Genomic DNA, 56,147 nt, shown 5'->3' with positions numbered 1-56,147 from the left:
TCGTCGACTCGCTCTGGGGCGACCAGCCACCGTCAACCGCGGTCAACCAGGTGCAGCGGCACATCGGCGAGCTGCGCCGGCTGCTCGAGCCCGACCTGCCGGCTCGCGCTGCCGGTACCGCGGTGCTGGGCGCGGGGGAGGGCTACCGGCTCGATCCGGCCGTCGTCCATTCCGAACTCGAACGGTTCGACGAACTCCGGACGCAGGCGAGGCGATCATCGGGACCCGACTCGGCGCGCGGATACCTCGAGGCGCTCGAACTCGCCGCAGGCGCACCCTTCAGCGGCCTCGGGTGGGAGACGCTGGCCAGGCCCGCGTTCGCCTCGGTCGAGCGCGACCGGATCGCGCTGGCGGTCGACGCCGCAGACTGCGCCCTCGGGCTCCGCGACCCCTCGCCACTCGTCGCGGGTATCGAGCGCATCGCGGCTGATGCGCCGATGGACGAACATCTGCAGGCCAAGCTCGTGACGCTGCTCGCCAGGTGCGGTCGTCGCGCGGATGCGCTCGCGGTCTACGACACGACCAGACGACGCCTCTGGGATGAGCTCTCCATCGCGCCCGGGGGAGCGCTGCAAGCAGCGGTCGACGACATCCTGAGTGACGACGAGGACGGCGAATCCGGCACAGATGCGCCACGGAGGCTTCCACTCGCCCCGGCGGCAGTCGTGGACCGGGAGGGCATTCGCATCCTGTTCGAGGAGACGGCGGCGAACGCCCTGCGCGGGGAGCCCGCGATCCTCACGATCACCGGCATGGCCGGAATGGGCAAGACGACACTGGCGGTGCAGTGGGCGCACTCGATCGCCGACCGGTTCCCCGACGGTCAGCTCTACCTCAACCTGCGGGGCTACGCGCCGGAGGGCGAGGCCCTGTCGGACGAGGAGGCACTGGGGCAGTTGCTCGCCGACCTCGGTGGATCTGTCGCCGACGTGCAGGGCGGTGACGGGCCGCTGCGCGAGGCCTACCGCCGCGCGATCGGCAACCGGCGCATGCTGATCGTCATCGACAACGCCGCCGACGTCGAACAGGTGCGATCGCTGCTGCCGGGGGTGCCCGGCTGCCTCGTCGTGGTCACGAGCCGATCGAACCTCGCGGGCCTGGTCGTTCAAGACGGGGCGGTGGCCGTGCCCCTGGGCCGGCTCACCGATGAGGAGTCGCGGCGGCTGCTGGTCAGGCGGCTGGGCGCGTCTCGTGTCCATTCGGATCCGGCGTCCATCGACTCGATCGTCGCGTCCTGCGCCGGACTTCCCCTGGCCCTGGCCCTCGCCGCCGCGTCCGCCTCCGGCGCCGGCGAGGCGATGCACGATGTCGTCGACGGGCTCTCGGCGACGGCGTCAGCGCTCGACGCACTCTCACTGGACACGGCGAACGACCTGCGATCGACGTTCGAATGGTCCTATCGAGTGCTCTCGGCGGATGCCGCCCGGATGTTCCGCCTGGCATCCGTCCATCCGGGAGTGACCCACCCTCGGGCCGCGCTCGCGAGCATCGCCGGTTTCGACCTGGCACGGGCCTCCGCGGCGCTCGGCGAACTGGTCGGCGCGAACCTGTTCGTGACGGTCGCGAAAGCCGAGTTCGCGGTGCACGACCTGCTGCGAATCTACGCAGGCGAACTCGTCGGTGGCACGTACGAACGGGTGGAGGCGCAACGGCGACTGGTCGGCCACTACGTCCACATGACCCGTCGCGCGTTCCTGGCGTTCGGCAGGCAGCCCGTCGTGGAATTGCAGTCGGTGCCGCCGGTGCCGGATGCGATCTCGGGCTTCGAGTCATCCGACGACGCCGTCCGATGGTTCTTCGCGGAACGGAGGGCTGTCCTGGAGACGTTCGCCGTCGCGCTGTCGCTCGGAATGGATCGTGAGGCGGCGCTGATCGCACTCGACTGGCGCCCGATGCGCCAGGCCACCGACGCGCCTTCGATCATGATCGATGCGATCGCGCAGGCCGTGGATGCCGCGGCGAGGTGCGGCGACGAGCGTCTCGAGGTCGAACTCCGACGGGATCTCGCCGTCAATCTGGGAATGAGCGGTCACGAATCGGAATCGAAGCACCATCTCGAGCGAGTGCTCGAGACCTACCGCGCCTGGGGCGACCACGTCGGCGAATCGAACACCCTCCGCAACCTCGGACACATCCACGCGGACGGGGCCACGCGCCTGGCGCTCACCATGCAGTCCGTCGAGGCCGCCCGACGGTCGGGGCGATCGGACATCCTCGCGATCTCGCTCGTCACGCACGCCCATGCCGTCCTGATGTTCGGCACCACCGATGAACTCCTCGAACTCACCGCCGAGGCGCATCAGCACGTCGTCGCCTCCAAGTCCGACTACCTGGCTCCCTATGTGGCGGTGTACCGGGCGATGGTGCATGCCAGGCGTGGGGCGTTCGTCGAATGCCTCGAGCTCGTCCAGACCACGCGCGACTCGCTCGACGTGATGATCCAGGCGTACGGCGCGATGGCCGTGGCGATCGCCGCTGCCGGTGCGGACCGGCCGGAACAGGCGTACGAGGCGCGGGAGCGGTTCGACCGCCTCGAGCGCGACCACGAGGAGTTCATCACCAACAAGACCGAGACGGGAATCCTGCGGTCCTGGCTCGAGGAGGCCGTCGCCGGCATGGAGCGCCGTCTGGCTTCCTGACGGCTGTGCATTCACCCGGGCCCTGGATGCACTGACTCTGCACTCGTCCTGCAGGCCCTCCCGCTTGTGTGGGATCCATGGGATCCACTGCATTCGCCCCCGCGCTGGACGCGACCGAGGGCCTCACCGTCTTCGTCGAGGGCCGGCGTCGACTCTTCGGCATCGCCTATCGCATCCTCCGGAGCCCCGCCGAGGCGGAAGACGTCGTGCAGGAGGTCTGGCTGCGCTGGCAGCTGTGCGACCGGACCAGGGTCCGGGAGCCGATGGCGTACCTCGCGACGACCACGACTCGGGCTGCGATCAACGTGCTGCAGAGCGCGCGAGTGCGTCATGAGACCTCCATGGAGCCGCTGCTCGAGAGACCGGCCGTGGCGGACGACCCCGCCGTCGACCTCGAGCGGGAGGAGGCCCTCGAGCAGGCGACGTACCTGATGATGGAGCGGCTCACGCCGTCCGAGCGAGCCGCCTTCGTGTTGCGGGTCGGGTTCGACTATCCCTACGCGCGCATTGCGGTCATCATCGCGACGACCGAGGCCGCAGCGCGGCAGCTCGTCAGCCGGGCCCGCAAGCGCCTCGCGGTGGCGACGGAGCGCGCCGTCGACCGCGCAGCGCATCAACGGCTCGTCCGGGCCTTCCGGAACGCTGCACGAGGGGGCGATGCAGCCATGCTCGAGAACGTACTCACCGAGCCTTCGAGCCCGTGCGTGCCGCCAGCTCCGCGGCACGGGTGACGGCATCCGCGAACGCGAGCGGCGCCTCCTGCGGGAGGTTGTGGCCGGCGTGCGGTACCTGCCGGTGCTCGTACGGGCCGGTGAAGCGTACTCCTGCGGTGGCGGCGTCGCGTGCGGGGAAGTTCCCGTCGGCGAGCCCGTCGAGCGTGATGGTCGGCACGGTGATCGCGGGAAGATGCGCGAGCTGCACCTCGAGCCTCGAGTACTCCGGGGCGCCGGCCGCGTGGAAGAGCCGGTGTCGGTACGAATGGATGACGACGTCGACGTAGTCGGGGTTCTCGAACGCCGCAGCGGCCCGGTCGAGTTCGGCGTCGCCGAACGCCCAGTCGGGTGAGTTGCGGCGCCAGATCACCTCGGCGATGCCCCGGCGGTTCTCGGCCAGCCCCGCTCGACCCCGCTCGGTGAGGAAGTAGAAGAAGTACCAGAAGCCTGCCTCGAGATCGGGGCGGATCGGTTGCATCGACGCGCTGATGTCCTGGATGAGGTAGCCGTTGACGGACACCAGGGCGGTGACACGTTCGGGCTGGATGGCGGCGACGATGCATGCGGCGCGACCGCCCCAGTCGTACCCCGCGAGGATTGCCTGCGGGATCCGCAGCGCGTCCATGAGTTCGACGACATCCTGCCCCAGCGCGGCCTGTTGGCCCGTGCGCGGGATGGCTCCGTCCAGGAAGCGCGTGTCGCCGTGCCCGCGCAGGTACGGCACGATGACGCGGAATCCGGCGGCGGCCAGGATCGGTGCGACGTCGACGTAGCTGTGGATGTCGTACGGGAAGCCGTGAAGGAGCAGCACCGGTTCCCCGTCTGCCGGTCCGGCCTCGAAGTAGGCGACGCGCAGATGCGCCGTCTCGACGTCTCGCAGCGGGTGAAGACGGGCGATCGCGGGCATGGTCAGCTCCTTCTGGTGGACCGGTTGCCAGCTTCGACCGGGCGGAGCACGTCGCTGTGACCGTCGTGATCGGATGCCTCGGCGTCGCGGCATCCCATCGCGGACGCCTGTCACAGCGGACGGAACGGCGCGGTCGTAGATGGCACGGAGCGCCAGTCGGATGCCCCGTCCTCACCGCCGAAATGAAAGGCAGACGATCATGCACGCTCACATCCTCGACCCGGAGGCGCAGGCCATCGCCGACGCCACCTCGACGCCTCCGTTCCTGTACCAGCTCGGCGCCGACGGCGCCCGGAAGGTCCTCGACGACCTGCAGGCCGCCCCGATCGACCAGCCCGACGTGGACGAGGAGTGGATCACCGTCCCCGCTGCCGTCCGCGACGTGCGGGTGCGGATCGTCAAGCCGGTCGGCTCGACCGGTCTCCTGCCGACGATCCTCTACATCCACGGCGGAGGCTGGGTCATCGGCAACGCCGCGACCCATGACCGCCTGGTACGCGAGATCGCCGTCGGCGTCGACGCCGCGGTGGTGTTCGTCGAGTACGACCGCTCGCCGGAGGCGCGGCATCCGGTCGCCATCGAACAGGCGTACGCGACCGCGCAGTGGATCACCGCTTCCGGTGCCGACAGAGGGCTCGACGCGACCCGCTTGGCGGTGGCCGGCGACTCGGTCGGCGGCAACATGACCGCGGTCGTCGCGATCCTCGCCAAGCAGCGCGGCGACGTGTCGTTCGTGCACCAGTCGCTCTACTATCCCGTGACCGACGCCGCCCAGGACACCGACAGCTACCGCGAGTTCGCCGACGGCCCGTACCTGACCGCGGCCGCCATGGCCTGGTTCTGGGACTGCTACCTGCCGGATGCCGCGAAGCGGGGCGACCTCACGGCCTCGCCGCTCCGTGCGACGACCGAACAGCTGACCGGGCTTCCTGAGGCGTTCGTGATCACCGACGAGAACGATGTGCTCCGCGACGAGGGCGAAGCGTACGCGCGGCGCCTGGTGGAGGCGGGCGTGCGGACCACGAGCGTGCGGTACAACGACACCCTGCACGACTTCATGATGCTGAACCCGCTGCGTCCGTCGCCGGCCGTGACCGCGGCGGTCGAGCAGGCGGTGCACGTGCTCCGCAAGGCGCTCGGCCGCGCCTGAGCACGCGACCGAAGGGGAGACCGCTTAGGCGATCTCCCCTTCCGGGGCGGCCAGATCCGCGTATTGCGGGTGCTGGGCGATGAACGCTGCCACGACCGGGCACCGCACCGTGACGGGCAGGCCGAGCTCGCGGAGGCCGTCGAGCGCGTCGGCGATGAGGTCGGGGGCGATGCCGCGCCCGCGGAACTCGGGAGCGACCGTCGTGGTGAGCACGACGACCCGGCCCCCTACGACGTCGTAGTGGAGGCTCGCGATGCGCCTGCCCGCGATGACGGCGGCGTAGACGTGGTGGTCGGAGTCGTGCTGCACCCGGATCTCGGACCCGGCGTCTGCCGACGGCCGGTCGACGGCGCGGACGGAGCTCGCCGTCGCCTCGTCGAGCGTGCCCCCGGTGCCCTCGTCGAGCACGCCCGCACCATCGGGATATCCCGCCGAGTCGGGGTACTCGATCGGCTCCTGGCCACTCCCTGCGCCCATCACGTCCTCCTGGGTTCGATTGCGGATGTCGACAGGACCTCGGCGGCGGGTGGGACCAGCCATGCTCTGCTTGGCGCATACCTCGAGGAGGCCGCCTGAAACCCGGTGCTCCCGCTCTTCCCTCATGACTCGGCCGGGCCTGTCACGAGCGTTGACCGGCCCGACCCCGCAGTTGTGACGGATGCCCGAACTCGCACGGACAGACCGCGAGCTCGATTCGGCGCTTTGCTGCGGGAGTCACAAGCGCGCCGCCCGATCGGTCGGAGTTGGTATCGCGTCCGCATCGGGTGGAGGTGATTCGAGAAGGGGAACAGTCATGTCAGAGCAGAAGCCGACCGTCGTGTTCGTGCACGGCGCATTCGCCGAGTCCGCCAGCTGGAACGGCGTCATCGCGGCCCTCTACGCCGAGGGCATCACCTCCGTGGCGGTCGCCAATCCGCTGCGCAGCCTGGCCGGCGACGCCGCGTACGTGCGCGACGTCATCGCCTCCGTCGACGGGCCGGTCGTGCTCGTCGGCCACTCGTACGGCGGCCTCGTGATCAGCGAGGCCTCCGCGGGCAACGACCAGGTGGTCGGCCTCGTCTACGCCGGCGCCTTCGTGCCCGAGCCCGGCGACAGCGCATTCTCGCTCTCGGCGAGCGAGCCGGGCTCCACGCTCGGCGACGCGCTCGACGCGCACCCGATCTCGACCGGCGGTGTGGAACTCGTGATCCGGCGCCCACTGTTCCGCGACCAGTTCGCGGCCGATGTGCCCGTGCAGGTCGCCGGCCTGATGGGCGCCACCCAGCGCCCGGTGACCGAGGCGGCCCTGAAGGACGCCGTGCAGGCGGCGGTTCCGGGCTGGAAGGACCGCCCGTCGTGGCACGTCTTCGGCAGCGACGACCGCAACATCCCCGTGGCGGTGCATCGCGCGGGCGCGGAACGCGCGGGTTCGCGCGGAACGACCGAGATCGCCGGAGCCTCGCACGCGATCAGCGTCTCGCAGCCCGAAGCGGTCGCTGCCACGATCCTCGACGCGATCCGCGGGGTGACCGAGAACCGAGCGGCCGCCTAGTCCGCAGGCCCGAGGCGGCGTGCGCGGGCGGATGGCCCGTGCCGCGCACGCACGGTCTCGGGGTCCACCGGAGCTTCTCGATGGGATCTTCCGGATGTCGTCACAACCCGGCGCCCGATCCGGTCAGAGTTGGCACGGACAGCCGACGCTTCTCGACCGACGGGCAGGATCAGAACATGGACGCGAACCTCGACGACGCGCTCGCCGCCTTCCAAGCCGTGCGTGGAAGGCTCTTCGGCATCGCCTATCGGATGCTCGGCAGCGCGACCGAGGCCGAGGACGTCGTCCAGGACGCGTGGGTGCGCTGGCAGGGCACCGACCGCTCGGCGGTGCAGGACCCTCCGGCCTTCCTGGCAACTGCGACGACCCGGCTCGCCATCAACGCGCTCCAGTCGGCGCGGGCGAAGCGCGAGACCTACATCGGGCCGTGGCTGCCCGAGCCGGTCGACACCAGCGAAGACCCGACCCTCGGCGCCGAGCGGGCGGAGGCGCTCGGATTCGCCGTCCTCGTGATGCTCGAGCGCCTCACGCCAACGGAACGGGCCGCCTACGTGCTGCGCGAGGCCTTCGCCTACCCGTACGAGCAGATCTGCGAGATCGTGCAGGTCTCGGAGACGGCGGCCCGGCAACTCGTCTCGCGGGCCCGGAAGCACCTCACCGGCGAACGCCGGCGTGATGTGCCGCGGTCCGAGCAGCGGCGGCTGCTCAGCGCATTCCTCGAGGCTGCGAAGACCGGCGACCTCGACGAGCTGGAGCACCTCCTTTCCGAGGACGTCATCTCCTACTCCGACGGCGGCGGGGTCGTGCGGGCTTCGAAGTTCCCGGTGGTCGGCCGGGAACGTGTCGCGAAGTTCGTTCGCGCCTTCCACACGCATTTCTGGGAAGGCGTCGACATCACCGAGTCCGAGACGAATGGCCAGGCGTCGGTGCTGCTCTCGAAGGGCGGCACGACCCTTACGGTCCTGACCGTGGTCGCAGGCGCCGGGGGCATCGAGCAGGTGCTCTGGATGATGAATCCCGACAAGCTCGGCGCTGTGAGCCTCCGTGCCGCCGTATGATCTGCCCGCTCGCCTGCGCGCCGCACTGAACCACGGCGACGAGCTGACGCTGGCGAGCATCCTGCACCGCGACGCGCGCATGGTCGCCGACTCCGGAGATGACGCCGGCGGAGAGCTGAGTGGTCGCGCCCGCATCATCCACGCCTTCGATGACCTCAAGCGGCAGCATCCGGATGCCTCGTTCTCCACGGTGCACGTCAACGGGCAGCCGGGCCTCTCGCTTCGGCGACGCAACGGCGAGGTCGTCGCCGTGCTCGGCATCGACGGCACGACGGCGATCGTTCGGCTGTGGCTCTGCACCTCGTCACTCAAGCTCGCCGGCTGGAATCGGCGCCGACCCGACATCGATTGACGAGTTCACGAAACCTCGTCACAGATCGGATGGGCGCCCGGTCAGGGCTTCATGACGGCAGCGGAATCGCCGCAGCCCCGACGGAAGGCAGTGAAGTCATGAAGATCGTCGTCATCGGAGGCACCGGCCTCATCGGATCCAAGGTCGTCGAGCACCTGACCGAGCACGGCCACGAGGCCGTCGCCGCGTCGCCGAACTCGGGCGTGAACACGATCACCGGCGAGGGCCTGCCGGAGGTGCTCGCCGGTGCAAGCGTGGTGGTGGACGTCTCGAACTCGCCGTCATTCGCCGACGCCGACGTGCTCGCGTTCTTCACCACGTCCACGACCAACCTGCTCGAGGGTGAGCGTGCCGCGGGCGTGACCCACCACGTCGCCCTCTCGATCGTCGGCGCCGAACTCCTGCCGAGCAGTGGGTACCTCCGCGCCAAGGTCGCCCAGGAGAAGCTCATCGAGGACTCGGGCATTCCCTACTCGATCGTGCGGGCGACGCAGTTCTTCGAGTTCGCCGGACGCATCGCCGACGAGGCGACCGTCGACGGCGTCGCACGGCTCAGCACCGGCCTCATGCAGCCGATTGCCGCTGCGGATGTCTCGGCCGCGGTCGCCCGGGTCGCCGCCGGCGATCCGATCAACGGCACCCTCGAGATCGGCGGGCCCGAGCGCTTCGGCCAGGACGAGTTCGTGCGCATGGGCCTCGCCTCGAAGGGGGACCCGCGCACCGTGATCGGCGACCCCGACGCGCCGTACTTCGGCACGAAGCTGACCGGTACCGAGCTCGTGCCGAAGAGCGCCGACGCGCAGCTGTCGACGACGACGTTCGCCGACTGGCTCGCCGCGCAGCCGGCGCCGGTGAAGTAGGCCGCCATGCGCATCGCGGTCATCGGCGGCACCGGCCTCATCGGCACGCGACTCGTCGCGCGGCTCGTGGCCGACGGCCACGCCGTCGTCGCCGCCTCGCGTGCGACCGGCGTCAACTCCTACACCGGCGAGGGTCTCGCGGAGGCCCTCGCCGGCGCGGAGGCGCTCATCGACGTCTCGAACTCCGACTACGTCGACGAGGCAGCCGCGAACGAGTTCTTCTACGGCTCGACGCTGAACCTGCTCACCTACGGCGCCGCGGCGGGAGTGCCTCACCACGTGGCGCTCTCGGTCGTGGGCACCGACCGGCTCGCTCGCACCGAGGGAGGCTACTTCGCCGCGAAGGCGGCGCAGGAGCGGCTCATCCGTCAATCGGGTCGACCGTACTCGATCGTGCACGCGACCCAGTTCTTCGAGTTCATCGCGAACATCGTGGATGCCGGCACGAATCGGAACGTCGTGCGCCTCTCCCGGGCGCTGTTCCAGCCGATGGCCGCCTCGGATGTCGCCGCGGCGGTCGCGGCGGTCGCGGTCGGCGCACCGGTGAACCGGGTCGTCGAGTTCGCGGGGCCCGAGCAGTTCCGACTCGAGGAACTCGTGCGGCGGCGGCTGCGCGACCGCAACGACCTGCGTGAGGTCCGAGTCGATCCGCTCGCACGGTACTTCGGTACCGACCTCGACGAGCGCGAACTGTTGCCCGGACCCGATGCCACGATCGCCGAAACCCGATACGAGGACTGGGTCGCCGACGGAGGAAGGCCGAACGTCGAGCTCGAGGGCCGGTTCGCGTAGCTCCACGCAACGACGGCCAGGCCCGCGCACTCCGATACGCCATGGGCCGAACGCCCGCTGAAAGGAACCTCCATGAAGACCACCGAAGCCGCCGCGACCCGCCGTTCACTCGAGGGGAAGGCGATCCTCGTGACCGGGGCGTCCTCGGGCATCGGCCGAGAGGTCGCGCTGGCGCTGTCGGCCGCCGGCGCGCGGGTCGCGATCGGCGCTCGTCGCGTCGACCGGCTCGAGAACCTCGTTGCGAGCGCGCACGGCGAAGTCCTGCCGCTCCAACTCGATGTCACCGACGCTGAATCCGTACAGCGGGCCGTCGGGGAGACCGTCGGACGCTTCGGTCGGCTCGACGCACTCGTCAACAACGCCGGCCTGATGCAGAGCGGTCTGATCCTCGGCGCCGACGTCCGCGAGTGGCAGCGCATGATCGACACGAATCTGCTCGGATCGATGTACGCCGTGCACGCCTCGTTGCCGCACCTCCTGGCGACGAAGGGTGCGGTCGTGCAGGTGTCGTCGACCGCTGCTCGTTCGGCCTCACTCGGCAGCGGGGTCTACGCGGCCACGAAGTTCGGCATCAGTGCCTTCTCGGAGTCGCTGCGCCAGGAGGTCACCCGACGGGGCGTTCGCGTGATCGTGATCCAGCCGGGCTTCGTCGACACGGAACTCACGAGCCACATCACCGACCCGATGATGCAGGCGGCCGCGGCCGACATCGCCGCATCGATGCGCACCCTGCGCCCCGAGGACATCGCCGAAGCGATCGTCTACGCCCTCAGCCAGCCGGAGCACGTCTCGGTCAACGAGATCCTCGTGCGGCCGACCGATCAGGTCCAGTGAGGCGGTGACGGTCGGCGGGCCCCGAGCGGGCTCGACCTCCGATCAACGGACGATCGAGTATCGGAGATGCGTGACGCCCGGCGCCTCGACGACCGACATCCGCTGCAGGTGCACCCTCTCGGGGAGGCTGGCGAAGAACCGAACGCCGTGGCCCAGCAGGATGGGGACCTGGTGGATGGTGAACTCGTCGAGGAGGTCGGCCTCGATGGCTGCGGCGATGGGAGCTGAGCCCATCAGTGCGTCACCTCTGCCGTGACGCAGTCCGCGTGCTGCCCGGGTATTGGGTCGCTACGCCTCGTCGCCGCTACGCCTCGTCGCCGAAGAACTCGAGCCGCAGATACCTCGGCGCCTGCACTCGCCACGCCTCCGTCACGAGCTCGGCGAGATGGTCGGCGTCGATGCGCGCCATGCGGAACGCAACCTTCGGCTCACCCCACGGCGTCGTCGCACCGAGGAAGACGTCGGGCGACATCTCGCGGAGCGCCCGTGCATCGATCGGATCGGCGACCTTCACCCCGACGACGAGTTCCGTCGCGATGATCTCGCGCGCGTCTTCGGGGATGCTCGGCCAGGGGTGGCACTCCCACGCATAGAGCTTGCCGCGCACGAACCAGGCCGATCCGCCGGTGGTCGCGCGTTCTTCGCTGCCGGGCAGCGGTGTTGCGATGCGGCGGAGATCGTCGAGGGTGGGCACGGCGGGAGCTTATGCGAGCCCACCGACGAGCCGGGCGACCCGAGCACTTCGCGCGCGGGATGATGGGGGCATGGTGTCCAACGAGACAGGAGCCGGCGTCACTGAGACGCAGGCCGACCGCCCGCCCATGAGGCGCCCCCAGCGCCCGCTCGCGGCCGTCGCCGGCACGCTGCTGATCCTCGGGTTCGGGTTCGCGATCTTCGGGTTCAGCCCTGCGCTGTTCGCGACGATGTACGCGGGCATGATCGCACCGTACGTCGCCATCCCGTACACGCTCGTCGCGATCATCGCCCGCGAGGTCAGCGCGAGACGCGGCACGCATGACGTTGGGACCGAGCCCCCGTATCGCGAAGATGCCATGGGCTTCACGATGTTCCGGCAGCGCGCCTCGTTGGTCAACGCCGTCGCGATGCTCGGTGCGCTGATCGTGGCGTTCGCGCTGTCGCTCTTCGCGGGCGGCGATGCGAGCGGCAGCCCGATCGACGGCGGCCTCATGACCATCGGCGCCTTCGCCGTCGTCGCGGGTGCCTTCGCCATCGTGGTGAACGTGCCGTCGATCTACACGCGGGCCGTCGTCCGTGCCGAGCGACATGCCATCCGGCACCGTACGGGCGCGTGGAAGCTGATCCTGGCCAACACGATCCTCACCACCGGGTCGTGGATCGCCTACTGCGGTTTCGGGATCCACTTCCTGATCGAGGTCGGCGGGATCTAGCGACGGATACCTCAGGCCACCGCCCTCCCACCGGTGCGCCTTGCTCGCACGCGTGCGACCTCTTCCACGCACCGGCGCGAGGAAGTCGCACGGCGGGGCCTTACGCGCCCGCCTCGCGCGGCGGATTGTGCATGAACTCGAAGCGGATGCCGTTGTCATCCTCGACGAACGAGGCGTAGTAGCGCTCGTTGAACCGCGGATAGAGCTTCGGCTCGCGTACGGCGGTCCAGCCGGCGCCGACTGCGATCTCGTGCAACTCGTCGACCTTCGCGCGGGAGTCGACGGCGAAGGCGAGGTGCTGCCAGCCGACACGTCCGTGGCGGTGCGGGCCGCCATCGGCCTCGCGCGCCGGGAAGAGGATCAGCTCCTCCTCGCCCAGGCTCCAGGCCACCGAACCGTCGGCGTCCTGCCGGGTGCAACCGAGCGCCTGCATCACCGGATCGAACTGGGTGATCGAGCGGGGTAGGTCGGCGACGCTGATGCCGAGGTGGTCGAAGAGGGGCATCCGGTCATCATATTCAGGAGCGGGGCCGGTTCGCGGCGCGTCACTCGACGTGCATGTGCCCGTCCGGCAGTCCGATGCGCGCGCTGGGTTACCGGTAACGCCGTGGGCGGAAATGCGCCATGATGGCTGCATGACTCGCCCGCATCCCGACCGTCCGGCGACGATCTACGACGTCGCGGTCGCCGCCGGCGTGTCTCACCAGACCGTGTCGCGCGTGCTGCGCGGGGTGGGGAGCATCCGCCCTGAGACGCGTGAACGGGTGCAGGCGGAACTCGCGCGACTCAAGTACCGGCCCAACGTCGGCGCGCGAGAGCTCGCCCGTGCGAGGCAGCGGCGCATCGGGGTGGTCGGTTACGAGACCTTCGAGTCCAGTACCAGCAAGGTCCTGCGCGGGGTCGACGAGGTCGCCGAACGCGCCGGGTACACGCTCGACATCGTGAACGTCGATCCGACCGGCGACGTCGCCGAGATCAGCGCCGCGCTCGAGTCGCTCAACGGCACGGATGTCGCCGGAGTCCTCGCGACGAGTCCGACCCGCAATGTGCGCGAGGCGCTCGAGCACGTCGAGTTCCGGATGCCGGTCTTCTTCGACGTCGCGGGAGACCAGGTGGCGGCGCACGACGACGAACCCGCGCGCAGCATCGCCGCCGGCCTCGTGATGTCCCACCTCGCCGACCTCGGGCACGAGCGGGTCGCCTTCATCGCGGGGCCCGAGCACTGGGACTCGGCGACCAATCGAGAGGCGGTCTACCGCGAACGCATGCTCGCGCTGGGCCGTGAGCCGATGGTCATCGGGCGCGGGGACTGGTCCGCGGCATCCGGTTACCGGGCAGCGCAGGCGTTCGACCCGGCCGAGGGTGCGACTGCGCTGTTCGTCGCCAACGACCGCATGGCGCTCGGCGCCCTGCGCGCACTCGCAGAACGCGGCATCCGCGTGCCCGAGGACGTGAGCGTTGCCGGCGTCGACGATATCCCGGAGGCGGCGTACTTCTCGCCACCGCTCACGACGGTGCACATCGACTTCACCGAGGGCGGTCACATCGCGGCGCGCAGCCTCATCAGCCTCATCGAGACTCCGGATGCCTCGCTGCCCGAGTATCCCGCGAGCGTGCTGATCGCGCGCGATTCCACGGCCCGCTTGGGTTGACGCCGCGGCGAGCTTCGTCGCTCGCGCTTGCGTACCAGCACCTCAGTCGCTATGTTACCGGTAACCGATCGGCAGTTACCGGTAACACGGTGCCTCGATCGGGCCGCGCATCTGTTCTCACGACAAGGAAGTTGATCCATGAACAGCAGACTCGCCCGTACCAGCGGGGTCGTCGCGATCGTCACCGCTGCCGCGCTGCTCGCAGGCTGCGCGCCCGCCTCGGGAGGCGATGCCGATTCCGAGCAGGTCACACTCCGCTACTGGTCGTGGGCACCGAACATCGCCGCGATCGTCGACGTCTGGAACGAGCAGAATCCCGATATCCAGGTCGAAGTGAACACCTCGACGGGCGCCAACGACATCGTCGCGAAGCTTTCCGCCGCGAAGGAGGCGGGCACGCTGCCCGACCTCTCCAACGCGACGTATGAGAACCTGCCGAACCTGGTCGTGAATGGGATCGCCGACGACATCACCGACGCGTTCGGCGAATACGAGGACCAGGTCGCGACCGCCGCGTGGGATCTGACGACGTTCGACGGCAAGAACTACGCCGTCCCCCAGGGCACGAGTCCGCAGTTCCTCTTCTATCGCACCGACATCTTCGAAGCGCACGGCCTGCAGGCGCCGACGACCTGGGACGAGTACGCCGAAGCCGCCCGCACGATCCACGCGGCCGACCCCTCGAAGTTCCTCGCCACCTTCCCCGCGAACGATGCCCAGCTGTTCGCCGCGCTCAGCCAGCAGGCGGGCGCCGAGTGGTGGTCGCAGGAGGAGGGTGCCTGGTCCGTCGGCATCGCCGACGACGCATCCGTCAAGGTCGCCGACTACTGGCAGGGACTCGTCGACGAAGGCGTCGTCGCGACGTTCAAGACGTGGACCCCCGAATGGCAGGCCGCCCTCGCCGACGGCACGCTCGCGAGCTGGCTGAGCGCCGTATGGGCGCCGCCGCTCATCGTGCAGAACGCACCTGAGACGGCCGGGCTGTGGGGCGCCGTGCGCATTCCGCAGTGGGACGCGAGCAACCCGGTCTCAGGTGTGCTGGGAGGGTCGGGGACCATCGTCACCACGGGAACGGAGCACCCCGAGGAGGCGCGCGAGTTCGCGATCTGGCTGAACAACAACGAAGACGCCATCAACGCCTACGTCGAGAACGCGAGCATCTGGCCGGCGAACCTCGCCGGTCGCGAATTGCCCGCGCTTCGCGACACGGTGCCGCCCGCGCTCGCCCCGAGCCAGACCGACTTCTACGACCTGGCCGCCGAGATCGACGACGAGACCGTCCCGGTCACGTGGGGACCTGACGTCGCGGTCGCATACAGCGCGTTCAACGATGCGTTCAGCACCGCGATCACGTCAGGCGGCAGCTTCACCGACGCCCTCGAGAGCGTGCAGGACACGGTCGTCGGCGACATGGAGAAGCTCGGCTTCACGGTCGAGTGAGCCGCGAGAGCGACGAGGTATCGACATCATGACGACCCCCATCCTCCCGACACGGGCCGAGCCGGAGGCGGCGCACGCCGACGCCCCGGCCGGGCCGGCCGGGCCGGCCGGCCGGCCGGAGGCCCGACGCCGGCTGCAGCCCGCCCTGGCGCCCTGGCTGTTCGTCGGCCCGGCGGTCGTGCTCGCGGCGGGCCTGCTGTTCGCGCCGCTCGTGTACACGCTGTTCCTGAGCTTCCACGGCCGCCGCGTCGAAGGGTCGGGGCTCGGCCTCGCCTCCGAGGTGTTCGTCGGCTTCGACAACTACATCCGGTCGCTCGGCGACCCCTCGCTGTACGCGTCCTTCGGTCGCATGCTGGTCTATGCGCTCATCGCCGTTCCCGTGACGATGGGGCTCGCGCTGCTGTTCGCCCTGCTGCTCGACCACATCGCCACCCGATTCACGCGCTTCTCGCGCATCGCGATCTTCGTCCCCTATGCAGTCCCCGGCGTCATCGCCGCCCTGATGTGGGGCTTCATGTACCTGCCCGGTGTGAGCCCGATCCGCGACGCCTTCGCGCTCGTCGGTCTCCCCGAGCCCGACCTCATGGACGGGGCATCCGTGTTCTTCGCCGTCGCGAACGTGACCATCTGGGGATCGATCGGATTCAACATGGTGATCCTCTACACGTCGCTGCGGGGCCTGCCGCAGGAGATCTACGATTCGGCGCGCCTCGACGGGTGCTCCGAGCGGCAGCTCGCGCTGCGCATCAAGCTGCCGCTCATCGTGCCCGGCGTGATCCTCACGGGGCTGTTCACGATCATCGGCGCGCTGCAGGTGTTCAGCGAGCCCAACATGATGATGACGCTCTCCAACTCGATCACCTCGGACTGGGTGCCCATGATGCTCGTCTACCGTGACGCGTTCGTCACCAACGATCTCTACGGGGCCTCGGCGACCGCGATCGTGATCACGGCCGTGACGCTCATCGCGAGCCTCGGGCTGCTCAAGGTGCTGCAGCGCCGTGCGTTCGGAGGCGAATCATGACCGCGGTGCACCCGCGCATGCGGCGCGACGCACAGGCTGCGCAGGACTCGATCGCCGGGCGGCGTCCGCAGCGGCCGCGAGGCGGGCTCGTGCCGACGGCGATCCTGCTCATCGGTGCGGTCTACTCGCTCGTGCCGGTCTACTGGCTGGTCTCCGCGGCGACCAAGGGTGCGGGCGAGCTGTTCACGACTCCGACGCTGATCCCGAGCTTCACCGGTGGGTTCATGCAGAACCTCACGGACCTCCTCGCCTTCAACGACGGCGCCTTCCTGCGCTGGAGCGGCAACAGCGTGCTCTACTCCGTGGGCGGGGCGCTGCTGGCCACCGCCGTCTCCGCGGCGGCCGGCTACGGCCTGGCGAAGTTCGAGTTCCGCGGCAAGCAGTTCGTGTTCACGTTCCTGCTCATCGGCGTGCTCATCCCCGGTGTCATCCTCGCGATCCCGCAGTACCTGCTGCTCGCGAAGATCGGCATCGCGGGTACGTACTGGTCAGTGCTGCTTCCGTGCATGATCAGCCCGTTCTCGATCTACCTCGCCCGCATCTACGCGGCCGCCGTCGTGCCCACCGAACTGCTCGAGGCGGGCCGCCTCGACGGGGCGAACGAGTGGCGTGTCTTCCGTTCGCTGGCGCTGCCGCCGATGGTGCCGGGGCTGATCACGATCTTCCTGCTGCAGTTCGTGGCGATCTGGAACAACTTCCTGCTTCCGTTCATCATGCTCAGCAAGGAGGAGACGTTCCCGCTCACGGTCGGCTTCTACTCGATGATGAACCAGGGCAGCGACCAGTTGAACGTCTACAACCTCGTGATCATGGGCTGCCTCATCGCGATCATCCCGCTCATCCTGCTGTTCCTCTTCCTCCAGCGGTACTGGCGCCTCGACCTCGTGAGCGGCTCGCTCAAGGGCTGATCGATCCGGCTCCCGCTGGTCGATCCGGCCCCTGGTCGATCCGGCCCCCCTGGTCGATCCGACTCGCCCACCGCGGGTCCACGCCGCCACCACCTTCCATCCGTACCGTCCCAACGACCGAAAGGCGCCACGTGCCGACCTCCGGCCCCTATCCCGTCATGCTCACGCCCTACGCCGAAGACGGCACCGTCGACTTCGACGCACTCGACCGGTACACCGACTGGCTCATCGAGCACGGGTCCGGCGGATTGTTCCCTGTCGCCCTCTCGGGGGAGATGTACGACCTCAGCGACGAGGAGCGGCTCGCGGTCGCGGCACGCGTCGTCGCGCGTGCCGCCGGCCGAGTTCCGGTCGCCGCCGCCGCCGTCGCAGCGGGCGGTGCCGACGACACCGCGGCGGCTGTCGGCCGCATGGCGGCCACCGAAGTGGACGTCGTCGTGCTCGTGACCTCGGTCGCGCTCGCCGAGGGCGACGACGAACGGATGCTGCGCACCGCGGTCGACCGTGCGCTCGCCGCCGTACCGGGCGTCGCATTCGGCATCTACGAATGCCCGCTGCCGTACCACCGGCTGCTCTCCGACGACACGGTCGCGTGGCTCGCCGCGACGGGTCGGTTCACGTTCTTCAAGGAGACCAGCCACGACGTCGACCGCATGGCCGAACGCGTGCGCCGCGCCATCGGCACGCCCATGCGCATCTACAACGCCGGCATCGAGAATCTCGCGGAGTCGGTGGCGGTCGGTGTGACGGGCATGTCCGGCTGGATCGCGAACGTCTATCCCGATGCCGTCGCCGAACTCACCGCGCTCGCCGAGGCGGAGGGACTCACGCCCCGCGTGCTCGAGCTGCAGCGCGCGCTCACCGAGGCCGAGCAGCGAATGGGGCCGACGTATCCCTCATCCGCGAAGCGGCTCGTGCGATTGCGCTCGGGCATCGCGTTCGGCGACTCCTCGCGCTGGCGGCCGGCGCCGGTCGACGGCGCCGAACTCGAACGGGTGCTCGCCGAGGCCGATGCGGCGATCGCCGGCGTGCGCGCCCGATGAAGACGGCACGGCTGGGCACCAGTGGGCTCGAGGTCTCCCGACTCTGCCTCGGCACGATGAACTTCGGCCGGCACGTCGACCGCGACGGTGCCCACGCGGTGCTCGACGCCGCACTCGCAGCGGGCATCAATTACGTCGACACGGCGAATCGGTACGGGACTCCTGCTCGGCCGCACGCGTCGGAGGAGATCGTCGGGGAGTGGCTGGCGAAGGGCGGGCGGCGCCGCGAACGCATCGTGCTCGCGACGAAGGTGTACGAGGCGACCGACGACTGGCCGAACCATGGCGGGCTCTCGGCGATCAACGTCCGCCGCGCGGCCGAGGCCTCGCTTGCACGCCTGCAGACCGATCGCATCGACATCTACCAGATGCACCATGTCGACCGCACGGTGGGCTGGGACGAGATCTGGGAGGCGTTCGATCTGCTGCGCGCCCAGGGTCGGATCGTCTACACCGGCTCGTCGAACTTCGCCGGCTGGCATCTCGCGATGGCGCAGAATGCCGCGCGGCGCCGCGGAACTCGCGGGCTGATCACCGAGCAGTCGGTGTACAACCTCACCCAGCGCAGCATCGAACTCGAAGTTCTGTCAGCCGCACGTGAACTCGGCATCGGCGTGGTGCCGTGGAGCCCGCTGGCAGGCGGCCTGCTCGCAGGCGTATCCGATTCGCCGGAGGCGGGGCGACGCGCGTCGGCCGAATCCACCGAACGGATGCGTCGTCACGATGCCGCGATCGCGGCGACGAGGGAACTCGCGTCCGACCTGGGAGTGAGCGAGGCCGTGCTCTCGCTGGCCTGGTTGCTCGCGCAACCCGGTATCGCAGCGCCCGTCATCGGCCCGCGCACGCCCGACCAACTGGAATCGCTGTTGCCCGCGGTCGAGCTCGAACTGGGCGCCGATGTGCTCGCACGCCTCGATACGATCTGGCCGGGACCCGGCGAGGCGCCGGAAGCGTACGCCTGGTGAACGGCCGGGGTGACGCTCGGCCGCACCTCACCGCCCCTCGAACGCCAACCTCCCCGCGAGCAGCACGTAGCTCGCCGCGAAGGTGCGCCGCAGCCACGCCATGACCCTCGGCCGCGTGATCACCCGGCTGCGCATGACGGCGGCGAACGTGCCGTAGAGCGCGAAGACGATGAACGTGACGATCATGAAGACGAGGCTCAACATCACCATCTGCAGGGCGGCATCGGGTGCGCCGGCTGGCACGAACTGGGGCAGGAACGCGACGAAGAAGATGGTGAGCTTCGGGTTCAGCACGTTGATGAGCACCGCGGTGCGGATGACGCGCCACGACGATGCCGGCGAGCTCGAGGCATCCACGACGATCGCCGACCGATCGCGGAGCGTCTGCCAGGCGAGGAAGAGCAGGTAGGCGACGCCGAGCCACTTGACGGTCTGGAACGCGATCGCGGAGGCGTTGAGCACGGCCGCGAGGCCGGTGAGCGCCGCGACCATGTGCGGGATCACCCCGAGCGTGCAGCCGAACGCGGCGACGATGCCGGCCTTCGTGCCCCGCGAGAGCCCGGCCGCGATGGAGTAGACCGCGCCGGTGCCCGGGGTGGCGACGACCACGAGCGTCGTCAGCAGGAAGGCGACGCTCATCGCGCCGGCTCCGCGAGCACGCGACCGCTGATGGCGAGTGCCAGCCGTCGCGGCAGGAACCGGACGAGCGTGCTCGTGAGCGCGTTGGCGCGACCCGACACGATGCTCGCCGGCGTGCGGCGGCCGTCGAGGCGGCGCAGGGCGAGTGAGACGACCTGCGAGGGGCTCTGGAAGCGGCCGACCGCCGCGTTCTCGGTGCCGACCACGTCGAAGAACTCGGTGCGCGTCGCCCCGGGGCTGAGCGTGAGCACGCGGAGCCCGGACTCCCGAGTCTCGTACGCGATCGCCTCGGTGAAGCTCAGCACGAACGCCTTGGATGCCCCGTAGACCGCCATGTCGGGGCACGGCTGGTACGCGGCCGTGCTCGCGAGGTTGACGAGCGCGCCTCGCCCGCTGCGCACGAGGTCGGGCAGGAACTCGCGCGTGAGCGCGACGACCGCGGCGACGTCGAGTTGCACCATCTCGGCGATGCGGGCCGGGTCTGCGTCGACGAACGCCCCCTTGACCCCGAAGCCGGCGTTGTTGATCAGCGTGTCGATGCGGATGCCTCGTTCCTCGAGTTCGCCGCGCAGCCTCGTGTGGGCGTCGGGCCGGGCGAGGTCGAGCGCGATCGGGGTGGCTCGCACGCCGTGTTCGCGCTCGATGCGCTCGGCCAGTTCGCGGAGGCGCCCGTCGCGTCGGGCGACGAGCACGACGTCGGCGCCGCGCTGGGCCAGTTGCGTCGCGAAGGACGCGCCGAGTCCCGAGCTGGCGCCGGTGACGAGCGCGGTGGTTCCGGTGAAGTCGATGGTCATGACCGCAAATGTAGACAGTGACAGCATTGTTGTCAATGTCTACTTTTCGATAGGCTGCACCCGTGACCGACCGCGCGTACCACCACGGCAACCTGCGCCAGGCGCTGCTCGAGCGCGCTTGGGACACCATCGACGGCGACGGCCTCGACGCGCTGTCCCTCCGGCAGCTCGCGCGCGACGTCGGGGTGAGCCACGGGGCATCCGCCCGCCATTTCGCCGACCGCGCCGCCCTGCTCGACGCCCTCGCGGTGGCCGGCTTCGAACGGATGAACGCCGAGCTCGCCGCCGCGGTGGCGAGCCAGACCACGTCGGCCGGGCGGCTTCGCGCCGCCGGCCTCGCCTACATCGGCTTCGCGGTCGAGCACCCGGCGATCCTCGACCTCATGTACCAGGCGAAGCACCACGTGGATGCCTCATCGCAGCTCGTCGAGATCAGCCACGCGAGCATGGCCGCCGTCGCCGCGCTCGTCGCCGAAGGGCAGGCGCAGGGCGAGATCCGGCCGGGCGACGTCGAGCGGCAGTCGCTCGTGGTGTTCGCTGCGGTGCACGGCGTCGCGGCGCTCGCCACCGACGACCTGCTCGACGGCGTCTCCTGGCGCGAAGCCGCCGAGGCGACGATCGACGTGGTGCTGGGTGCGCTGAGCGACGCGCCTGAGCCGTCTTGACGATCACGTCGACCGGCGGCGAAGCTGGCCCCGTGGCCACCGAACCCGAGACCGAGTCATCCGTCGAGTCCTCCGCCGCGCTGACGAAGCCGAGCGGCGAGGCCGCCGCGCCGTCCACGTCGGATGCGGTCGCACCGCGCGTTCGCATCCGATGGGGCTGGTTCCTCGCGTGCATCGTGCTCGGCCTCTCATCGATCACCGTCGGATGGTTCCTCGCCGACCCGGCCGACCGCCTCGGCTATGTCGGCGGCGTGCTCGCCGGCGTCGGCACCACGCTCCTGCTCGTCGGCGTCGTCGTGCTGCTCGAGCGGCGCATCCTCGACACGGCGGTGCGGGTGGTTCGCGACGCCGCGACCGAGGCCCGCCTGCGCGACGAGGCCGCGATGCGCGCCCAAGCGCGCGACCTCGAGGAACGTGTCGCCGAGGTCTGGCTCGCCGAGAAGCCGGAAGAGGCCGCGGTGCAGATGCGCCGCATGATCGACGAGTTCACGCAGGGCGTCGTCGACGGCACCACCCGCGCGAAGCGCTGACTCACACGGCTGCCTGCCGACAAGCGGCCGGCATTCCGCCGGGGGTGCAGGGCTCGCGGTCGGCGGTGCGGGGCGCCAAGCTGGGACTCATGGCGATCTCCGACGATGACCTCATCCACCTGCGCCGCACGGTCGAGCTCGCGCGAGAAGCCGCCGACGCGGGCGACGGCCCGTTCGGGTCGGTGCTCGTCGACGGCGAAGGGGTCGAGCGGTTCGAGGACCGAAACCGCGAAGTGAGCGCCGGCGACGAGACGAGGCATCCGGAATTCGAGATCGCGCGCTGGGCGGCGGCGCACCTGACCGCCGAGGAGCGCGCGGCGGCCACCGTGTACACGTCGGGGGAGCACTGCCCGATGTGCTCGGCGGCGCACGCGTGGGTCGGGCTCGGGCGGATCGTGTTCGTCGCCTCGTCGGAGCAGATCTCCGCCTGGCGACGGGATGCCGGCGCCGGGGGCGGGCCCGTCGCGGTGCTTCCGATCACGACCGTCGCGCCCGGCCTGCCGGTCGACGGGCCGGTCGACGCGCTCGTTCCCGAGGTGCGGGCGCTCATCGAGGCTGCCGCCGAACCGCAGTAGCGTCGCACCATGGGCAGAACCGATTTCGCGAGCCTCCTCATCCACCGCGACCGCGAGGTTGTCTTCGCGGCCCTCACGAGCTCCGATGCACTGCTCTCGTGGCTACCGCCGAAGGGCATGCACGGCCGGTTCGAACGCTTCGACCTGCGCAGCGGGGGGAGTTATCGCCTCGTGCTGACCTACGAGGAGGCCTCCGACTCGCCGGGCAAGTCGTCGGCGGACTCGGATGTCTCGGAGGTTCGCATCCCGCGGGTCGACCCGGGTGAGCGGGTCGTGCAGGAGATCGAGTTCGAGTCGGATGATCCGTCGTTCCGCGGCACCATGCTCATGGAGTGGCGGCTGCGCACGGTCGACGGGGGAACGGTCGTCGAGGTGGAGGCGAGCGAGGTGCCCGACGGGATCCGGGCCCGGGATCACGCCGAGGGCATCACGTCGTCGCTGGCGAACCTGAGCGCCTACCTCGAGCCGTAGCGGCCACGAGCCGTACGGGGAGGGCGCCCGGGACGGCGTCGCCTCACCCCGGCGGCCCGGTCGACGCCCGCTCGACGAGCGCGACCCGCAGCTCGGGTCCGGCGGTCGGCAGCGGGCGCTCCTCGACGGCGCTGAGCGCGAGCGCGGCCAGGTACCGGCCGAGCCCCACGGTATTCACGTTGATCGTCGAGAGTCGTGGCTCGAACATCGAGGCGAGCGGGGTGTCGTCGTGGCCGATGACGCTGAGGTCCGCGGGGACGGAGAATCCCAGGCGCACCGCGGCACCGACGATCGCCGCGGCGACATCGTCGTTGTAGGCCGCGACGGCGGTCACCCCGGCTTCGCGCCAGCGACGTACGGCCGCGCTCGCCGAAGCGTCGGTCAGCTCGAGGTCGGCGGTCGGCAGGGCGCCGAGGCCGAGCTCCGCCGCCGCCACGTTCGCCCGCCGGCGCCGCAGCGCGACGAGGTCGGCGATGCGGGGGTCGGCGGAGCCGGCGAACGCGATGGTGCGGTGCCCGAACTCGTGCAGGTGCCGCACCTGCAGCAGCGGCCCGTCTTCGGAGTACTCCTCCTCGCCCATCGGAGCGTCGGGATCGGGAATGAGGCGCGTCACTCCGGCCGCGCGGATCGATTCGACCTGGCCGGGCGCCCATGACGCCATGGCGAGCACGACGTCGGGCTGCAGGATCTCCCACAGCGGGCGCGATTGGCCGGTCGGATGCGGCGTGTACGTGATCAGGGCGTAGCCGGCCTCGTCGAGCGCGAGCGACGCCTCCTCGATGTTGCGGCGCAGGTTGAAGTCGAGCGGCCAGTCGGGGAGCACGAGCAGCACGATGCGGCTGCGCCCGCTCGCGAGGGCTCGGGCGGCGATGTGGGGTCGGTAGCCGAGGCGCTCGGCCTCGTCGAGCACGCGCCGGCGCGTCGCGGCGGAGATCGTCTGGCCCGGGGTGTCGTTGAGCACGAAGCCCACGGTGGCGCGCGAGATGCCGAGTGAGCGCGCGATGTCGGCCGCGGTGACCCGGCGGGTGCTCGTCGTCTGCGACATCGGCTGCCTCCCATGATCGCGCCACTTGCGCGCGCTAGTCACCCAATGTAGCATTCGAGACGATTCGCTAGCACGCGCTAGTTACCCACGAGTCCCTCACCGACAACGGAGTCCCCATGAGCCCGACCGACCGCGACGACGAGCCGATCGTCACCCCCGCCGCTGCGCCGTTCCCGACCGCGATCGTCGAACCCGAGGCGATCGCCGACCGGCACGCCGAGCCCGGCGATCCCGCCGACCTTCCCAAGGTGAACGCCCGCTACATCTGGTTCATGGTGCTGGCGCAGTTCGGCGTCTTCATGGCCTTCATCACGCCGCTCGCCATCTCGCTCTCGATCCGCGTGAATGAACTCGCTCCCGGCCAGGAGGAGGTCCTCGGTTACATCACCGGTGCCGGCGCCCTCTTCGTCATGCTCACCGCGCCGTTCATGGGCATCTGGAGCGACCGCACCCGCACGCGCATCGGCCGTCGCCGACCGTTCATGATCGGCGGCATGGTCGTCGGCGTCATCTCCCTCATCGTGATGGCGCTCGCGCCGAGCACGCTCGTGCTCGGCTTCGGCTGGGTGCTCGCGCAGTGGGGCTGGGGCACCGTGCTCAGCAACCTGCAGATCTCGACCGCCGACCGCCTGCCCGAGGAACAGCGCGGCAAGGTCGCCGGGCTCACGGGGTTCGCGACGCAGGTCGCGCCGGTCTTCGGGGTGATGCTCACGTTCGGGGTCACCGGCAACGCGCTGCTGCTCTTCCTCATCCCGGGCCTCATCGGGGTCATCCTCGTCACGCTCTTCGTCACCCTCGTGCACGAAGACGACAGCCGGGCCCTGCCGAAGGACACGCTGACCATCGGCGGGCTCCTGCGCAAGTACCTCTACAACCCCGCGCAGTACCCCGACTTCTCGTTGAACTGGCTCGGCCGCTTCCTCTTCTACTTCGGCCTCACCCTGAACACGACGTTCACCGCGTTCTTCTTCGCGAGCCGCCTCGGCATCGGCGTGACCGAGGTCGGGGGGATCATCGCCGCGCTCGGCGGTGTCGGCGTGCTCGCCGTCACCGCGGGCGCGCTCGGCGGCGGGTTCCTCTCCGACCGCCTGCGCCGCCGCAAGGTGTTCGTGCTCGGCGGCGGCGCGCTGATGGCCGGCGGCATGGTGCTCATGGCGCTCACGACCGACCTGCCCGCGCTCATCGCCGGGTCGCTGATCGTCTCGGCCGGCATCGGCATGTTCTCGGCCGTCGACCAGGCCCTGCTGCTCGACGTGCTGCCCGAGAAGGCCACCGACGCCGGACGGTTCATGGGCATCACCGGCTTCGCCACCTCGATCCCGCAGTCGGTGGCGCCGCTCGCCGCATCCGCGATCCTGCTCGTCGGCGTCACCGGCGACGCGAAGAACTACTCGCTGCTCTACCTCGTCGCCGCGGGTCTCGTGCTCGCCGGCGGCCTCGTCGTCCTGCGCATCCGCTCGGTGCGCTGAACCGCGGCACCGCCGACCCCTCCAGAATCGCGACCACCGAAGGAAGCCCAGTGAGCATCATCGTCACCCCAGTCCGCTTCGAGCACCACCGCGAGGCCCTCGGCATCGGCGAGGCCGAACCTCGCCTGAGCTGGATCGTCACGTCGGCGCCTTCCGGCTGGGGGCAGGCGCGCTACGAGATCGAAGCGCGTTCGATGGATGCCTCGGGCGCCGGCTCTGCGACATCGCCCACGGTCTCGGTGTCGGTGGACAGCGCCGACTCAGTGCTCGTGCCGTGGCCCTTCGCGTCGCTCGTCTCGCGCGAACGCCGCGAGTTGCGTGTGCGGGTGATCGGTGCCGACGGTGCGGCATCCGACTGGAGCGAGTGGTCGGCCGTCGAGGCCGGCCTGCTCGAACCGGCCGACTGGACGGCGCGCATGGTCGGCGCTGCCGACGACGGCTCCTTCGCCGCCGAGCGCGCGCCCCGGGTGCGCGCAGCCTTCGAGGTGACGGATGCCCCGATCCGGCGCGCTCGGGTGTACGTCACGGCCCACGGATTGGTCGAGCTGGAGCTCAACGGCAACCGTGTCGGTACCGACGAGCTCGCACCCGGGTGGACGGCGTACGACGACCGGCTGCGGTATGCGACGCATGACGTGACCGATGTCGTGCGCTCAGGCGTCAACGTGATCGGCGCGTGGCTCGGCGACGGCTGGTACCGCGGCCGGCTCGGCTGGGACGGCGGCAGTGAACTCTACGGCGACCGGCTCGGCGTGCTCGCGCAGCTCGAGATCGAGTACGCCGACGGCACGCGTCAGGTCGTGGCATCCGGCCCCGAGTGGAAGGTCGGCCCCGGGCCCATCCGTGCAGCCGACCTCTACGACGGCGAGGAGTTCGACGCACGCCTCGACGACCCCGCGTGGTCGACCGCGACGTTCGACGACGCGGGGTGGGAGGCATCCGTCGCCCTCGATCGCGACCCGGCCACGCTCGTGGCGCCCGACGGGCCGCCGGTTCGGCACATCGAGACGCTGCCCGTGCGCGAGGTGCTCACGAGCCCCTCGGGGAAGACGATCCTCGACTTCGGGCAGAACCTCGTCGGCCGGGTCCGCATCCGGGTCACGGGCGAAGCGGGGGACGTCGTGACCCTCCGGCACGCGGAGGTGCTCGAGCACGGCGAGCTGGCCACGGGCCCGCTGCGCACCGCGAAGGCGACCGACCGGTACACGCTGCGCGGCGCACGCGACGGCGAGGCCGAGGAGACCTGGGCGCCTCGCTTCACGTTCCACGGGTTCCGCTACGCCGAGGTCGACGGCTGGCCCGGCGAGTTCGATCCGGCTGCCGTGGTCGCCGAGGTGCTGCACAGCGACCTCGAGCGCACGGGCTGGTTCGAGGCATCCGACCCGCTCGTCGACCGGCTGCACGAGAACGTCGTGTGGGGCATGCGCGGCAACTTCGTCGACGTGCCCACCGACTGCCCGCAGCGCGACGAGCGCCTCGGCTGGACCGGCGACCTGCAGGTGTTCGCGCCCACCGCGTCGTTCCTCTACGACAGCGCGGGATTCCTCACCTCGTGGCTGCGCGACCTCGAAGCCGAGCAGCGCCGCCTCGGCGGCGTGCCGATGATCGTGCCGTCGCCGATCGAGGTCGCCGGCTCCGGGGCGATGGCCGGCTGGGCGGACGCCGCGACGGTCGTGCCGTGGACCATCTACCAGCGTTCGGGCGATGTCGAGGTGCTGCGGCGGCAGTTCGACAGCATGACCGCGTGGGTCGAGCAGGTCGCCGAACTCGCCGGCGAGAGCCGGCTGTGGGACACCGGCTTCCAGTTCGGCGACTGGCTCGACCCGCTCGCGCCGGCCGGCAGGCCCGAAGCCGCGCAGACGTATCCCGAGATCGTCGCGACCGCGTACTTCGCCCGGTCGGCCCGCATCGTGGCCGACACGGCCGCGCTGCTCGGCCGGGCCCAGGAGACCGAGCGGTTCGGCCGTCTCGCCGACGAGGTGCGTGCTGCGTTCCACGCCGAGTACATCTCCGGCTCGGGCCGGCTGCTCTCCGACTCCGCCACGGCCTACGCGCTCGCGCTGCAGTTCGACCTCGTCGACGGCGACGCCGAGCGCCGCCGCGCCGCCGAACGCCTTGCCACCCTCGTCCGCGAGAACTCCTACCGCATCTCGACCGGCTTCATCGGCACGCCGCTGATCACCGACGCGCTCAGCGCCAACGGACACGCGGAGGTCGCGTACCGGCTGCTGCTGCAGACCGAGGCGCCCTCGTGGCTGTACGCCGTGAAGCAGGGTGCGACGACGATCTGGGAGCGGTGGGACTCGCTGCTCGCCGACGGCAGCGTCAACCCGGGCGGTATGACCTCGTTCAATCACTACGCCTTCGGGTCGGTGGCCGACTGGATGCACCGCGTCGTCGCGGGCCTCGCGCCCGCGGCGCCGGGCTACCGCCGACTTCGGATCGCGCCCCAGCCGCCGCGCCGAGGCCTGCGCCACGCCTCGGCGATGCTGCGCACCCCGTACGGCACGGCGAGCTCCGCCTGGCAGCTCGTCGACGGCCGAATGGATCTCCAGGTGACCGTGCCGGTCGGCGCGACCGCCGACGTCGTGCTGCCGTCGGGTGCCGTGCACCGCGTCGAGCACGGCAGCCACTCGTGGTCGGAGCCGTTCGAGGTCGACGAGGTCGAGCGCCGCGTCGTCACCGTCGATACGCCCCTCGGCGAACTGACCGACGACAACGACGCGATGACGTTGCTCACCGGCGTGATCACCAAGTACGTGCCCGAGGCCGCCGAGCACATGGCCGGCAGCCTGCGCGGCCAGGAGCAGCTGACCCCGCGGCAGATCGCGACCATGCTGCCGCAGTCGGAATCGGTCCTGGCGGACCTCGAGCGCGGCTTCGCCGCGGTGTCGGCCGGCGACGAGGTGCCGGCCGACGTGCTCACCGCCCCGGAGCCCGTCGCCGACGAGGTCGCGGCCGATGATGCCGAGCTGGCCGCGAGGGCCGCGCTGCTCACCGGTCGCGACTTCTGGTCGACCCGCGAGGGCACGGTCACGACCGGCGGTGAGCAGGTCGGCGTGCGCTCGATCGTGCTGGTCGACGGGCCCCATGGCGTGCGTCGCCAGGATGGCATGGCCGACAACCTCGGGTTCCACATGTCGCTCCCGTCGACGTGCTTCCCGCCCGGGGTCGCGCTCGGCTCCAGCTGGGATCCGGCGCTCATCCGCGAGGTCGGCGAGGCGCTGGGCCGCGAGGCCCGCGCGCTCGACGTCGACGTGCTGCTCGGCCCGGCGATCAACATCAAGCGCTCGCCGCTGGGAGGCCGCACGTTCGAATACCTCTCGGAGGACCCGCTGCTCACCGGGGCGCTCGCGACCGAGTACGTGAAGGGCGTGCAGTCGGTCGGCGTCGGGACCTCGCTCAAGCACTTCGCCGTCAACAGCCAGGAGACCGACCGCATGCGCGTGAGCGCCGAGGTCGACGAGCGCGCGTTGCGCGAGATCTACCTGCCGGCCTTCGAACGCGTCGTCACCGAGGCGCAGCCCACCACCGTGATGAGCGCCTACAACGCCATCAACGGCGTGTTCTCGTCGGAGAATCCGTGGCTGCTCACCCGGCTCCTGCGCGACGAATGGGGCTTCGAGGGCCTCGTCGTCTCGGACTGGGGCGCGATCAAGGATCGCGTCGAAGCGCTGCGGGCCGGCCTCGACCTCGAGATGCCCGGCACCGGCGACGAGGGCACCGAGGCGATCATCGCCGCGGTCCGCGATGGACGGCTCGACCGGTCGGTCGTCGACCGTGCCGTCGAGCGGTTGCTCCGGCTCGCGGAGCGCACGGCGCCCGCAGCCGACGCCGTCGCAGATGACGTGGCCGGCGATGCCCGAGGCTTCGACGTCGACGCGCATCACGCGCTGGCGCGGCGCGCGGCCGCGGCATCCGTCGTGCTGCTCCGCAACGAGGGCGAGACGCTCCCGCTCGTCGCGGGTCAGCGCGTCGCGGTGATCGGCGAGCTGGCGGAGTATCCGCAGTTCCAGGGCGGCGGCAGTTCGCACGTGAACCCCACGCGCGTCGACGTTCCGGTCGACGAGTTGCGGGCGGCGCTCGGCGTCGATGCGGTCACCTACGCCAAGGGCTACGCGACGGATGCCTCCGCCGACGCGACGGCGCTGCTCTCGGAAGCGCGCGACGTGGCGGCCGCCGCCGAGGTCGCGGTGGTGTTCGTGGGCCTCTCGGAAGCGGAGCAGTCGGAGGGCTTCGATCGCGAGCACCTCGACCTGCCGACCGAGCACGTCGCGCTGATCGAGGCGGTCGCGGCCGTCGCGGCGCGCACCGTCGTCGTGCTCTCGAACGGGGGCGTGGTCTCGCTCGAGCCTTGGCACGACTCGGTCGATGCGATCGTCGAGGGCTGGGCGCTCGGACAGGCGGTCGGCGGCGCGCTCGCCGACGTGCTCACGGGCGCGGTCAACCCGTCGGGCCGGCTCGCCGAGACCATTCCGCTCGCACTCTCGGACACGCCGACCTACCTGAACTTCCCGGGCGAGAACGAGGTCGTCCGCCACGGCGAAGGCGTCTTCGTCGGCTATCGGTACTACACGTCGACCGACCGCGCCGTGCGGTATCCGTTCGGCCACGGGCTCGCGTACACGACCTTCGACTACGAGGGCTTCGACGTGACGGTGACCGGAGCCGATACCGCGGTGGCGCGCGTGACCGTGCGCAACACCGGTCCGGTCGCCGGTGCTGAGGTCGTGCAGGTGTACGTCGCACCGGCACCGTCGGCCGTGCGACGGCCCGTGCGCGAACTGGCCGGATTCGTCAAGGTGCACCTCGCGCCCGGCGAGGCCTCCGTCGTCGAGATCCCGCTCGGGCGGCGCGCGTTCGCCCACTGGGATGTCACGGGTGGACGGTGGTGGGTCGAGCCCGGCACCTACGTGGTCGAACTCGGCCGCTCGGCCGCAGACGTCGTGGACCGCGCCGACCTCCTGCTCGAGGGCGACGTCGACCGGCCCAAGCCGCTCAGCCTCGAATCGACCGTCAAGGAGTGGTTCGGCCACCCGCTCGTGGGTCCAGCGCTCATGCAGGGCATGATGGCGAACGCGTCGCCCGAGCAACAGGCCGCGGCCGAGGCGAACGGCAACATGCTGAAGATGGTCGAATCGATGCCGATGGGCCAGTTCGCCAGGTTCCCGGGCGTCGAGATCCCCGACGAGGCGCTCGAGCAACTCATCGCGCTGAGCCTCGGCGAGCCGTCGAGCGCCCCGGCCTGAGGCCGGGCGCAGGCTCGACGTGCGAGACTGCCCCGATGACCGACCTCGAACTGGCCCGCATCGACGGGGGAGCGGTCACCCTCCACGACGCGCGCCGGCGCGAGCGCCGCACGGTCGAGCTCGAGCCGTTCGAGATCGGCGTGTACGCCGTGACGCAGGAGCAGTTGGGTGAGCTGCTGGGTGAGACGGCGACGCATCCCCGACGGCCCGCGACGGGGGTCAGCTGGCTCCGGGCCATCCGGTTCTGCAACGCGGCATCGGAGTGGGAGGGCCTCGACCCGGCGTACACGTTCGACGGCGAGGAGGTCACGTGGCACGTCGATGCCGACGGCTTCCGGCTGCCCACCGAGGCCGAGTGGGAGTTCGCGTGCCGGGCCGGCTCGACCGGCCCGCATTACGGGCCGCTCGCGGACGTCGCCTGGACGAGTGCCGACGGCGTCGCCGCTCCGCAGGACGTCGGCGGGAGGATGCCCAACCTGAATGGGTTGTTCGACACGCTCGGCAACGTGTGGGAGTGGTGCTGGGACCTGCTCGATCCTGCGCGCTACGACGCGTACCGCGTCTTCCGCGGGGGCGGGTTCGCCGACGATGCGTGGAGCGTGCGGGCGTCGACCCGGCGCGGCGGGGCGCCGCGGATGCATCACGAGGACGTCGGGTTCCGGGTCGCGCGGGGCGGGTTCGACGCCGAGGATGCCGCGCAGGGATGGTCGGCAGCGGCCGACGCCGAGCGCGCGACGATCGACGGACCCCGCCCGCTCGGCTGGACGCCGCGGCGGTGAACGCCCGCGGGCGGATCAGGCCGGCGACGGCGGGTCGGTGACGCCGATGCCGATCGCCTCGTGGTCGGCCTGCGGCTCGTCGGGCTTCGGCGCGCGCGGCTGCTCGCCCGGGTCCTTCTCGGTGCTGGGCTCCTCGAGCTGCTCATCATCGGGGACCGCGGAATCCGGTGCCTCCTCGGCGCCCTCGCCGGGTCCGTTGCCTGTGGCGTCCGTCGTCATGTCGTCCTCCTCGCGTTCGCGTTCGTACGTGCGCAGGTCGTGCATCCAGACTGCGACGCGACGGGCTCCGAAGCCAACGGCTTGACGTGCCGCGCGTGCCGGACTACCGCTCAGCGGTTCGCGGCGGGCATCGCGCGCAACGCCGCGATGACGTGGTCGACGCGGGCGCCCAGTTCCTCGTCGTCGGGGAGGTCGAGATGGAAGACCAGGCGATGGTAGATCGGGCCGTAGAACAGGTCGAGGGCGACGCCGAGGTCGGCACCCTCGGGGATCTCGCCGGAGCGCTGGGCCGAACGCATACGCTCCTCGAAGAGGGCGATCCTCGGGCGGATCAACTGCTCGCGCACCTCGGTCGCGAGCGACGGGTCGCGTTGCGACTCGGACATGAGCGCCGCCACGGGTGACGAGTCGCGCGGCGTGAAGAGCGCCACGACCCCGGCCAGCTGCGTGCGCATGTCGACCGCGAGGTCGCCGGTGTCGACGTGGAACGCGGCGGCCGTGGCCGCCTCGGAGACCGCCTCGAGCAGTACCGCCCCCTTCGACGGCCACCACCGGTAGATGGTCTTCTTACTGACGCCGGCGCGTTCGGCGATCGCCTCGATGGTGAGTTGCGCGAAGCCGTTCTCGCGGCACAGTTCCATCGCCGAGTCGAGCACGGCGAGGCGCGCGCGTTCGCTGCGTCGGGCCGGATCGGGGGCGGAGTTCACCCCCCGAGAGTACACGCAACGTGTCGTGTTGCGGAGGGCCGAGACACGCTGCTAGCGTGCCGAACAACACGACACGTTCCGTGTCGCCGACCGGAGGAGCAACGGTGACCCTGAGCGCGACCTGGATCGACGAGTTCGCCGCCTCGCCCGACGAGCGGCAGGAGTACCGGCGATACGTCGCCCGCAAGCAGCACCTGCCCGTCGGCCACCGCGCGGCGGTCGAGGCGATCGAGCGCTACCTCGTCTATCGCGGGTCGATCACGAGCGGCGAGGCGCTCCTGCGCCTGCTCGACGATCTCGCCGACGTCTTCGAGGAGTGCGTGGCGGGCGGCATCCCGGTGCGGTCGATCGTCGGCGATGACCCCGTCGCGTTCGCCGAACTGCTGCTCGACAACTACGTCGACGGGCAGTGGATCGCGAAGGAGCGGGCGCGCCTGGCGCGGGCGATCGATGCGATCGCCGCTGCATCGCCCAGTCTCGGTTCGTCGAGCTCCGGCTCGCCGAGCGGCGCCTCGGGCGGAGCCTGACGCGCAGCCGGGCGCCGAGGCATCCGCCCGTGGTCGGCGACCTCCTCGAACGTGATGTGCACGTCCTGCTGGCGGGCGCCGAGGGCGTCGACCGCGGCGCGCGTGACCTGCTCGGCGAAGTCTCGGCGCTGGTCGACGGTGCGCGGCCGGGCAGCGGTCGCGGGCGTCGATCGCTCCTACGAACAGATCTTCTATGGTGTGCTGGTCATCGCGGCAGTGGCACTGACGATCGACCGCTCCGAGCTCCCCTTCGTCCAATGACGAGCACCCTGTCACCTGAAAGGACCACCATGACCGACACGGCCCTGCTTCCCGCCGTCACCGACTTCCTCTCGTCGCCGCGCCGCCTGCTGATCGACGGCGAGCTGCGGGATGCCGCGGACGGCCGCACCTTCGCGACCATCGACCCCGCGACCGAGGAGACCATCACCCAGGTGGCCCAGGCCGGCGTCGAGGACGCCGACCGGGCGGTCGCCGCGGCGCGCCGGGCGTTCGAGCACGGCTCGCCGTGGAGTCGGTTCACGCCGCGCCAGCGCGGGCGCCTGCTGTGGAGGGTCGCCGACCTGCTCGAGGAGCACGCCGACGAGTTCGCGCATCTCGAGGCGCTCGACGGCGGCAAGCCGTTCGCGGGCGCGCGCGACGGCGACGTGGCCACCGCGGCGGAGCTGTTCCGCTACTTCGCGGGCTGGGCGAACAAGATCGAGGGAACGACGATCCCGCTCTCGAGCGAGACCTCGCAGTTCCTCGCCTACACGGTGCGCGAGCCGATCGGCGTCGTCGCGGGCATCGTGCCGTGGAACTTCCCGCTGACGATGGCGGCCTTCAAGATCGTGCCCGCGATCACGGTGGGCAACACCGTGGTGCTGAAGCCCGCCGAGCAGACCCCGCTGAGCGCGCTGCGCCTCGGCGAACTGCTGCTCGAGGCGGGGCTGCCGGCGGGCGTCGTCAACGTGCTGCCCGGCTTCGGCGACGCCGGCGCGGCCCTCGTCGATCACCCCGACGTCGACAAGGTCGCGTTCACGGGATCCACCGAGGTGGGCAAGAAGATCGCCGCAGCGGCCAGCCGGAACCTCAAGAAGGTCTCGCTCGAGCTCGGCGGCAAGGCACCGAACGTCGTGTTCGACGACGCCGACCTCGCCAAGGCGATCCCGGGCTCCGCGCACGCCGCCTTCTTCAACCAGGGCCAGTGCTGCGTGAACGGCTCCCGCCTCTACGTGCAGCGCGGGGTGTTCGACGAGGTCGTCGCGGGCATCGCGGAGATCGCCAGGGGCATCCGGGTCGGCAGCGCGTTCGACGAGCGCACCGACATGGGCCCGCTCATCTCCGACGAGCAGTTCGCGAAGGTCACCGGGTACCTCGAGGCGGGCGTCGCCGAGGGCGCCACGGTGGCCGAGGGCGGCGTGCGCGTCGGCGATCGCGGCTACTTCGTGCGGCCGACGGTCTTCACCGACGTGAGCGAGCAGATGTCGATCCAGACGGACGAGATCTTCGGGCCGGTCGTCACCGCCGTGCCGTTCGACACCGAGGAGGAGGCCATCGCGCTCGCCAACAACACCCGCTACGGCCTGGCCGCGGGCGTGTGGTCGCGCGACATCGGCACGGCCCACCGGGTCGGCGGGCGGCTCCGCGCCGGTACGGTGTGGCTGAACTCGTGGCACGCCGACGACGTGACCCTGCCGCGCGGCGGCTACAAGGAGTCGGGCTGGGGCCGCGAGCTCGGTTCCTTCGGCGTCGAGGACTACACCGAGCTGAAGACGGTCATCGCCGAGCTCTGACCGCGCGGTGCACCCGTCGACGGGCCGGGCCGGATGCCGCGGCATCCGGCTCGCGTCTCGCGTCTCGCCGATCGTGGTTTTGGAATCAAAACCTGGACGCCCGCGTTGCATCGGAGCATGACCAACCTCGCACCCACCCGTATCGGAATCATCGGCGCCGGCAACATCGGCGGCAACCTCGCTCGGAAGCTCGTCGAGCTCGGCCACCGCGTGACCATCGCCAACTCGCGCGGTCCCGAGACGCTCGCCGGACTCGTCGCCGAACTCGGCCCGAACGCGACGGCCGGCACGGCGACCGAAGCCGCTGAGGCCGGGGAGTTCGTCATCGTGACGGTGCCGTTGCGGGCGTATCGCGACATCCCCGTGGCGCCGCTCGCGGGAAAGATCGTGATCGACACGAACAACTACTACTGGGAGCGCGACGGCCGCATCGCCGAGCTCGACTCCGGTGAGGCCACGGTTTCGGGGCTGCTGCAGGCGCACCTGCCCGAGTCGAAGGTCGCGAAGGGGTTCAACAACATCGCCGCCGCCGACATCCTGACCGACGGCAAGCCCGCCGGCGCCCCGGGTCGCCGGGCGCTGTCGACCGCCAGCGATTTCGACGACGCCGCAGCCCTCGTCTCGGCGCTCTTCGACGACCTCGGGTTCGACTCGGTCGAGATCGGCCCGCTCGCCGAGAGCTGGCGCGCCGAGCGCGACCAGCCGGCGTACGTGACGCCGCAGAACCGCGAGGAGCTCGTGGCGAACCTCGCGCGTGCGGAACGGTCGCTCGCGGCGTAGCGTCTCGGCGCTCGAGGCGTAGCACCTCGGCGCAGCCCTTCGGCGCGCGCCGAGGGGCGATCCGATCGGATGCCTCGAGCCGGGCACCTGCACGCCCCCTGCGAATCCGACGCCGACCCTCCCGCTTCGACGCGTCGCGGGTTATGGTGTCAGAACGCGTTATATCGCGTTTCGCGACACGGGCGTCGTGGGACGGGGCCGATGGCAGAGGGGCGGTGGTGCTCGTGATCGAGGTCGTACTGGGCGTGCTCGGGGTGATCGTGCTCTGCTCGATCGCCGTGACCGTCACGGTCGTGCTGGTCCTTCGCGCGGTCTTCCGGCGCATCCGCCGCAGCCGGGCGGTCGGGCAGACCGCGCTGCGCACCCGCGCGCGCCTGAGCCGCGGCCCGCAGCGCACGGTGCTCGCCCTGCGCGTGAGGCTCGACGAGACGCTGCGCAGCGGCCAGGCCGCCGTCGAGCTCGCCACCGACGGCAGCGGACCCCGCGGCGAACTCCCGCGCCTCTACCGCCGGATCGCCGAGGAGGGCCGCGTGCTCGACCTGCAGCTGCGCCTCATGGAGAGCGAGACCGACGCGGCCGCGCTCGCCGAGGAACTGTCGGCCGGTCGTCGCCGCGTCGAGGAGGTCGAACACCTCGTGCGACGGGTGCGCACCGCCGTGGCATCCGGACTCACCGGCACGACCGACGACGCGCTCTCGGCGCTCGGCTCCGACGTCGAGCGCGAGGTCGCGGCGCTGCGCGCCGGCATCGACGAGCTCCAGGCGCTGAACCGCCGAGACGGCCGCGTCGCGCCGCCCACTGCTTCCACCGTCCGAGATGAGGGGAACCGACCATGAGCAACGCCAACAGCAACTCCGCGCGGGTGCGAACGATCTTCCGGGCGAAGACGTCGAAGGCGCTCGACAAGATCGAGGACCCGCGCGAAACCCTCGACGACAGTTACGACCAGCAGGTGAAACTGCTCCAGCAGGTTCGGCAGGCCGTCGCCGAGGTCGCGACGGCGAAGAAGCGCATCGAACTGCAGGGTGAAGAGATGGGCGCCCGCTACCAGCGACTCGGTTCGCAGGCCTCCGAGGCGCTCGCCCAGGGGCGCGAAGACCTGGCGCGGGCCGCGCTCGAACGGCGCGCGATGCTCGAGGGCCAGGTCGCGAGCCTCCAGAAGCAGTACACCGCGCTCGAACGCCAGACCGCGCAGCTGCAGGAGCGCGAGCGCCGGCTCACCGACCAGGTCGCCGCCTTCCGCATCGAGAAGGAGACCATCAAGGCGACCTACACCGCGTCCGAGGCGCAGGTGCGCGCCAACGAGGCCGTGTCGGGCATCAGCAACACGATCGAGGACGTCGGCTCGAGCCTCGACCGCGCCCGCGACCGCGTCGCGCAGATGCAGGCCCGCGCCGCCGCGACCGATGAGCTGCTCGCCAGCGGGGCCCTGACCGACCTCACCGCGGCGCCCGATGCCGACATCGAGCGCCAGCTCGCGGCGCTCTCGGCGCAGGCGCAGATCGATCGGCAGCTGCAGGAGCTGAAGGGTGCCGGCGGCGCCGCGGGCCCGGGCGCCGCGGGCACCGCCGACGGCTCGGGGTGGCTCGGCATCGGGCAGGGCGGCGCCGCGCGCAGCTGACGCCGCAGCCGCCGATCACGCGACCGACGACCGCGGCGCGAGGCATCCGAATCGGATGCCCCGCGCCGCGGTCGAATCGTGCGTCTCGGTCAGGCGACCGCCTCGGTCGGTGCGGCCTCAGCGGCCGGCGCGTTCGCCGCGTCGCCCGCTGCCTCGGGCTCGACGACGCCGACGAAGCGCAGCCACTCGACGGCGTAGTCGGCGATCTCGCGCCAGCCCGAGTCGAGCACGAGCGAGTGGCCGCGGTCGGGGAACTCCTTGTACTCGTTCACGGTGGTCGCGTGGCGGTAGGTGCGGAACACGCGTCGCGCGGTCGAGGCGGGCACCGTGCGGTCCTTGCCGCCGCCGATGACGAGCAGCGGCCCGCGGTCGGCGTCCACGGCCACGGCCGCGGGGGAGTGCGGGGCGAGGTTGGCCGCGCCGGCCTCGAACAGCGGGCGGCCGGGCGAGGGGATCACGACCGCGGCGTAGAGGGCGTCGGACTCCTCGCGGCTGAGGCGGTTGCCGAACGCCTGCGCGAAGCGCGCCTGCGAGGGCATGTTGGCCCCGCGGAACTGCGTCGGGTTGCCGAGCACGGGCAGCGCGTTCCAGAGCTGCACCGGCGGCAGCGCCCAGACGCCCTTGCCCTGCGCCGGGTCGATCGCGATCGCCGCGGCGCCGTAGCCCTGGCCGAGCAGCAGCTGCACGATGAGCCCGCCGAACGAGTGCCCGATGAGGATCGGGCGGCGCTCGAGCCGGTCGATGACCGCCCGGTACCGCGCGACGACCGCGTCGAGGCCGACGCCGGCGACGCGCTCGGGGTGCTCGCGGGTCTCGGCGGCCGTCGCGCCGTCGCCGGGCCAGCCCGGGGCGAACGCGGCGAGGCCGAGGCCGCGGAACCGGGCGACCCACGGCTCCCAGCTCGAGGCGTGCAACCAGAGCCCGTGCACGAAGACGACGGCGGGCGTCGGCTTCGCGTTCGCGTCGGCGATGAAGGCGAGCTCGGCCTCGGTGAGGACGATGTCGGTGGTCGTGGCGGCGGTGGTGTTCATGGTTCCGTTCCCTTCGTTCGTGTGATTCGTTCGGGTGAGCTGCGATGCGGTGAAGACCTGACCACCACATTCCTCTCCGGCGCTTGTCCGCCCTCCACGCGCCCGGCCAGAATGGCCACGGATCCCGCCATCGTGGCGGGCGGTGAGGAGCCCGCCATGCGACCGACCAGACTCCCGGCCACCTCGCGCGGGCGCGACGAGCACGTCATCGCCCTCGTCGTGCTGCCCGACACCGTCGGACTCGAGATCGCCGTCGCGCAGCAGATCTTCGGGCGGCGCATGCCGTCGCTCGCCGCGGTCACCGGCGACATCGAGACGCCGTACGAGGTCGTGCTCGTCGGCGAGCAGCCGCGGGTCGTGCTGCCATCTGGGGTCGACCCCGGCGAGCTCGCTCCGCTCGACACGATGCTCGAGGCCGACACGGTGCTCGTGCCCGGGCTCGAGGAGCCGCTCGCCCCGCGCAGCGACGCACTCCTCGGCAGCATCCGCGCCGCCCGCGACGCCGGGGCCCGCATGGTGTCGTTCTGCGGCGGCGCCTTCATCCTCGGGCAGGCCGGCGTGCTCGACCGCAAACGGGCGACGACGCACTGGGTGCTCTCGAAGGAGTTCCGCGAGGCGTTCCCGCTCGCGACCTTGCAGGCCGAGCACCTCTACGTCGACGACGAGGGCGTGCACACGTCGGGCGGCATCTTCTCGGCGACCGACCTCGCGCTGCACCTGCTCGCGCTCGACCTCGGCCAGGCGTACGCCAACGACATGAGCCGCATCCTCGTCAGCGCACCGCATCGGCCCGGCGGCCAGTCGCAGTTCATCAAGCCCTCGATCCGGCTCGACGACGAGCCGCCCGTCGAGTCGCTGCTGCGCTGGCTGCGCGACCACCTCGACGAACCGCTCACGCTCGCGCAGCTCGCCGCGCACGAGCACGTCTCGGAGCGCACGCTCGTGCGCCGCTTCCGCGAGAGCACGGGCATGAGCGTGTTCGACTGGATCACACGCGAGCGCGTCAACCGGGCGAAGGAACTGCTCGAGCGCACCGACTACCGGGTCTCCGAGATCGCGGCGATGGTCGGCCTCGGCAGCGACGAGTCGCTGCGCCGCAACTTCGAGCGCGTCGTCGGCACGACCGCCTCGGCGTATCGCACGACATTCCGCGGCATCGGCATCGGCGCCGGCGCCGGCGCCGGCGTCGGCGCCTCGGCGCAGGCCGTGCCCGCGTGATCGCCGCCCCGAACCCCGTCCATCACCGAACCCTGGAGCCCCGAATGATCCGTCACACCGTCGCCTTCACGCTGCGCCACGATCCCGACTCCGCCGCGGAGCACGCGTTCCTCGCCGACGGCGAGCGCATCCTCACCGGCATCCCGGGCGTGCTCGACTTCGCCGCGTCGCGGCAGGTGAGCCCGAAGAGCGACTACCGCTTCCAGTTCGCGATGACGTTCGCCGACCAGGCGGCGTACGACGCGTACAACGCGCATCCCGACCACGTCGCGTTCGTCGAGCAGCGGTGGGCCGTGGAGGTCGCCGAGTTCGAGGAACTCGACTTCGAGCCGCTCGGCGCATGAACGCCTCGGTACTGCTACCGCCGTCAGCGGCCGCGCGCAAGGCCCTCACGATCGTGCCGCAGGTTCCGTAGCGTGACGCGTGCGGCGGGGCCACGAGGTCCGGCCGGAGCATCCGAACGATCGAGGAGGACGCGATGAGCGACCAGCGTGATGCCGACGACGTGCGCGACGAGTGGGCCCGCGACGAGCAGGCCGACCGCGACCAGGACGGACGCGACGGCGACCGGCCGAGCGGCGAGGACATCCACCTCCCCGAGGAGAAAGAGGTCGACGGCGAGACGGTCGTTGCCGACACCGCTTCCGGAGGCGCGCCCGACCCGGCGTGATCGCGATATGGCTGCGAACGACTCGAAGCCCGCCACGGTCGCCGACGCGATCGTCGACCGCCTCCGGGAGTGGGGTGTCGCGCGCATCTACGGGTACAGCGGCGACGGCGTGAACGGCATCGTCGAGGCGATCCGGCGCACCGACGGCGCGGTCGCGTTCGTGCAGGCCCGTCACGAGGAGAGCGCCGCCTTCATGGCCGTCGGCGAGGCGAAGTACGGCGGGGGAGCGGGCGTCGTGCTCTCGACGCAGGGGCCGGGTGCCGTCCACCTGCTGAACGGCCTCTACGACGCGAAGCTCGACCATGTGCCCGTCGTGGCGATCGTCGGACAGCAGCACCGCAGCGTGCTCGGCTCGGGTTACCTGCAGGAGATCGACCTGCCCGTGCTGTTCGCCGACGTCGCCGCGCAGTACAAGGTGCTCGTCTCGTCGCCCGAGCAGGTGCCGCTCGCGATCGACCGTGCGTTCCGCGTCGCGCTCGCGACCTCGTCGCCGACGGTCGTCATCGTTCCGCACGACGTGCAATCGGCGGATGCCCCGGACCACGCGCACGAGCACGGCGTCGTCGTGACCTCGGCGGGCCTCGGCGCCGGGCCGATCGTCAGCGCGCCGACCGAGCACGTACGCGCCGCCGCCGACCTGCTCCGCTCGGCCGAGCGCCCGGCGATCCTCGCCGGCCGCGGAGCAGCCGGCACGTGGAGCGAGCTCGCCGCCCTCGCCGAACGGCTCGGCGCCGGCATCGTCACGAGCCTGCTCGGCAAGCCGCACGTCGACGAGCGGCATCCGCTCGTGGCCGGCACCATGGGCCACCTCGGCACGACCGCGAGTGCGCACGTGCTCGGCGAGTGCGACGCCCTGCTCATCGTCGGCTCGAACGACCCGTGGACGGAGTTCTATCCGGCGCCCGGGCAGGCGCGCGCCGTGCAGATCGATATCGACACCCGCCGGATCGGCGACCGGTATCCCGTCGAGATCGGGCTCGTCGGCGAGGCATCCGTCACCCTGCGCGCGCTGAACGGAGCGCTCGGCGCGACGGGAGGCACCGACGCGCCCGGCGCCGTAGGCGCCCGGACCGCGCCCGCCGGCCCTTGGGCCGATCGCGTGCGCACGTTCATCGACGACTGGAACCGCATCCGCGAGGCGCGCGCGAACGTCGCCGCGGAGCCGATCAACCCCGAGGCTGCGATGCGCGCGCTCGAGCCGCACCTGACCGCCGATACCCGCATCGCGCTCGACGTCGGCAGCGTCGTCTACTGGTATGCGAGGCAGCTGCGTCTGCCGGCCGGCGTCGTGCCGCACGTCTCGTCGACGCTCGCCAGCATGGGCGGCGGCGTGCCGTACGGCCTCGCCGCGAAGCTGCTCGCGCCGGGCGATCCCGTGATCGTGCTCTCGGGCGACGGCGGCATGCAGATGAGCGGCCTCGCCGAACTGGTGACCGTCGCGTCGCGCTGGCAGGACTGGACCGACCCGCGGTTCGTGATCGCCGTGTTCGACAATCGCGACCTCGCCGAGGTCACGTGGGAGCAGCGCGAGATCGAGGGCGCGCCGCGATTCGCGGCGAGCCAGTCGCTGCCGGAGTTCCCGTACGCCGAGTACGCCCGCGCGCTGGGCCTCGACGGCGAGCGGGTCGAGGACTCCGCCGTGCTCGATGCGGCCTGGGGGCGCGCGCTCGCCGCCGACCGGCCGTACGTGCTCGCGCTGCGCACGGATCCGGCGATGCCCATGCTTCCCCCGCTCGCCGCCGCCGGCACCGAACTGCTCGACGGGCTCCGCGAGGCGTTGCGCACCGAACGCGACCTCGGCGGTCCGCAGGCCGAGCGCGCGCTGCGGCTGCTCGAGGAGTACGCGGCCATCGAGCTCGGGTGAGTCCGGGCGGCTGCCCCGGCGCAGCCGCGACCGCACGGGGCATCCGGCGCGGGTAGAATCGACGGTCCTGCCGCACGAGGGGAACCGTCATCAGCAGCATCCTTCCCACCACGCCCGTCGCCGAGGAACAGGCGGCGCTCGACCGCATCCGCGAGGTCGTCGCCGACCTGCTCGCACACGAGCAGAGCCAGCTCGCCGCGGCCCTCGGGCGGCCGACCGAGGGCCTCGACCTCACCGAGCGCGACGCGCTCGTCGCGCACCACGCTCAGCGGCTGCAGGGGCTGCGGGCGGCGCAGTACGGGCTGCTGTTCGGCGGCGTCGAGACCGACGAGGGCGAGCGGTTCCGCATCGGCCGCGTCGGCCTCAGCGACCCCGAAGACGGCGAGCGGCTCCTCGTCGACTGGCGCGCGCCCGTCGCCCGGGCGTTCTACACCGCGACCCCGCTGCACCGCGAGGGCCTGCGTGCGCGGCGGCGCATCACCGCGACCGACCGCACCGTGACGGCCGCCTACGACGAGGCGCTGCGCGTCGACGAACTCGGTGATGCCGACAGCCGCGACGGCGCGCTGATGGCCGCACTCGACCGGCCGCGCACGCAGCACATGGGCGACATCGTCGGCACGATCCAGCGCGAGCAGGATGCGATCATCCGCGGCGCCCTCGCCGGCACCCTCGTCGTGCAGGGCGGCCCCGGCACCGGCAAGACCGCCGTCGCCCTGCACCGGGCGGCGTACCTGCTCTACGAGCACCGCAACCGGCTCGCGAAGTCGGTCGTGCTCATCGTCGGGCCGAATGCCCGCTTCCTCGACTACATCTCGCAGGTGCTCCCGTCGCTCGGCGAGGACTCGGCGGTGCTCGTCACCCCGGGCACGCTCGTGCCCGGCATCCGGGCGACCGCGACGGACGCACCGGCCGCGGCCGAGTTCAAGGGCCGGCTCGACATCGTCCCGGCGCTGAAGCAGGCCGTGCGTGCCTACGAGGTGCCGAGCGAGGGCGCGCGCGTGCTGCACCCGGCGGGCATGAAGCCGCTGACCCTCGACGCGGCGCTGCTGCGGCGCGTTCGCACGCGAGGCCGCGCCGGCGGCGTCGCGCACAACCGCGGGCGGCCGCAGTTCGAGAAGGCGCTGCTCACCGAGATCCTCCGCCTCGAGGATGCCGAGCACGGCGAGTCCTCGATGGAGGACTGGGAGCGACGCGCCGACTGGGCCGAGGACCCGGCGGTGCAGGAACTCTTCGACGAGCTCTGGCCGATCCTCGACGCGGTCGAGGTGGTGCGCGATCTCTTCGCCGATCCGCAGCGGCTCGACCGCGCGTTCCCGAGGCTCGACCCGGCGCTGCGGGCGAACCTGCTGCGCTCGCGGGAGCATCCGCTGACGGTCGCCGACGTGCCGCTCGTCGACGAGGTCGCCGAGCTCGTCGGCGAGGACCCGCGCCCGAGCGCCGCGTCGCGGGCGCGGGCGCAGGCCGACCGGCTGACGGATGTCGCGTACGCCCAGCACGTGCTCGACATGGTGGGCGACGTCGATGCGCATGAAGACGACGAGGCCGCGCCGGTCTCGATCGTCGCCGCCGAGGTGCTCGCCGACCGGCAGGTGCTCGGCGACGACCGCACCCCGGCCGAGCGGGCGATGCACGACCGCGAGTGGGTCTACGGGCACGTCATCGTCGACGAGGCGCAGGAGACGAGCCCGATGCTGCTGCGCGCGCTCATCCGCCGGTGCCCGACGCGGTCGATGACGCTCGTCGGCGACGAGCACCAGTACACGTCGACGGATGCCCCGTTCACGTGGGCGGGACTGCTCGACGAGCAGGCGCCCCGCTGGCGCCGCGAGGATCTGACGGTCAACTACCGCACGCCCGGCCGCATCCTGCGACTCGCGACGGGCGTGCTGCGTCGCGTCGAACCGGATGCGCCGGAGCCGGCGTCGGCTCGCGACGGCGAGCACGAGCCGAAGGTGGTGCGCGTCGCCCCCGCCGAACTCGGCGAGGCGACCGCGCGGGCGACGACCGAGGCGCTGGCCGACACCGCCGAGGCCGCCGGGACCGTGGGCGTCATCGCTCCCCTCGCACTGCTGGGCTCGCTCCGCGAGGTGCGTGCCTCCGAGGCCGCGCGCGCGGCCTCGGAGGGGGTCGAGGAGCGGCTGTGGGTCGGCACGCCCGACGAGGCGAAGGGGCTCGAGTTCGACGCCGTCGTGGTCGCGGTTCCGCCGCTGCCCGCGCCCCACGCGGTGTCGCAGGCGACGTGGAAGCGGCTCTACGTCGCCCTCACCCGGCCGACGCAGCGGCTCACCGTCGTCGAGGCGGTCGACGCGATCGGTTGATCGCAGGGCGGTCGCGGCGGCGGGCTACGCCCGTGCCCGCCAGCGGCGGATCCCGACCGCGACGACGACGACGGCGACGGCGACGAGCAGTACCGGCGACGCGGACGCGAGCGCCGCGCCGGCGCCGGCAAGCGCGGCGAGCAGCACGCCGTCGATCGCCCACACCATCCGCACGGCCGCGCCGAAGTCGCCCATCGGCGTGGGGATCGGCGCGAGCAGGGCCGGGGGCAATCCGCCCTTCAGCGCGGCTCCGACCCGGACGGCCGACGTGAGCAGCCCGAGCGCGAGGGCGACGAGGGCCGGTGGGCCGGCGGCCGCGCCCGCGACGATCGAGCATGCGACCACCACCGCGACGAGGACGACCGCGGACGCGGCGAGCGGGAACAGCACGTGCAGCGCGAGCAGGCGTTCGTCCGCGATCCCGTAGAGCGGGAGGTCGGAGGCGACGCTCACCGCGTGCCGCACGCCGTCGGTGAGCGGACCGAGGCCGCCGAAGAGCAGCACGCCCGCAGCGGCGCCGACGACCCAGCCCGGGACGGTCCCATCCGGCGCGACCGCGAGGGTGATGAGCACTCCGGCGACGGCGACCGCCAGGACCCCGCCGACGAGCCGGCCCGGCGTGCGAGCGGCCCCGATCGCGTCCCGGATCAGGAAGGCCAGGGGCAATCGAACGGGCGTGATCGCCCGGATGCGTCGCCCTCTGTGCGGAACCCGCCGGTAGGCGGTCACGGCCGCGCTGAAGTCCATGATCGTCGCGTGGTTCGTGGCGGACTCCCACCGCACGGCCTGCTCGATCAGCCGTTCGAGCGCGAGCCGCGCCATCAGCCGCGGCGCCAGGGCGACGAGCGCGGCCGCCGACGCGGCCAGTGCCGTCAGCGCCAGCGGCGCGGCGAGGGCGAGCCCGGCGTGCGATGGATCGGCCGGGTAGGCCATCGCCACCCAGCCCCACGGGGTGAACGGCTGCAACAGGGGAACGGCGGCGCTGAGGGCGCCGAGGACGAGCACGGCGAGGGCCATCGGCGCCGCGGCGCGCGGCAGGGCCTGGCCGGCGAGCCAGGCGATCGACGCGATGATGCCGACGAGCGCGCCGGCCGTCGCGAAGACCGCGACGCCGACCGCGCCGGTCGCGCCGTGGCTCATCAGGCTTCCCGCGATGAGGCCGGCACCCGCCACGGAACCGGCCGTCACGACGGCTCCGGCGCGAAGCACGGCACCTCGGAACGCCCGCGACCGGCGTGACCCGCCGGCGCCGAGCGCGTAGGTCGGGAAGGGGGCCAGCAACGCCGGTCCGCGGTCACGACCCCACAGCAGTGCGCCGGCCCAGAGCGCGGCGACCACGACCGTCGTCACCTCCGGGGCCGACGGCGAGGTGAGGGCGGCGATCGCCTCGGGCGTGGTGACGGCCAGCCAGACGAGTCGGCCGGCCGGGGCCACCGCGACGAGGAGCACCATGACGACGGCGTACGCGAGGAAGGCGCGATCGCCGGCGCTGCGCAGGTTCCGGGCGTGCCAGATGGCGAGCGCGCCCGCGATCCGGTCGTCGCTCATGCCGCCACGCCCAGGTGCAGCGTGCGATCACCGAGCTCATCGGCGAGCACCGCGCTGTGCGTCGCGACCACGAGGGTGGCGCCCGCATCTCGCCGGGCACGCAGCACGCGGATCACGGTCGCGAGGTGCTCGGGGTCGAGCCGCTGCTCCGGCTCGTCGAGGATCAGCACCTCGAACGGCCGTGCCAGCACCAGCGCGAGGCCGAGCAGCTGGGTCTGGCCGGACGACAGCTCGTGCGGGAAGCGCTCCGCCAGGCCGGTCAACCCCAACTCGTCGAGGATGACGTGGGCGAGCGTCGCGGCCGCGCGCCGATCGTCGGCCCACGTCGTCGCGACCAGCATCAGGTGATCGACGACCGTGAGGTCGGCGGCCAACGGCGGGAGCCCGATCATCGCGGCGACCCGACGCCGGAACCGGGGATCGCGTTCGAGGACGGAAGCGCCGGCGATACGCGCCTCGCCCGTCGACGGCTTCCGGGCACCGGCCAGCACTCGCAGCAGCGTGGACTTCCCGCTGCCGTTGCGGCCGCGGACGATCAGCGCCTCACCGCGCCGCGCGCTCACCGAGATAGGGGCAAGCAGGATCACGTCGTCGACCACCACGCCGATCTCGCGCACCTCGATCATCGGACCATCCTCGCAGGTGCGGCATCCCTCGCCCACGCGGTAGGTTCGCGCCAGGGGGACGCGCGGCGAGTGCCTGCCCCCGCGAGGCGCAGCTACTGCGGAGGTCGGCCGAATGCGAGGGTGCACATGGGTCAGTTGATCGCCGAGATCCTGCCGCTCGCGCTCGGGATCGTGTTCAGCCCGCTCGCGATCATGGCGCTCGTCGCCGTGCTCGTCTCACCGCGGGCGCGGCTCAACGGGTTCGCCTTCCTGCTCGGATGGGGACTCGCGGTCCTGGTCGTCTTCGCGCTCGGGCTCTGGCTGTTCCAGGTGATCGAGGTGCACCTGTTCGAGGAACCTCCGCTGTGGATCGTCATCGTGCGACTGGTGCTCGGGCTGTTCCTCGTGGCCGCCGCGGTGTGGGTCTACCGGAGCGGCCAGGTGCACGTCGACAGCATGGCGAAGGCGACGACGCCCGGCGAGGTCGTACGGGCGGCGCCGCAGCTGCCCGGCTGGCTGCGGGCGGTGCAGTCGTTCACGTTCTTCCGCACCGTGCTGCTGGGGTTCGGCATCTTCGCGCTGAATCCGGTGGACCTCACGTGCGCGCTGATCGCCTCGCTCGACGTGATCCTCGCGGCGCTGCCCGAGGCGCAGACGGTGCTCGTCGGCACCGGGTTCGTCGTCCTGGGCATCCTGCCGATCGCGGTTCCGACGGTGCTCGTCTTCGTTCGCGGCGCAGCGGCCGCACCGTTCCTCGGTCGGCTCCGCACGTGGATCGCCTCGCATACCAACGTGCTGAACGCGGCGCTGATGCTCGTGATCGGCGTGCTGCAGTTGCAGAAGGCGCTCGTCGCGCTGCTGTGACCCTGCTGCGCTACTCGCCCGAGCGCTGCCAGGCGCCCTCGGTGCAGGCGTAGAACTCGGTCGTGGTGGTGTTCACGAACACGCTCCCGTCGGGAGCGCAGGCCTCGCCCGGATCGGGTGAGGTAGTGCCGAGCAGCACCTGCGTGCCGTCGGCGCCGGCCGCGCCCTGCTCGCCCGCGGCACCCTGCTCGCCCGTCGCTCCCTGTTCGCCGGTCGCGCCCTGTTCGCCCGTCGCGCCCTGCTCGCCCTGCGCACCCGTCAGGTGGTCGACCGCGGCCGTGCGGATGTTGCCGACCGAGACCCACGCGCCGTCGCGGTGCAGGTACACGTTGGCCGACTCGATGTCGAGGTACACCTCGCCCTCGGTGCCGTAGGTGTCGAGGGGCGTGCCGCTGCCGGCGCGCACGTCGGAGCCGGCCGGCAGCACCTCGGCCTCGGTCGCCTCCTCCTCATCGGCATCGGTCTCGTCGTCGGGTGTCGGGCTCGGCGTCGCCTCGGCGGTCGCGGTCGGCTCGGGGTCGGCGGTTCCCGCGCCGGTCGGCGCGAGCCACGCGCCGAGGAACGCCGCGAGGAAGGCCAGCACCACGATCGCGACCCCGCCCCAGATCAGCATGGGCACGGTCACGACGGCTGGGCCGCGCTGCTCCGGAGTCGGTTCCATCGATGGTTCCCCCCACCTGTTCGGCGACCACTGCGTCGATCCAGGCGCGCAGCGCGTCGGCTCATGCTATTGGTCGGCCCCGGCCTCCGCATCGAGCGACGCGGCGCTGCCCGGCTCCTCCTCTGGCTTGCGGATCCAGATCCACGAGACGATGCCGCCCGCGGCCATCAGCGCGGCCGTCACGATCGCCGCCCGATGGAAGCCGTCGAGGTCGAGCTGCCCGCCCACGATGGCGCCGAGCATGGCGATCACGAGCAGCCCGGCGACCCGCGACACGGCGTTGTTCACGGCCGATGCGATGCCCGAGCGGGCGGGGTCGATGGCGCCGAGGATGGCCGAGGTCAGCGGCGTCACGGTGAGCGTCAGGCCCGCACCGAACACGAGGACGCTCGGGAGCACCTGCCACCAGTACGAGAACTCGGTCGACACCGTGAGCAGCAGCAGGGCGCCGGCGGCCATGACGAGGGGTCCGACGGTCATGAACAGCCGCGGGCCGAACCTTCCGGAGAGCGCGCCGACGCGTGCGCTGAACAGGATCATCAGCACCGTCGTCGGCAGCGTCGCGAGCCCGGCGAGGGTCGCCGGTAGGCCGGCGCCCTGCTGGAGGTACACGCCCAGCACGAAGCCGTTCAGCGAGAGCGCCCCGTACACGAACAGCGTCGCGAGGTTGCCGCTCCAGAAGTTGCGCACCCGGAACAGCGACAGCGGCATCATGGGCTGCGCCGCGAAGCGCTGCCTGACGAGGAACCCCGCGAAGGAGGCCACGCCGATCGCGAGCGGCATCCAGATCAGCGGCGACGACCAGCCGAGGTTCGGCTGCTCGATCAGCGCGAACACCATGCCGCCGAGGCCCACGGTGCACAGGGTCGCGCCGAGCCAGTCGATGCGGCCGCCCGCCCGGCGTTCGTCGTGCTGTCCGAGTCGCACGAGCAGCCACAGGGTCACCGCGATCGGCAGCACGTTGATGAGGAAGGCGTACCGCCACGACGCGAAGTCGACGAAGAGGCCGCCGATGAGCGGGCCGGCGACCATAGCGGCGGTCGTGAACGCCGTCCACACGCCGATCGCGCGCGCCTGCGCCTCGTCGCGGAAGTTCGCCGTGATCAGGGCGAGCGAGCTCGGCACGAGCAGGGCGCCCGCGATGCCCTGCAGCGCGCGGGCGACGATCAGGAACTCGGGTGACGGCGCCGCGGCGACCGCGATCGAGGTGAGGCCGAAGCCGACGAGACCGATGCGCAGCACGAGGATGCGCCCGTAGACGTCGCTCACCGAGCCCGCGACGAGGATCAGGGAGCCGAGCGTGATGAGGTAGGCGTCGACGACCCACTGCTGGGTCGTGAGCCCGCCGCCGAGTTCGTCCATGATCGCCGGCAGCGCGACGGTGACGACGGTGCCGTCGAGGAACGACACGAACGACGCGAGCACCGCGATCGTGAGGATGAGCCGCTGGTCGCGCGACATGGACGACTGGGCCATCACGCCCGGCCCGCCGGCAGGTCGCGCCGGGCGCCGGTCATTCGGCGAGGAAGGCGAGCAGCGCCTCGTTCACCTCGTCGGCATGGGTCCACAGCAGGCCGTGCGGTGCACCCTCGATCTCGACGTAGGTCGCCTCGGGCAGCCGCTCGCGGAAGCGTCGGGCCGTGGCGTCGATCGGGAGGATGCGGTCGGCGGTGCCGTGCAGGATCAGGGCCGGGACATCCACCCGCTCGATGTCGGCGCGGAAGTCGGTCGGCCAGGTGAGCGGCGCGGCGGCGATGGCCGCGTTGCCCGCCTGGTTCGCGACGGCGACGCTCGCGTCGAGCGCCTCCTGCGAGATGCGGCTGCCGAGGAACTCGTCGAGGTTGTAGAAGTCGCGGAAGAACCCCGTGACGAAGGCGTAGCGGTCTTCGCGCACCGAGGCCGCGATGCCCTCGAAGAACTCGATCGGGCCCGCACCGCCGGGGTTGTCGCCGGTCTGGAGGAGATACGGCTCGAGCGACCCGAGGAACGCGGCCTTCGCGACCCGGCCGCTGCCGTACGACGCCAGGTAGCGGGCGACCTCGCCCGTACCCATCGAGAAGCCGACGAGGGCCGCGTCGCGGACGTCGAGCGCCTCCATGAGGGCGTGCAGGTCGGCCGCGAACGTGTCGTAGTCGAACCCCGACGACGCCTTGCTCGACGCGCCGAAGCCGCGTCGGTCGTAGCTGATCACCCGGTAGCCCGCGTCGAGCAGCGCCGCCTCCTGCTTGCCCCACGATTCGCCGTTCAGCGGGAAGCCGTGGATGAGCACCACCGGTCGCCCCTCGCCCTGGTCGTCGTAGTGGATGGAGATCTCGGCCGAGTTCTCGGTGCCGACGGTGATGCGTGCCATGAGGTGGCCCTTCCGGTTCGTTGCCTGCGACTACTCTTCCGCAGGCCCCCGACGCCGCGCGAGGAAGATCGTGAACGCGAGCGCCACGAGCGCCGTGATGCACAGCAGCACGAGCCCGATCGTGTAGCTGTGCGACTCGGCGTCGTACGTCGCCCCCATGACCAGCGGCGGGAAGAACCCGCCCAGCCCGCCGATCGCGCCCACGATGCCGGTCACCGAACCGACGCGCTCGGCCGGGGAACGCTGGGCGACCCACGTGAACACCGCCCCCGTGCCGAGGCCGAGGAAGACGGCCATGAGCACGAAGCTCGATCCGGCGAGCAGCTCGGCCGGGGGCTTCAGGGCGATCACGATCGCCATCACGGCGGCGCCCGCGAGCGAGATCATGAGCACCTTCGCCGGCCCGATCTTGTCGGACAGCCACCCGCCGACCGGGCGCGCGATGACCGCGGCGATCGCGAAGCCCGCCGTGCGTGCGCCGGCGTCCGTGAGGTCGTACCCGTACACGTTGCTGAGATAGGTCGGCAGGTAGGTGGAGAAGGCGACGAACCCGCCGAACGTGACCGCGTACAGGAACGCCATCTGCCACGTCACGGCGAGCCGCCCGGCGGCCGCGAGCCGCGGCATCACGCGGTCGTGGTTGGGCTTCCACACCGGGGCGTCGCGCATGAGGAACCAGGTGATCGCCGCGACGACGAGCAGGGCGATCGCGATGATCACGTGCGTCGCCTCGTAGCCGAAGGCCGCGACCATGCGCGGCGTGAAGAACGACGAGAGCGCCGTGCCGCCCATGCCCGCGCCGAAGACGCCGGTCGCGAACCCGCGCTTCGACGGGTCGTACCACGCGTTCACGAACGGGATGCCGACGGCGAACGTCGTGCCGGCGATGCCGAGCAGGAACCCGAAGGCGATCAGCAGGGGGTAGGAGCCGAGCTCCCCGGCCCACATGACGAGGAGCACCGGCACGGCCGAGATCGCCGTGAGCACGGTGAACATGATCCGGCCGCCGAACCGGTCGGTCAGCGCGCCGGTGAGGATGCGCCCGACGGAGCCGACGATGACGGGCGTCGCGATGAGGATCGAGGTCTGCGTGGCATCCAGGTCGAGCTCGTCGGCGTAGCGCACCGCGATGGGCGCCACCAGGTTCCACGCCCAGAACGTGATCGCGAACGACAGGAGCGCCAGCCCCAGGTTGCGACCACGACCCTCGAGCACGGTCGGCGCGCTGCGGGTGTTCGTCTCGGTCATCGCGTTCCCCCTCCGGTGCGGTCCTTCCGGCGTGCGCCCGCGCCGGGGTTCCCCGGGCCGGGCACGGCATTGGGCCCGGGCCCCGGCACGCGCCGGTCGCTCGTGCGGTCGGGCGTGCCCACCGCGGTCCAGCCGCGGCGGATGCCCCGGCTCGCGCTCGGCCGCCCGTCGCGCGAGCGGTAGATGATGTACGGCCGGAACAGGTAGTGCACGGGCGCCGTGAACGCGTGCACGAGCCGCGTGAACGGCCAGATCAGGAACAGCAGCATGCCGACGACGGTGTGCAGCTGGAAGGCGAACGAGGCCTCCGACATGGCCTGGATGTCGGGCTGGAGGATGAACAGCGACCGGAACCACGGCGAGACCGTGTCGCGGTAGGTCACCTCCTCGTGGGGCCCGAACACGCTGATGACGGTCGTCGCGAGGCCCGCGATGATCGCCGCGACGAGCACGACGTACATGGTCTTGTCGTTCTTCGTGGTGGCCATGAACACGGGCCCGGTCGTGCGGCGCCGGTAGACGAGGATGCCGACGCCGACGAGCGTGGCGATGCCCGCGACGGTGCCGAGCCCCAGGGCCAACAGATGGTAGAGGTCCTCAGTGACGCCGACCGCCGCCGTCCACTCCTGCGGGATGAACAGCCCGACCACGTGCCCGATGACCACGACGAGGATGCCGAAGTGGAACAGCGGCGACCCGATGCGCAGCAGCCGCGACTCGTAGAGCTGCGACGAGCGCGTGGTCCATCCGAACTGGTCGTAGCGGTATCGCCAGATCAGCCCGCCGACGAACACGGCGACCATCACGTAGGGCAGGATGCCCCAGAGCAGCACCGACATCAGCGACCCCCCGTGGGCTCGAGCGGCAGCAGGCGGGGGTCGTACGGGTCGAGCCCGACCGATTCCGCGGGCGGGCCTGCCGCCGCCAGTGCCATCGCCTGCGCGCGGTCCTCGGGCGACCGGCCGGGCAGGGTCGCGCACACCGCCGCGACGACCCCGGCGTACGGCGAATCGCGCTCGGCGAGCGCGATGCGGATGAGCTCGAGGCTCGCGCGGTAGGACTGCAGCAGTTCGGCGCCCTCGTCGGGGCGGTGCCTCGCGAACTCCAGCACGAGCGGCAGGTGGTCGGGCAGCTCGCCCGTGTCGCCGAGCACCAGCCCGGCGTCGCGGAAGCGCTGCTTGAAGTCGGCGAGCACCTGGCCGCGGCGCCGCGTGTCGCCGTCGGTCCAGTACGAGAGGTAGAGCGCGTGGCGCTTCGACAGGTCGAACACGTCGACGTAGCTCCGCTGCACCTCCGACGCGGGCGTCGTCTCCCACCAGCGCAGCAGCGGGGCGAAGGATGCCGCCGCCGCGGGCGCCGACTCGTCGAGCGCGCGTCCGACGACGTCGGCGAGGCCGAGCACGCGATCGTCGGGGTAGCTGAGGCAGATTGAGGCCGCCTGGTACACGACCGCGCGGTTCATCGGCGGCCTCCGGGCGCGTCGCCCGCGGGCTCATCCGCCGGGGCATCCGGTTCCCCGCGCGGCGGGAACAGGCCCGTCGGCGCGCCGTTGCCGTCCCAGTTCAGCAGGTTGACCCGGCCTCGCAGCGACTCGCTGCTCGCGGCTTCGCCGGCGGTCTGCCGGTCGCGCAGCGCCTGGTAGGTCTCGACGGCGACGGGTGCCGGGCGCCCGCTCGCCTCGCCGAACGGCCCCGACTCGCCGATCTCGTACGGCCCGCCGTCGAAGTCGAGCGAGCAGCCGAGCTCCTCCAGCTCGTGCGCGCGTTCGTAGTGCGCCGTCGGGATGACGTAGCGCTCCTCGTACTTCGCGATCGCGAGCAGCCGGTACATCTCGTACATGGTCGCGCCGCTCATGCCGACCGAGGCGGGGATCGACTCGTCGCGCTCGCGGTCGAGGGTGATGTCGCGCAGGTAGGCGCGCATCGCGGCGAGCTTGCGCAGCACGCCCGTGACGAGGTCGGTGTCGCCCGCCGTGAACAGTTCGGCGAGGTACTCGACGGGGATGCGCAGCGCCTCGATCGCGCCGAACAGGGTGCCCGCCGACTCGGCGTCGTGGCCCTGGTCGCGCAGCAGGTCGACGATCGGCGACAGCGGCGGGATGTACCAGACCATCGGCATCGTGCGGTACTCGGGATGCAGCGGCAGCGCCACGCGGTACTTCTTCGCGAGCGCGTACACGGGCGAGCGGCGGGCCGCGTCCATCCAGTCGTCGGGGATGTCCTGCTCGCGCGCCGCGCGGATCACCTCGGGGTCGTCCGGGTCGAGCATGAGGTCGAGCTGTGCCTCGTACAGGTCCTGCTCGTCGGGCGTGGAGGCCGCCTCGGTGACCTTGTCGGCGTCGTACAGGAACAGGCCGAGGTAGCGCAGCCGCCCGACGCACGTCTCCGAGCACACCGTCGGGAGGCCGACCTCGAGCCGCGGGTAGCAGAGCGTGCACTTCTCGGCCTTGCCGGTGCGGTGGTTGAAGTAGATCTTCTTGTAGGGGCATCCGGTGATGCACTGCCGCCACCCGCGGCAGCGGTCCTGGTCGACGAGGACGATGCCGTCCTCCTCGCGCTTGTAGATCGCGCCCGAGGGGCACGAGGCCATGCACGACGGGTTCAGGCAGTGCTCGCAGATGCGCGGCAGGTAGAACATGAACGTCTGCTCGAACTGGAACTTGATCGCGTCCTCCGACTCGCGGCGGACCTTCTCGACGACGGGGTCGAGGTGGCCCATCTCGCTCGCGCCGCCGAGGTCGTCGTCCCAGTTCGCCGACCACGTGATCTTCGTGTCCTCGCCGGTGATGAGCGACTTCGGCCGCGCCACCGGGAAGTCGTCGCCGAGCGGCGCGTCGATCAGGGTCTGGTAGTCGTAGGTCCACGGCTCGTAGTAGTCCTCGAGCTTGGGCTGCACGGGCGACGAGAAGATCGTGAGCAGGCGCTTGAGCCGGCTGCCGGTGCGGAGCTTCAGGCGACCGCGGCCGTTCAGCTCCCACCCGCCGCGCCACTTCTCCTGGTCCTCGTAGCGTCGCGGATACCCCTGCCCGGGTCTCGTCTCGACGTTGTTGAACCAGACGTACTCGGTGCCGGCGCGGTTCGTCCACGCCTGCTTGCACGTCACCGAGCAGGTGTGGCACCCGATGCACTTGTCGAGGTTCATCACCATGCCCATCTGGGCCATCACTCGCATCAGCGGGTCACCTCTCCTAGTACGTGACGTCCTGCGACCGGCGGCGGATCGTCGCCACCATGTCGCGCTGGTTGCCGGTCGGGCCGAGGTAGTTGAACGTGTACGACAGCTGCGCGTACCCGCCGATGAGGTGGGTCGGCTTCACGAGCAGGCGCGTCACCGAGTTGTGGATGCCGCCGCGCCGACCGGTCGCCTCGGACTTCGGCACGTCGATCGTGCGTTCCTGCGCGTGGTGCACGTAGACCACGCCGTCGGGCATCCGGTGCGAGACGATCGCGCGCGCGACCAGTACGCCGTTGGAGTTCACGCACTCGACCCAGTCGTTGTCGGCGGCGCCGATCGCCTGCGCGTCGGCGGGGCTCATCCAGACCGTCGGCCCGCCGCGCGAGAGCGAGAGCATGAACAGGTTGTCCTGGTACTCGGAGTGGATCGACCACTTCGAGTGCGGCGTGAGGTAGCGCACGACGACCTGCTGCTCGCCGTTCGGGCCGAGCTTCGGCTCGCCGAACAGTCGGTGCATGTCGAGCGGCGGCCGGTAGATCGGCATCGCCTCGCCGAGGTCGCGCATCCAGTCGTGGTCGAGGTAGAAGTGCATGCGGCCCGTGAGCGTGTGGAACGGCTTCAGGCGCTCGATGTTCACCGTGAAGGGCGCGTACCGGCGGCCGCCGGTCTCCGAGCCCGACCACTCGGGGCTCGTGATCACGGGCACGGGCGCGGCCTGCGTCATCGCGAACGTGATGCGCCTCTCCTCGGACCCCTCGGCGAGGTCGGCGAGCGGCTTGCCGACGCGCTTCTCGAGCGTCCGGAACCCCTGCACCGCGAGCTCGCCGTTGGTCGTCCCCGAGAACGAGAGGATCGCCTCCGCCATCCTGACGTCGGTGTCGATCGCGGGCCGGCCCGCGGCCGGGCCGCTCGGCAGGACCCCGTGCTGCTTCGCGAGCCGGTCGACCTCGTGCGACACGTCGTAGGTGACGTTCTTGATGGTGAATCCGAGCTTCTCAGCCAGCGGCCCGACGGTGGCGAGCTGGTCGGCGATCGCCGTGTAGTCGCGCTCGACGACCTGGAACACCGGCATCGTCCTCCCGGGCTGCGGTGCGACGTCGCCGCGGGCCCAGTCGCGCACGACGCCGCCGGGCTGCGAGGTCTCGCCCGCGGTGTCGTGCTGCATCGGCACCGACACGAGGTCCTTCCGCGTGCCGAGGTGCGTCTTCGCCATCCGCGACAGCTCGCGGGCGATCGCGTGGAACAGGTCGAAGTCGCTCTTCGCCTCCCACGGCGGATCGATCGCGGGCGTGAAGGCGTGCACGAACGGGTGCATGTCGGTCGACGACAGGTCGTGCTTCTCGTACCAGGTCGCCGCGGGGAACACGACGTCGCTGAGCAGCGTCGTCGACGTCATCCGGAAGTCGGCCGAGACGAGCAGGTCGAGCTTGCCCTCGGGGATCTCGTCGTGCCAGGCGACGTCGCGCGGGCG

General features: G+C 71.3%; 55 protein-coding genes and 1 pseudogene (2 of these 56 running past the window's edge). 34 read left to right on the top strand and 22 right to left on the bottom strand.

Features of this window, described 5'->3' with window-relative positions; all coding sequences use genetic code 11:
• Both GE115_RS11045 and GE115_RS11040 read left to right on the top strand, forming a co-directional pair.
• Window positions 1-2,639, top strand: the 3' portion of a protein-coding gene (locus tag GE115_RS11045; RefSeq protein ID WP_153684835.1) for an AfsR/SARP family transcriptional regulator. The gene continues 175 nt to the left of window position 1, outside the view; only the last 2,639 of its 2,814 coding nucleotides appear in the window; its start codon lies beyond the left edge, outside the window; the stop codon is at window positions 2,637-2,639.
• A gap of 77 nt (window positions 2,640-2,716) precedes the next feature.
• Window positions 2,717-3,370, top strand: a complete 654-nt coding sequence (locus tag GE115_RS11040) for a sigma-70 family RNA polymerase sigma factor (protein WP_153684834.1) — start codon at window positions 2,717-2,719, stop codon at window positions 3,368-3,370.
• Here the strand turns inward: GE115_RS11040 and GE115_RS11035 are convergent.
• The gene (locus GE115_RS11035) at window positions 3,321-4,259 is read right to left on the bottom strand and encodes an alpha/beta fold hydrolase (protein ID WP_153684833.1); all 939 of its coding nucleotides are present in this window, start codon (window positions 4,257-4,259) and stop codon (window positions 3,321-3,323) included. The genes GE115_RS11040 and GE115_RS11035 overlap by 50 nt on opposite strands.
• Before the next feature lie 199 nt (window positions 4,260-4,458).
• Here GE115_RS11035 and GE115_RS11030 point away from each other — a divergent pair, with 199 nt between their 5' ends.
• Window positions 4,459-5,409: an alpha/beta hydrolase gene (locus GE115_RS11030; RefSeq protein ID WP_153684832.1), complete on the top strand. Its 951-nt coding sequence runs from the start codon at window positions 4,459-4,461 to the stop codon at window positions 5,407-5,409.
• A 24-nt stretch (window positions 5,410-5,433) separates the two neighbouring features.
• Here the strand turns inward: GE115_RS11030 and GE115_RS11025 are convergent, their stop codons facing one another.
• Complete coding sequence (locus tag GE115_RS11025; RefSeq protein ID WP_153684831.1) at window positions 5,434-5,886, bottom strand: GNAT family N-acetyltransferase; 453 nt, start codon at window positions 5,884-5,886, stop codon at window positions 5,434-5,436.
• Window positions 5,887-6,202: 316 nt separating this feature from the next.
• On the opposite strand from GE115_RS11025, the gene GE115_RS11020 reads away from it, so the two are divergent.
• From GE115_RS11020 to GE115_RS10995, 6 genes are all read left to right on the top strand, one after another.
• Window positions 6,203-6,940, top strand: a complete 738-nt coding sequence (locus GE115_RS11020; RefSeq protein ID WP_153684830.1) for an alpha/beta fold hydrolase — start codon at window positions 6,203-6,205, stop codon at window positions 6,938-6,940.
• 176 nt (window positions 6,941-7,116) lie between these two features.
• On the top strand, window positions 7,117-7,998 hold the full coding sequence (locus GE115_RS11015) for an RNA polymerase sigma-70 factor (protein WP_153684829.1): 882 nt from the start codon (window positions 7,117-7,119) through the stop codon (window positions 7,996-7,998).
• Window positions 7,985-8,350 (top strand): sigma-70 family RNA polymerase sigma factor family protein, encoded by a 366-nt coding sequence (locus tag GE115_RS11010; protein ID WP_153684828.1) that lies wholly within the window; start codon window positions 7,985-7,987, stop codon window positions 8,348-8,350. The genes GE115_RS11015 and GE115_RS11010 overlap by 14 nt, the downstream gene beginning before the upstream one ends.
• Window positions 8,351-8,448: 98 nt before the next feature.
• The gene (locus GE115_RS11005) at window positions 8,449-9,210 is read left to right on the top strand and encodes an SDR family oxidoreductase (RefSeq protein WP_153684827.1); all 762 of its coding nucleotides are present in this window, start codon (window positions 8,449-8,451) and stop codon (window positions 9,208-9,210) included.
• A gap of 6 nt (window positions 9,211-9,216) precedes the next feature.
• Window positions 9,217-10,002, top strand: a complete 786-nt coding sequence (locus GE115_RS11000; RefSeq protein ID WP_153684826.1) for an SDR family oxidoreductase — start codon at window positions 9,217-9,219, stop codon at window positions 10,000-10,002.
• A 72-nt stretch (window positions 10,003-10,074) separates the two neighbouring features.
• Window positions 10,075-10,836, top strand: a complete 762-nt coding sequence (locus GE115_RS10995) for an SDR family oxidoreductase (RefSeq protein WP_153684825.1) — start codon at window positions 10,075-10,077, stop codon at window positions 10,834-10,836.
• A 42-nt stretch (window positions 10,837-10,878) separates the two neighbouring features.
• Here the strand turns inward: GE115_RS10995 and GE115_RS10990 are convergent, their stop codons facing one another.
• A complete protein-coding gene (locus GE115_RS10990) occupies window positions 10,879-11,070 on the bottom strand; it encodes a dihydrofolate reductase family protein (protein WP_153684824.1) in 192 nt (63 codons plus the stop codon).
• 70 nt (window positions 11,071-11,140) lie between these two features.
• Window positions 11,141-11,530: an MmcQ/YjbR family DNA-binding protein gene (locus GE115_RS10985; RefSeq protein ID WP_312855086.1), complete on the bottom strand. Its 390-nt coding sequence runs from the start codon at window positions 11,528-11,530 to the stop codon at window positions 11,141-11,143.
• A 70-nt stretch (window positions 11,531-11,600) separates the two neighbouring features.
• Here GE115_RS10985 and GE115_RS10980 point away from each other — a divergent pair, with 70 nt between their 5' ends.
• A complete protein-coding gene (locus tag GE115_RS10980) occupies window positions 11,601-12,245 on the top strand; it encodes a hypothetical protein (RefSeq protein WP_153684823.1) in 645 nt (214 codons plus the stop codon).
• Between the two features lie 100 nt (window positions 12,246-12,345).
• On the opposite strand, the gene GE115_RS10975 is transcribed toward GE115_RS10980, so the two are convergent.
• Window positions 12,346-12,750: a VOC family protein gene (locus GE115_RS10975; RefSeq protein WP_153684822.1), complete on the bottom strand. Its 405-nt coding sequence runs from the start codon at window positions 12,748-12,750 to the stop codon at window positions 12,346-12,348.
• 130 nt (window positions 12,751-12,880) lie between these two features.
• On the opposite strand from GE115_RS10975, the gene GE115_RS10970 reads away from it, so the two are divergent.
• From GE115_RS10970 to GE115_RS10945, 6 genes are all read left to right on the top strand, one after another.
• Complete coding sequence (locus GE115_RS10970) at window positions 12,881-13,897, top strand: LacI family DNA-binding transcriptional regulator (RefSeq protein WP_172979846.1); 1,017 nt, start codon at window positions 12,881-12,883, stop codon at window positions 13,895-13,897.
• Window positions 13,898-14,035: 138 nt separating this feature from the next.
• Window positions 14,036-15,337 carry an ABC transporter substrate-binding protein gene (locus GE115_RS10965; RefSeq protein ID WP_153684820.1) on the top strand — a complete coding sequence of 434 codons (1,302 nt, stop codon included), beginning with the start codon at window positions 14,036-14,038 and terminating at the stop codon, window positions 15,335-15,337.
• Window positions 15,338-15,365: 28 nt separating this feature from the next.
• Window positions 15,366-16,361, top strand: a complete 996-nt coding sequence (locus tag GE115_RS10960) for a carbohydrate ABC transporter permease (RefSeq protein WP_153684819.1) — start codon at window positions 15,366-15,368, stop codon at window positions 16,359-16,361.
• Window positions 16,358-17,269 (top strand): carbohydrate ABC transporter permease, encoded by a 912-nt coding sequence (locus GE115_RS10955; RefSeq protein WP_246190705.1) that lies wholly within the window; start codon window positions 16,358-16,360, stop codon window positions 17,267-17,269. The genes GE115_RS10960 and GE115_RS10955 overlap by 4 nt, the downstream gene beginning before the upstream one ends.
• Before the next feature lie 131 nt (window positions 17,270-17,400).
• Window positions 17,401-18,312, top strand: coding sequence for a dihydrodipicolinate synthase family protein (locus GE115_RS10950; RefSeq protein WP_153684818.1), 912 nt, complete (start codon window positions 17,401-17,403; stop codon window positions 18,310-18,312).
• Window positions 18,309-19,277 carry an aldo/keto reductase gene (locus GE115_RS10945; RefSeq protein ID WP_153684817.1) on the top strand — a complete coding sequence of 323 codons (969 nt, stop codon included), beginning with the start codon at window positions 18,309-18,311 and terminating at the stop codon, window positions 19,275-19,277. Before GE115_RS10950 ends, GE115_RS10945 begins: the two co-directional genes overlap by 4 nt.
• Window positions 19,278-19,304: 27 nt before the next feature.
• Here the strand turns inward: GE115_RS10945 and GE115_RS10940 are convergent, their stop codons facing one another.
• Window positions 19,305-19,916 carry a LysE family translocator gene (locus GE115_RS10940; protein ID WP_153684816.1) on the bottom strand — a complete coding sequence of 204 codons (612 nt, stop codon included), beginning with the start codon at window positions 19,914-19,916 and terminating at the stop codon, window positions 19,305-19,307.
• A complete protein-coding gene (locus GE115_RS10935) occupies window positions 19,913-20,710 on the bottom strand; it encodes an SDR family NAD(P)-dependent oxidoreductase (RefSeq protein ID WP_153684815.1) in 798 nt (265 codons plus the stop codon). Before GE115_RS10935 ends, GE115_RS10940 begins: the two co-directional genes overlap by 4 nt.
• A 62-nt stretch (window positions 20,711-20,772) precedes the next feature.
• Here GE115_RS10935 and GE115_RS10930 point away from each other — a divergent pair, with 62 nt between their 5' ends.
• From GE115_RS10930 to GE115_RS10915, 4 genes are all read left to right on the top strand, one after another.
• The gene (locus GE115_RS10930) at window positions 20,773-21,375 is read left to right on the top strand and encodes a TetR/AcrR family transcriptional regulator (protein ID WP_312855085.1); all 603 of its coding nucleotides are present in this window, start codon (window positions 20,773-20,775) and stop codon (window positions 21,373-21,375) included.
• A gap of 32 nt (window positions 21,376-21,407) precedes the next feature.
• Window positions 21,408-21,905 carry a hypothetical protein gene (locus tag GE115_RS10925; RefSeq protein WP_153684814.1) on the top strand — a complete coding sequence of 166 codons (498 nt, stop codon included), beginning with the start codon at window positions 21,408-21,410 and terminating at the stop codon, window positions 21,903-21,905.
• Window positions 21,906-21,994: 89 nt separating this feature from the next.
• The gene (locus GE115_RS10920; protein WP_153684813.1) at window positions 21,995-22,480 is read left to right on the top strand and encodes a nucleoside deaminase; all 486 of its coding nucleotides are present in this window, start codon (window positions 21,995-21,997) and stop codon (window positions 22,478-22,480) included.
• A gap of 9 nt (window positions 22,481-22,489) precedes the next feature.
• Window positions 22,490-22,951 carry an SRPBCC domain-containing protein gene (locus GE115_RS10915; RefSeq protein ID WP_153684812.1) on the top strand — a complete coding sequence of 154 codons (462 nt, stop codon included), beginning with the start codon at window positions 22,490-22,492 and terminating at the stop codon, window positions 22,949-22,951.
• A 43-nt stretch (window positions 22,952-22,994) separates the two neighbouring features.
• Here GE115_RS10915 and GE115_RS10910 read toward each other — a convergent pair whose 3' ends face one another.
• Entirely contained in the window at window positions 22,995-23,996 is a 1,002-nt protein-coding gene (locus GE115_RS10910; protein WP_153684811.1) for a LacI family DNA-binding transcriptional regulator, read from the bottom strand.
• 116 nt (window positions 23,997-24,112) lie between these two features.
• On the opposite strand from GE115_RS10910, the gene GE115_RS10905 reads away from it, so the two are divergent.
• From GE115_RS10905 to GE115_RS10895, 3 genes are read left to right on the top strand one after another with little or no spacing between them, the layout of a single operon-like run.
• Window positions 24,113-25,465, top strand: a complete 1,353-nt coding sequence (locus GE115_RS10905) for an MFS transporter (protein ID WP_153684810.1) — start codon at window positions 24,113-24,115, stop codon at window positions 25,463-25,465.
• A 50-nt stretch (window positions 25,466-25,515) separates the two neighbouring features.
• Entirely contained in the window at window positions 25,516-30,714 is a 5,199-nt protein-coding gene (locus GE115_RS18860; protein ID WP_312855084.1) for a family 78 glycoside hydrolase catalytic domain, read from the top strand.
• A 35-nt stretch (window positions 30,715-30,749) separates the two neighbouring features.
• Window positions 30,750-31,493 (top strand): formylglycine-generating enzyme family protein, encoded by a 744-nt coding sequence (locus tag GE115_RS10895; protein ID WP_153684809.1) that lies wholly within the window; start codon window positions 30,750-30,752, stop codon window positions 31,491-31,493.
• Between the two features lie 15 nt (window positions 31,494-31,508).
• On the opposite strand, the gene GE115_RS10890 is transcribed toward GE115_RS10895, so the two are convergent.
• Window positions 31,509-31,712: a hypothetical protein gene (locus tag GE115_RS10890; protein ID WP_153684808.1), complete on the bottom strand. Its 204-nt coding sequence runs from the start codon at window positions 31,710-31,712 to the stop codon at window positions 31,509-31,511.
• Between the two features lie 110 nt (window positions 31,713-31,822).
• Window positions 31,823-32,419, bottom strand: coding sequence for a TetR/AcrR family transcriptional regulator (locus tag GE115_RS10885; protein ID WP_312855083.1), 597 nt, complete (start codon window positions 32,417-32,419; stop codon window positions 31,823-31,825).
• Between the two features lie 104 nt (window positions 32,420-32,523).
• Here GE115_RS10885 and GE115_RS10880 point away from each other — a divergent pair, with 104 nt between their 5' ends.
• On the top strand, window positions 32,524-32,946 hold the full coding sequence (locus GE115_RS10880) for a DUF1048 domain-containing protein (RefSeq protein ID WP_312855082.1): 423 nt from the start codon (window positions 32,524-32,526) through the stop codon (window positions 32,944-32,946).
• Window positions 32,947-32,987: 41 nt separating this feature from the next.
• Here the strand turns inward: GE115_RS10880 and GE115_RS19095 are convergent.
• Window positions 32,988-33,083, bottom strand: a pseudogene (locus GE115_RS19095) (tautomerase family protein); the annotation flags it as partial.
• A gap of 153 nt (window positions 33,084-33,236) precedes the next feature.
• Between GE115_RS19095 and GE115_RS10870 the strand changes: the two are divergent.
• The 4 genes from GE115_RS10870 to GE115_RS10855 all read left to right on the top strand — a co-directional run bounded on the left by GE115_RS10870 (window position 33,237) and on the right by GE115_RS10855 (window position 37,122).
• Entirely contained in the window at window positions 33,237-34,721 is a 1,485-nt protein-coding gene (locus GE115_RS10870; protein WP_153684807.1) for an aldehyde dehydrogenase family protein, read from the top strand.
• 33 nt (window positions 34,722-34,754) lie between these two features.
• A complete protein-coding gene (locus GE115_RS10865) occupies window positions 34,755-35,501 on the top strand; it encodes an NADPH-dependent F420 reductase (RefSeq protein WP_153684806.1) in 747 nt (248 codons plus the stop codon).
• Between the two features lie 218 nt (window positions 35,502-35,719).
• Window positions 35,720-36,337 (top strand): hypothetical protein, encoded by a 618-nt coding sequence (locus GE115_RS10860; protein WP_153684805.1) that lies wholly within the window; start codon window positions 35,720-35,722, stop codon window positions 36,335-36,337.
• Complete coding sequence (locus GE115_RS10855; RefSeq protein ID WP_153684804.1) at window positions 36,334-37,122, top strand: PspA/IM30 family protein; 789 nt, start codon at window positions 36,334-36,336, stop codon at window positions 37,120-37,122. The genes GE115_RS10860 and GE115_RS10855 overlap by 4 nt, the downstream gene beginning before the upstream one ends.
• Before the next feature lie 89 nt (window positions 37,123-37,211).
• Here the strand turns inward: GE115_RS10855 and GE115_RS10850 are convergent, their stop codons facing one another.
• Window positions 37,212-38,153 (bottom strand): alpha/beta hydrolase, encoded by a 942-nt coding sequence (locus GE115_RS10850; protein ID WP_153684803.1) that lies wholly within the window; start codon window positions 38,151-38,153, stop codon window positions 37,212-37,214.
• Between the two features lie 156 nt (window positions 38,154-38,309).
• Between GE115_RS10850 and GE115_RS10845 the strand changes: the two genes are divergently transcribed.
• The 5 genes from GE115_RS10845 (at window position 38,310) to GE115_RS10825 (ending at window position 44,226) form a co-directional block, all read left to right on the top strand.
• Complete coding sequence (locus tag GE115_RS10845) at window positions 38,310-39,371, top strand: GlxA family transcriptional regulator (protein ID WP_172979844.1); 1,062 nt, start codon at window positions 38,310-38,312, stop codon at window positions 39,369-39,371.
• Between the two features lie 44 nt (window positions 39,372-39,415).
• Window positions 39,416-39,715, top strand: a complete 300-nt coding sequence (locus GE115_RS10840) for a Dabb family protein (RefSeq protein ID WP_153684801.1) — start codon at window positions 39,416-39,418, stop codon at window positions 39,713-39,715.
• Window positions 39,716-39,849: 134 nt separating this feature from the next.
• Complete coding sequence (locus tag GE115_RS10835) at window positions 39,850-40,041, top strand: hypothetical protein (protein ID WP_153684800.1); 192 nt, start codon at window positions 39,850-39,852, stop codon at window positions 40,039-40,041.
• Window positions 40,042-40,048: 7 nt separating this feature from the next.
• On the top strand, window positions 40,049-41,905 hold the full coding sequence (locus GE115_RS10830; protein WP_153684799.1) for a thiamine pyrophosphate-requiring protein: 1,857 nt from the start codon (window positions 40,049-40,051) through the stop codon (window positions 41,903-41,905).
• Window positions 41,906-41,994: 89 nt separating this feature from the next.
• Window positions 41,995-44,226 carry a HelD family protein gene (locus GE115_RS10825; protein WP_512698680.1) on the top strand — a complete coding sequence of 744 codons (2,232 nt, stop codon included), beginning with the start codon at window positions 41,995-41,997 and terminating at the stop codon, window positions 44,224-44,226.
• Between the two features lie 24 nt (window positions 44,227-44,250).
• Here the strand turns inward: GE115_RS10825 and GE115_RS10820 are convergent, their stop codons facing one another.
• Both GE115_RS10820 and GE115_RS10815 read right to left on the bottom strand, forming a co-directional pair.
• Window positions 44,251-45,774: a hypothetical protein gene (locus tag GE115_RS10820; protein ID WP_153684797.1), complete on the bottom strand. Its 1,524-nt coding sequence runs from the start codon at window positions 45,772-45,774 to the stop codon at window positions 44,251-44,253.
• Window positions 45,771-46,400, bottom strand: a complete 630-nt coding sequence (locus GE115_RS10815) for an ABC transporter ATP-binding protein (RefSeq protein WP_153684796.1) — start codon at window positions 46,398-46,400, stop codon at window positions 45,771-45,773. The genes GE115_RS10820 and GE115_RS10815 overlap by 4 nt, the downstream gene beginning before the upstream one ends.
• Before the next feature lie 126 nt (window positions 46,401-46,526).
• Here GE115_RS10815 and GE115_RS10810 point away from each other — a divergent pair, with 126 nt between their 5' ends.
• Window positions 46,527-47,243, top strand: coding sequence for a GAP family protein (locus tag GE115_RS10810; RefSeq protein WP_153684795.1), 717 nt, complete (start codon window positions 46,527-46,529; stop codon window positions 47,241-47,243).
• Between the two features lie 10 nt (window positions 47,244-47,253).
• On the opposite strand, the gene GE115_RS18570 is transcribed toward GE115_RS10810, so the two are convergent.
• From GE115_RS18570 to GE115_RS10770, 8 genes are all read right to left on the bottom strand, one after another.
• Window positions 47,254-47,904 (bottom strand): hypothetical protein, encoded by a 651-nt coding sequence (locus tag GE115_RS18570; protein ID WP_216648820.1) that lies wholly within the window; start codon window positions 47,902-47,904, stop codon window positions 47,254-47,256.
• Between the two features lie 66 nt (window positions 47,905-47,970).
• Entirely contained in the window at window positions 47,971-49,380 is a 1,410-nt protein-coding gene (locus tag GE115_RS10800) for an MFS transporter (protein ID WP_153684794.1), read from the bottom strand.
• A gap of 37 nt (window positions 49,381-49,417) precedes the next feature.
• Window positions 49,418-50,254: an alpha/beta fold hydrolase gene (locus GE115_RS10795; RefSeq protein ID WP_153684793.1), complete on the bottom strand. Its 837-nt coding sequence runs from the start codon at window positions 50,252-50,254 to the stop codon at window positions 49,418-49,420.
• 30 nt (window positions 50,255-50,284) lie between these two features.
• Window positions 50,285-51,502 (bottom strand): MFS transporter, encoded by a 1,218-nt coding sequence (locus GE115_RS10790; protein WP_153684792.1) that lies wholly within the window; start codon window positions 51,500-51,502, stop codon window positions 50,285-50,287.
• A complete protein-coding gene (narI, locus tag GE115_RS10785) occupies window positions 51,499-52,341 on the bottom strand; it encodes a respiratory nitrate reductase subunit gamma (protein ID WP_153684791.1) in 843 nt (280 codons plus the stop codon). Before narI ends, GE115_RS10790 begins: the two co-directional genes overlap by 4 nt.
• Complete coding sequence (gene narJ / locus GE115_RS10780) at window positions 52,341-52,964, bottom strand: nitrate reductase molybdenum cofactor assembly chaperone (RefSeq protein WP_153684790.1); 624 nt, start codon at window positions 52,962-52,964, stop codon at window positions 52,341-52,343. Before narJ ends, narI begins: the two co-directional genes overlap by 1 nt.
• Window positions 52,961-54,673, bottom strand: coding sequence for a nitrate reductase subunit beta (gene narH / locus GE115_RS10775; protein WP_153684789.1), 1,713 nt, complete (start codon window positions 54,671-54,673; stop codon window positions 52,961-52,963). The genes narJ and narH overlap by 4 nt, the downstream gene beginning before the upstream one ends.
• 16 nt (window positions 54,674-54,689) lie before the next feature.
• Window positions 54,690-56,147: the end of a nitrate reductase subunit alpha gene (locus tag GE115_RS10770; protein ID WP_153684788.1), read on the bottom strand. It continues 2,274 nt past the right edge of the window; 1,458 of the gene's 3,732 nt are visible here — the last part of the coding sequence; its start codon lies beyond the right edge, outside the window — the gene reads right to left on this strand; its stop codon occupies window positions 54,690-54,692.

Source organism: Agromyces agglutinans (assembly GCF_009647605.1).
Lineage (GTDB): Bacteria > Actinomycetota > Actinomycetes > Actinomycetales > Microbacteriaceae > Agromyces > Agromyces agglutinans.
Note: the sequence above shows the minus strand (reverse complement) of the source record. Positions and strands in the feature narration are given on the sequence as shown.

Coding starts and splice junctions, on each gene's coding strand:
- GE115_RS10815 (WP_153684796.1), bottom strand. CDS start 46,400: ATGATCGAGGTGCGCGAGATCGGCGTGGTGGTCGACGACGTGATCCTG.
- GE115_RS10800 (WP_153684794.1), bottom strand. CDS start 49,380: ATGGCCCAGTCGTCCATGTCGCGCGACCAGCGGCTCATCCTCACGATC.
- GE115_RS10965 (WP_153684820.1), top strand. CDS start 14,036: ATGAACAGCAGACTCGCCCGTACCAGCGGGGTCGTCGCGATCGTCACC.
- GE115_RS10920 (WP_153684813.1), top strand. CDS start 21,995: ATGGCGATCTCCGACGATGACCTCATCCACCTGCGCCGCACGGTCGAG.
- GE115_RS10945 (WP_153684817.1), top strand. CDS start 18,309: ATGAAGACGGCACGGCTGGGCACCAGTGGGCTCGAGGTCTCCCGACTC.
- GE115_RS11040 (WP_153684834.1), top strand. CDS start 2,717: ATGGGATCCACTGCATTCGCCCCCGCGCTGGACGCGACCGAGGGCCTC.
- narI (WP_153684791.1), bottom strand. CDS start 52,341: ATGTCGGTGCTGCTCTGGGGCATCCTGCCCTACGTGATGGTCGCCGTG.
- GE115_RS11000 (WP_153684826.1), top strand. CDS start 9,217: ATGCGCATCGCGGTCATCGGCGGCACCGGCCTCATCGGCACGCGACTC.
- GE115_RS10980 (WP_153684823.1), top strand. CDS start 11,601: ATGGTGTCCAACGAGACAGGAGCCGGCGTCACTGAGACGCAGGCCGAC.
- GE115_RS10935 (WP_153684815.1), bottom strand. CDS start 20,710: ATGACCATCGACTTCACCGGAACCACCGCGCTCGTCACCGGCGCCAGC.
- GE115_RS10975 (WP_153684822.1), bottom strand. CDS start 12,750: ATGCCCCTCTTCGACCACCTCGGCATCAGCGTCGCCGACCTACCCCGC.
- GE115_RS10810 (WP_153684795.1), top strand. CDS start 46,527: ATGGGTCAGTTGATCGCCGAGATCCTGCCGCTCGCGCTCGGGATCGTG.
- GE115_RS10940 (WP_153684816.1), bottom strand. CDS start 19,916: ATGAGCGTCGCCTTCCTGCTGACGACGCTCGTGGTCGTCGCCACCCCG.
- GE115_RS10995 (WP_153684825.1), top strand. CDS start 10,075: ATGAAGACCACCGAAGCCGCCGCGACCCGCCGTTCACTCGAGGGGAAG.
- GE115_RS10890 (WP_153684808.1), bottom strand. CDS start 31,712: ATGACGACGGACGCCACAGGCAACGGACCCGGCGAGGGCGCCGAGGAG.
- GE115_RS10830 (WP_153684799.1), top strand. CDS start 40,049: ATGGCTGCGAACGACTCGAAGCCCGCCACGGTCGCCGACGCGATCGTC.
- GE115_RS11015 (WP_153684829.1), top strand. CDS start 7,117: ATGGACGCGAACCTCGACGACGCGCTCGCCGCCTTCCAAGCCGTGCGT.
- GE115_RS18570 (WP_216648820.1), bottom strand. CDS start 47,904: ATGGAACCGACTCCGGAGCAGCGCGGCCCAGCCGTCGTGACCGTGCCC.
- GE115_RS10955 (WP_246190705.1), top strand. CDS start 16,358: ATGACCGCGGTGCACCCGCGCATGCGGCGCGACGCACAGGCTGCGCAG.
- GE115_RS10895 (WP_153684809.1), top strand. CDS start 30,750: ATGACCGACCTCGAACTGGCCCGCATCGACGGGGGAGCGGTCACCCTC.
- GE115_RS11025 (WP_153684831.1), bottom strand. CDS start 5,886: ATGGGCGCAGGGAGTGGCCAGGAGCCGATCGAGTACCCCGACTCGGCG.
- GE115_RS10850 (WP_153684803.1), bottom strand. CDS start 38,153: ATGAACACCACCGCCGCCACGACCACCGACATCGTCCTCACCGAGGCC.
- GE115_RS10840 (WP_153684801.1), top strand. CDS start 39,416: ATGATCCGTCACACCGTCGCCTTCACGCTGCGCCACGATCCCGACTCC.
- GE115_RS10855 (WP_153684804.1), top strand. CDS start 36,334: ATGAGCAACGCCAACAGCAACTCCGCGCGGGTGCGAACGATCTTCCGG.
- GE115_RS11020 (WP_153684830.1), top strand. CDS start 6,203: ATGTCAGAGCAGAAGCCGACCGTCGTGTTCGTGCACGGCGCATTCGCC.
- GE115_RS10910 (WP_153684811.1), bottom strand. CDS start 23,996: ATGTCGCAGACGACGAGCACCCGCCGGGTCACCGCGGCCGACATCGCG.
- GE115_RS10835 (WP_153684800.1), top strand. CDS start 39,850: ATGAGCGACCAGCGTGATGCCGACGACGTGCGCGACGAGTGGGCCCGC.
- GE115_RS11035 (WP_153684833.1), bottom strand. CDS start 4,259: ATGCCCGCGATCGCCCGTCTTCACCCGCTGCGAGACGTCGAGACGGCG.
- GE115_RS10970 (WP_172979846.1), top strand. CDS start 12,881: ATGACTCGCCCGCATCCCGACCGTCCGGCGACGATCTACGACGTCGCG.
- GE115_RS10915 (WP_153684812.1), top strand. CDS start 22,490: ATGGGCAGAACCGATTTCGCGAGCCTCCTCATCCACCGCGACCGCGAG.
- GE115_RS10870 (WP_153684807.1), top strand. CDS start 33,237: ATGACCGACACGGCCCTGCTTCCCGCCGTCACCGACTTCCTCTCGTCG.
- GE115_RS10865 (WP_153684806.1), top strand. CDS start 34,755: ATGCCGCGGCATCCGGCTCGCGTCTCGCGTCTCGCCGATCGTGGTTTT.
- GE115_RS10990 (WP_153684824.1), bottom strand. CDS start 11,070: ATGGGCTCAGCTCCCATCGCCGCAGCCATCGAGGCCGACCTCCTCGAC.
- GE115_RS10905 (WP_153684810.1), top strand. CDS start 24,113: ATGAGCCCGACCGACCGCGACGACGAGCCGATCGTCACCCCCGCCGCT.
- narH (WP_153684789.1), bottom strand. CDS start 54,673: ATGCGAGTGATGGCCCAGATGGGCATGGTGATGAACCTCGACAAGTGC.
- GE115_RS10845 (WP_172979844.1), top strand. CDS start 38,310: ATGCGACCGACCAGACTCCCGGCCACCTCGCGCGGGCGCGACGAGCAC.
- GE115_RS11030 (WP_153684832.1), top strand. CDS start 4,459: ATGCACGCTCACATCCTCGACCCGGAGGCGCAGGCCATCGCCGACGCC.
- narJ (WP_153684790.1), bottom strand. CDS start 52,964: ATGAACCGCGCGGTCGTGTACCAGGCGGCCTCAATCTGCCTCAGCTAC.
- GE115_RS11005 (WP_153684827.1), top strand. CDS start 8,449: ATGAAGATCGTCGTCATCGGAGGCACCGGCCTCATCGGATCCAAGGTC.
- GE115_RS10795 (WP_153684793.1), bottom strand. CDS start 50,254: ATGGCACGCATCACCGTCGGCACCGAGAACTCGGCCGAGATCTCCATC.
- GE115_RS10960 (WP_153684819.1), top strand. CDS start 15,366: ATGACGACCCCCATCCTCCCGACACGGGCCGAGCCGGAGGCGGCGCAC.
- GE115_RS10820 (WP_153684797.1), bottom strand. CDS start 45,774: ATGAGCGACGACCGGATCGCGGGCGCGCTCGCCATCTGGCACGCCCGG.
- GE115_RS10790 (WP_153684792.1), bottom strand. CDS start 51,502: ATGACCGAGACGAACACCCGCAGCGCGCCGACCGTGCTCGAGGGTCGT.